This is a genomic window from Hyphomicrobiales bacterium (assembly GCA_002869065.1).
Taxonomy (GTDB): domain Bacteria; phylum Pseudomonadota; class Alphaproteobacteria; order Rhizobiales; family Rhodobiaceae; genus Rhodobium.
In genome coordinates, this window is sequence record PKTR01000003.1 from 57672 (window position 1) to 115342 (window position 57671).

At 61.8% G+C, this 57671-nt stretch carries 47 protein-coding genes, 2 tRNA genes, 1 pseudogene and 2 CRISPR repeat arrays (2 of these 52 cut by a window edge); of the genes and pseudogenes, 21 read left to right on the forward strand and 29 right to left on the reverse strand.

Annotated features, from left to right (window positions below):
- The 6 genes from C0606_11015 to C0606_11040 form a co-directional block, all read right to left on the reverse strand.
- Positions 1 to 13, reverse strand: partial view of a methylcrotonoyl-CoA carboxylase gene (locus C0606_11015; protein PLX37042.1) — the 5' portion only. Its footprint begins 1595 nt before the window's first position; 13 of the gene's 1608 nt are visible here — the first part of the coding sequence; it begins with the start codon at positions 11 to 13; its stop codon lies off the left edge, out of view.
- 94 nt (positions 14 to 107) lie between these two features.
- Positions 108 to 1397 (reverse strand): C4-dicarboxylate ABC transporter permease, encoded by a 1290-nt coding sequence (locus C0606_11020; GenBank protein PLX37043.1) that lies wholly within the window; start codon positions 1395 to 1397, stop codon positions 108 to 110.
- A gap of 74 nt (positions 1398 to 1471) precedes the next feature.
- Positions 1472 to 2473 carry a hypothetical protein gene (locus C0606_11025; protein PLX37044.1) on the reverse strand — a complete coding sequence of 334 codons (1002 nt, stop codon included), beginning with the start codon at positions 2471 to 2473 and terminating at the stop codon, positions 1472 to 1474.
- A 23-nt stretch (positions 2474 to 2496) separates the two neighbouring features.
- Positions 2497 to 2979, reverse strand: a complete 483-nt coding sequence (locus tag C0606_11030) for a TRAP transporter small permease (GenBank protein PLX37045.1) — start codon at positions 2977 to 2979, stop codon at positions 2497 to 2499.
- A 38-nt stretch (positions 2980 to 3017) separates the two neighbouring features.
- Complete coding sequence (locus tag C0606_11035) at positions 3018 to 4157, reverse strand: acyl dehydratase (GenBank protein PLX37046.1); 1140 nt, start codon at positions 4155 to 4157, stop codon at positions 3018 to 3020.
- A gap of 39 nt (positions 4158 to 4196) precedes the next feature.
- A complete protein-coding gene (locus tag C0606_11040; protein ID PLX37047.1) occupies positions 4197 to 5756 on the reverse strand; it encodes an acetate--CoA ligase in 1560 nt (519 codons plus the stop codon).
- A 146-nt stretch (positions 5757 to 5902) separates the two neighbouring features.
- On the opposite strand from C0606_11040, the gene C0606_11045 reads away from it, so the two are divergent.
- The 7 genes from C0606_11045 to C0606_11075 all read left to right on the forward strand — a co-directional run bounded on the left by C0606_11045 (position 5903) and on the right by C0606_11075 (position 14105).
- On the forward strand, positions 5903 to 6688 hold the full coding sequence (locus tag C0606_11045; GenBank protein ID PLX37048.1) for a transcriptional regulator: 786 nt from the start codon (positions 5903 to 5905) through the stop codon (positions 6686 to 6688).
- Between the two features lie 60 nt (positions 6689 to 6748).
- Complete coding sequence (locus tag C0606_11050) at positions 6749 to 7120, forward strand: PaaI family thioesterase (protein PLX37316.1); 372 nt, start codon at positions 6749 to 6751, stop codon at positions 7118 to 7120.
- Positions 7117 to 8340: a CoA transferase gene (locus C0606_11055; GenBank protein ID PLX37049.1), complete on the forward strand. Its 1224-nt coding sequence runs from the start codon at positions 7117 to 7119 to the stop codon at positions 8338 to 8340. Before C0606_11050 ends, C0606_11055 begins: the two co-directional genes overlap by 4 nt.
- Before the next feature lie 138 nt (positions 8341 to 8478).
- Entirely contained in the window at positions 8479 to 9096 is a 618-nt protein-coding gene (locus C0606_11060; GenBank protein ID PLX37050.1) for a hypothetical protein, read from the forward strand.
- A gap of 19 nt (positions 9097 to 9115) precedes the next feature.
- Positions 9116 to 10189, forward strand: a complete 1074-nt coding sequence (locus C0606_11065) for a glycoside hydrolase family 43 (GenBank protein ID PLX37051.1) — start codon at positions 9116 to 9118, stop codon at positions 10187 to 10189.
- Complete coding sequence (locus C0606_11070; protein ID PLX37052.1) at positions 10182 to 12980, forward strand: multidrug ABC transporter ATP-binding protein; 2799 nt, start codon at positions 10182 to 10184, stop codon at positions 12978 to 12980. Before C0606_11065 ends, C0606_11070 begins: the two co-directional genes overlap by 8 nt.
- Before the next feature lie 3 nt (positions 12981 to 12983).
- Positions 12984 to 14105: a hypothetical protein gene (locus tag C0606_11075; protein ID PLX37053.1), complete on the forward strand. Its 1122-nt coding sequence runs from the start codon at positions 12984 to 12986 to the stop codon at positions 14103 to 14105.
- Between the two features lie 83 nt (positions 14106 to 14188).
- Here C0606_11075 and C0606_11080 read toward each other — a convergent pair whose 3' ends face one another.
- Genes C0606_11080 through C0606_11090 form a run of 3 tightly spaced genes read right to left on the reverse strand, consistent with a single transcriptional unit; the run spans position 14189 to position 19274 of the window.
- Positions 14189 to 15652: a hypothetical protein gene (locus C0606_11080; protein PLX37054.1), complete on the reverse strand. Its 1464-nt coding sequence runs from the start codon at positions 15650 to 15652 to the stop codon at positions 14189 to 14191.
- Between the two features lie 39 nt (positions 15653 to 15691).
- A complete protein-coding gene (locus C0606_11085) occupies positions 15692 to 18547 on the reverse strand; it encodes a hypothetical protein (GenBank protein ID PLX37055.1) in 2856 nt (951 codons plus the stop codon).
- A 13-nt stretch (positions 18548 to 18560) separates the two neighbouring features.
- Positions 18561 to 19274 carry a hypothetical protein gene (locus C0606_11090; GenBank protein PLX37056.1) on the reverse strand — a complete coding sequence of 238 codons (714 nt, stop codon included), beginning with the start codon at positions 19272 to 19274 and terminating at the stop codon, positions 18561 to 18563.
- Positions 19275 to 19781: 507 nt separating this feature from the next.
- Here C0606_11090 and C0606_11095 point away from each other — a divergent pair.
- From C0606_11095 to C0606_11105, 3 genes are all read left to right on the forward strand, one after another.
- On the forward strand, positions 19782 to 21071 hold the full coding sequence (locus tag C0606_11095; protein PLX37057.1) for a hypothetical protein: 1290 nt from the start codon (positions 19782 to 19784) through the stop codon (positions 21069 to 21071).
- Between the two features lie 820 nt (positions 21072 to 21891).
- Positions 21892 to 22092 carry an AlpA family transcriptional regulator gene (locus C0606_11100; protein ID PLX37058.1) on the forward strand — a complete coding sequence of 67 codons (201 nt, stop codon included), beginning with the start codon at positions 21892 to 21894 and terminating at the stop codon, positions 22090 to 22092.
- A gap of 439 nt (positions 22093 to 22531) precedes the next feature.
- Positions 22532 to 24775, forward strand: coding sequence for a hypothetical protein (locus C0606_11105; protein ID PLX37059.1), 2244 nt, complete (start codon positions 22532 to 22534; stop codon positions 24773 to 24775).
- Between the two features lie 143 nt (positions 24776 to 24918).
- Here the strand turns inward: C0606_11105 and C0606_11110 are convergent, their stop codons facing one another.
- From C0606_11110 to C0606_11125, 4 genes are all read right to left on the reverse strand, one after another.
- Positions 24919 to 25299 (reverse strand): hypothetical protein, encoded by a 381-nt coding sequence (locus C0606_11110; protein PLX37060.1) that lies wholly within the window; start codon positions 25297 to 25299, stop codon positions 24919 to 24921.
- A gap of 437 nt (positions 25300 to 25736) precedes the next feature.
- Complete coding sequence (locus tag C0606_11115; protein ID PLX37061.1) at positions 25737 to 26132, reverse strand: hypothetical protein; 396 nt, start codon at positions 26130 to 26132, stop codon at positions 25737 to 25739.
- Between the two features lie 14 nt (positions 26133 to 26146).
- Positions 26147 to 26680 (reverse strand): hypothetical protein, encoded by a 534-nt coding sequence (locus tag C0606_11120; protein PLX37062.1) that lies wholly within the window; start codon positions 26678 to 26680, stop codon positions 26147 to 26149.
- A 210-nt stretch (positions 26681 to 26890) separates the two neighbouring features.
- On the reverse strand, positions 26891 to 27385 hold the full coding sequence (locus C0606_11125; GenBank protein PLX37063.1) for a hypothetical protein: 495 nt from the start codon (positions 27383 to 27385) through the stop codon (positions 26891 to 26893).
- 333 nt (positions 27386 to 27718) lie between these two features.
- On the opposite strand from C0606_11125, the gene cas9 reads away from it, so the two are divergent.
- The 3 genes from cas9 to cas2 are packed head-to-tail and all read left to right on the forward strand — an operon-like array spanning position 27719 to position 32273.
- Positions 27719 to 31027 (forward strand): type II CRISPR RNA-guided endonuclease Cas9, encoded by a 3309-nt coding sequence (cas9, locus tag C0606_11130; protein PLX37064.1) that lies wholly within the window; start codon positions 27719 to 27721, stop codon positions 31025 to 31027.
- Positions 31027 to 31932: a type II CRISPR-associated endonuclease Cas1 gene (locus C0606_11135; protein ID PLX37065.1), complete on the forward strand. Its 906-nt coding sequence runs from the start codon at positions 31027 to 31029 to the stop codon at positions 31930 to 31932. Before cas9 ends, C0606_11135 begins: the two co-directional genes overlap by 1 nt.
- A gap of 35 nt (positions 31933 to 31967) precedes the next feature.
- Complete coding sequence (gene cas2, locus C0606_11140; GenBank protein PLX37317.1) at positions 31968 to 32273, forward strand: CRISPR-associated endonuclease Cas2; 306 nt, start codon at positions 31968 to 31970, stop codon at positions 32271 to 32273.
- Between the two features lie 72 nt (positions 32274 to 32345).
- Positions 32346 to 33171: a CRISPR direct-repeat array (repeat unit 36 nt; unit sequence AGCTTAGCCGCTTGGAGATCGTGGGCCAACCGCAAC).
- 48 nt (positions 33172 to 33219) lie between these two features.
- Positions 33220 to 34626: a CRISPR direct-repeat array (repeat unit 26 nt; unit sequence CTTGGAGATCGTGGGCCAACCGCAAC).
- Positions 34627 to 34713: 87 nt separating this feature from the next.
- On the opposite strand, the pseudogene C0606_11145 reads toward cas2, so the two are convergent.
- The 3 genes and pseudogenes from C0606_11145 to C0606_11155 form a co-directional block, all read right to left on the reverse strand.
- Positions 34714 to 35718, reverse strand: a pseudogene (locus tag C0606_11145) (IS3 family transposase).
- A gap of 77 nt (positions 35719 to 35795) precedes the next feature.
- A complete protein-coding gene (locus C0606_11150; protein PLX37066.1) occupies positions 35796 to 38186 on the reverse strand; it encodes a hypothetical protein in 2391 nt (796 codons plus the stop codon).
- A 588-nt stretch (positions 38187 to 38774) separates the two neighbouring features.
- A tRNA-Ser gene (locus tag C0606_11155) sits at positions 38775 to 38842 on the reverse strand.
- Between the two features lie 140 nt (positions 38843 to 38982).
- Here C0606_11155 and C0606_11160 point away from each other — a divergent pair.
- From C0606_11160 to C0606_11185, 6 genes are all read left to right on the forward strand, one after another.
- Positions 38983 to 40194, forward strand: coding sequence for an integrase (locus C0606_11160; GenBank protein PLX37067.1), 1212 nt, complete (start codon positions 38983 to 38985; stop codon positions 40192 to 40194).
- 1 nt (position 40195) lies between these two features.
- The gene (locus C0606_11165) at positions 40196 to 41026 is read left to right on the forward strand and encodes a hypothetical protein (GenBank protein ID PLX37068.1); all 831 of its coding nucleotides are present in this window, start codon (positions 40196 to 40198) and stop codon (positions 41024 to 41026) included.
- Positions 41027 to 41177: 151 nt separating this feature from the next.
- Positions 41178 to 41375, forward strand: a complete 198-nt coding sequence (locus C0606_11170; protein ID PLX37069.1) for a hypothetical protein — start codon at positions 41178 to 41180, stop codon at positions 41373 to 41375.
- Positions 41376 to 41620: 245 nt separating this feature from the next.
- Complete coding sequence (locus C0606_11175) at positions 41621 to 41929, forward strand: hypothetical protein (GenBank protein PLX37070.1); 309 nt, start codon at positions 41621 to 41623, stop codon at positions 41927 to 41929.
- Positions 41926 to 42195 carry a hypothetical protein gene (locus tag C0606_11180; GenBank protein PLX37071.1) on the forward strand — a complete coding sequence of 90 codons (270 nt, stop codon included), beginning with the start codon at positions 41926 to 41928 and terminating at the stop codon, positions 42193 to 42195. Before C0606_11175 ends, C0606_11180 begins: the two co-directional genes overlap by 4 nt.
- A gap of 59 nt (positions 42196 to 42254) precedes the next feature.
- Positions 42255 to 42791: a hypothetical protein gene (locus C0606_11185; GenBank protein ID PLX37072.1), complete on the forward strand. Its 537-nt coding sequence runs from the start codon at positions 42255 to 42257 to the stop codon at positions 42789 to 42791.
- An 895-nt stretch (positions 42792 to 43686) separates the two neighbouring features.
- Here the strand turns inward: C0606_11185 and C0606_11190 are convergent.
- The 13 genes from C0606_11190 to C0606_11250 form a co-directional block, all read right to left on the reverse strand.
- Positions 43687 to 43762, reverse strand: a tRNA-Thr gene (locus tag C0606_11190).
- Between the two features lie 279 nt (positions 43763 to 44041).
- Positions 44042 to 44443, reverse strand: a complete 402-nt coding sequence (locus C0606_11195; protein ID PLX37073.1) for a hemerythrin — start codon at positions 44441 to 44443, stop codon at positions 44042 to 44044.
- 147 nt (positions 44444 to 44590) lie between these two features.
- The gene (locus C0606_11200) at positions 44591 to 46144 is read right to left on the reverse strand and encodes a cytochrome C oxidase Cbb3 (protein PLX37074.1); all 1554 of its coding nucleotides are present in this window, start codon (positions 46142 to 46144) and stop codon (positions 44591 to 44593) included.
- Positions 46119 to 47330, reverse strand: a complete 1212-nt coding sequence (nirJ, locus tag C0606_11205; GenBank protein PLX37075.1) for a heme d1 biosynthesis radical SAM protein NirJ — start codon at positions 47328 to 47330, stop codon at positions 46119 to 46121. Before nirJ ends, C0606_11200 begins: the two co-directional genes overlap by 26 nt.
- 112 nt (positions 47331 to 47442) lie before the next feature.
- Positions 47443 to 47925, reverse strand: coding sequence for a protein nirH (locus C0606_11210; GenBank protein PLX37076.1), 483 nt, complete (start codon positions 47923 to 47925; stop codon positions 47443 to 47445).
- Positions 47922 to 48401: an AsnC family protein gene (locus tag C0606_11215; protein ID PLX37077.1), complete on the reverse strand. Its 480-nt coding sequence runs from the start codon at positions 48399 to 48401 to the stop codon at positions 47922 to 47924. Before C0606_11215 ends, C0606_11210 begins: the two co-directional genes overlap by 4 nt.
- Positions 48398 to 49426 carry an Lrp/AsnC family transcriptional regulator gene (locus C0606_11220; protein ID PLX37078.1) on the reverse strand — a complete coding sequence of 343 codons (1029 nt, stop codon included), beginning with the start codon at positions 49424 to 49426 and terminating at the stop codon, positions 48398 to 48400. Before C0606_11220 ends, C0606_11215 begins: the two co-directional genes overlap by 4 nt.
- A complete protein-coding gene (locus tag C0606_11225; GenBank protein PLX37079.1) occupies positions 49423 to 50598 on the reverse strand; it encodes a protein nirF in 1176 nt (391 codons plus the stop codon). Before C0606_11225 ends, C0606_11220 begins: the two co-directional genes overlap by 4 nt.
- A complete protein-coding gene (locus C0606_11230) occupies positions 50595 to 50906 on the reverse strand; it encodes a cytochrome C (protein PLX37318.1) in 312 nt (103 codons plus the stop codon). Before C0606_11230 ends, C0606_11225 begins: the two co-directional genes overlap by 4 nt.
- Before the next feature lie 31 nt (positions 50907 to 50937).
- Positions 50938 to 51726, reverse strand: coding sequence for a uroporphyrinogen-III C-methyltransferase (cobA, locus tag C0606_11235; protein ID PLX37319.1), 789 nt, complete (start codon positions 51724 to 51726; stop codon positions 50938 to 50940).
- Between the two features lie 182 nt (positions 51727 to 51908).
- Complete coding sequence (locus tag C0606_11240; GenBank protein PLX37080.1) at positions 51909 to 52337, reverse strand: copper-binding protein; 429 nt, start codon at positions 52335 to 52337, stop codon at positions 51909 to 51911.
- An 88-nt stretch (positions 52338 to 52425) separates the two neighbouring features.
- Positions 52426 to 54237 (reverse strand): cytochrome C552, encoded by a 1812-nt coding sequence (locus tag C0606_11245; protein ID PLX37081.1) that lies wholly within the window; start codon positions 54235 to 54237, stop codon positions 52426 to 52428.
- Positions 54238 to 54467: 230 nt separating this feature from the next.
- Positions 54468 to 56114: a nitrite reductase gene (locus tag C0606_11250; protein PLX37082.1), complete on the reverse strand. Its 1647-nt coding sequence runs from the start codon at positions 56112 to 56114 to the stop codon at positions 54468 to 54470.
- A 242-nt stretch (positions 56115 to 56356) separates the two neighbouring features.
- Between C0606_11250 and C0606_11255 the strand changes: the two genes are divergently transcribed.
- Together C0606_11255 and C0606_11260 are read left to right on the forward strand one after the other, a co-directional pair.
- Positions 56357 to 56809 carry a cytochrome C gene (locus tag C0606_11255; protein PLX37083.1) on the forward strand — a complete coding sequence of 151 codons (453 nt, stop codon included), beginning with the start codon at positions 56357 to 56359 and terminating at the stop codon, positions 56807 to 56809.
- Between the two features lie 15 nt (positions 56810 to 56824).
- Positions 56825 to 57671, forward strand: the 5' portion of a protein-coding gene (locus tag C0606_11260; GenBank protein PLX37084.1) for a nitric-oxide reductase large subunit. It continues 524 nt past the right edge of the window; only the first 847 of its 1371 coding nucleotides appear in the window; its start codon is at positions 56825 to 56827; its stop codon lies beyond the right edge, outside the window.

Consider the following 57671-nt stretch of genomic DNA (forward strand, 5'->3'; position numbering starts at 1 on the left):
GCAGGATCGTCATCCGTCTTCACTCTCCGTTTGCGGCATGCAGGAACCCGCCCCTCGCGTAGGGGGGCGATCGCGGATCCAGTCGTTCGCTCAGGTTGGTTCGGGGCCTACCGCATCATCAAATCCGGCAGGAACAGCGTGATCTGGGGAAAGGCCAGCAACAGCGCGAGAATAACGATCTCCATCAACAGGAACGGCACGATGCCTCGGAAGATCGTCTTCAACGGAACCTGCGTCTGCGCTGCCGCCACATAGGCATTCAGCCCCAATGGTGGCGTCAAAAGCCCGATCTCCACCGTCTTGGTGACGATTATTCCGAACCAGATCGGATTGAAGTCGAGCGCCATAGCGGTCGGGAACGCCAGCGGCATGGTCAGCGACAGGATGGCGAGCTGATCCATGAACATGCCGAGCACCAGCAGCACCAGGATGATGATCCCCATCACCATTTCGCGGCTCATGTCCGTGGCGGCGACGAATTCAAGCAGGCCATGGGTGATGCGGGTGAAGGCCAGGTAGTTCGAGAAGATCGCCGAGCACGCGACGATCGCCACGATCATCACCGTTGCGCGGATCGAGCTGCTGACCGAGCGGTTGAAATCGAGGAAGGACAGGCTGCGCTGCAGGATGACGATCACCAGCGAGCCCATGACGCCGAGGGCCGCTGCTTCGGACGGCGAAACGATGCCGCCATAGATCGCGCCGATGACGGCGAACATCAGCAGGATCATCGGAATGATGTGGCGGCTGTCCTTGACCGCCTTTTTCAGCACGAAGGGATCGCCTTCCGGTGCCTGATCGGTGGTGTGCGCGATGATCTTGATGACCACGGCAAGACCGACGGCCGTCAGCAGGCCCGGGAAGATACCGGCGATGAACAGCTTGCCGATCGAGGTCTCGGTGAGAACGCCATAGACCACAAGCACGATCGAGGGCGGCACGACGACGGCAAGAGTGCCGCCGACGCTGACCACGGCGGCGGCCAGACGGTTGGAGTATTTGTGGCTGCGCATCTCCGGAAAGGCAGAGGTCGCCATCGCCGCGGTCGATGCGGTCGAGCTGCCGATCAGGGCCGCCAGAATGACGGCTGCTGCAACGGTCGCCATCGCCAGACCGCCCTTGACGTGGCCGATCCAGGATTGGCAGGCGACGATGGCGCGCCGCGTGACGTCGCCCGCCGTCAGCAACTCCGCCATCAGGATGAAGAGCGGAATGGCCACCAGAATGAAGGACGACGAGGAGTCGAAGAAGGTGCGTTCCAGAACGGCGAGCGCGGGCCGCGGTCCAAGCTGCACCACAATGCCGAGCGTGCCCGCCAGGCCCATCGCAAAAGCGATTGGCACGCGGATCGCCATCAGCGCCGCCAGTACGAACAATATGATGAGGAATGTCAGCATCGAGGCGCCGCGTGCTCCGAGGTGGCGGGCGGCCGCACACGCGACCGCCCCCGTTTCAGGTTCAGAACCGCGAACTATTCGCTGGTCAGCTTCCGGTAGGTCTCGAGCACGGCTTTCGCCGCATCGCTGCCGATCCGCTCGGCCCAGTCGGTGCTGACGGCTCCGAGCGCCTCGGTCACGGCTGCCAGTTCCTCAGGCGAGAACTGGTATGTGTCGATGCCGGCGGCCTTCCATTCCTCGATCAGACCGCCGACCGAGTCGTCCTGCGCCTTCGCGACATGCATGGCGGTTTCGTCGCCAAGCGTGAGCATGGCGTTCTTGGCGGCGTCCGACAGGCCATTGAACAGGTCCGTGCGGACCACCATGACGAAGCTGTAGCCACCGAACGAGCCGTTGGTCGAGATATGGCTGACGACCTCGTTCAGCTTGTAGCCCGGCACCGAGGCCAGCGGGAACAGAACCGCGTCAAGACGCCCGCGTTCCACCGCCGTGTAGACTTCCGGACCCGGGATCGAGATGCCGACGCCGCCGAGCGCGCGGGCCGTCATCGCCTGGGTGGAGCCGGAGGTGCGGATATCGAGCGCCTTCCAGTCGGCCGGCGCGCCGAGCCGCTTCTTGGCGAGCACCTGATAGGGCGGCAGCACAAAGCCGAAGATCGGGGTCACGCCGGCGGCGAGGATCTCATCGCGCAGCGGGCCTTCCTGCAGCATCGCCTGCAGCGCCTTGGTGCCCTGCACCGCCGAACCGTAGAAGCCCGGCAGGCCGACCACCGAGTTCAGCGGCAGCGTTTCGGCATGGTAGGAGGGCCCGAGCAGCGCCGCATCGAGGATGCCGCCGCTGACCGCGTCAAGCTGGGCTTTCGACTTCGCCGCCTGCTGCGAGGGGAAATGTTCGAACTTGATCGCGCCGTCGGTCGCCTTTTCGACCGCCGCCATCCACTTGGTCGTCCCTTCGACCGAGACGATATGGCTGGTCGACTGGAAGTCGCCGAGGCGAAGCGTTTCGGCCTGTGCCGTCGCCACGCCGATGGCGAGCAGTCCGGCGAGTGCGGTTACCGCTTTCATTGCCGTTTTCATGTGTATTCCTCCCTGTAAGTTTTTCACGCGCGCTCGATCTCTCCTGCGAGCGCATCGGTGATCAGACGCACGACGAGTACGCCGCATCCGAGCGGGATAGCGGCGTAGGCCCAGCCGAGCGGCCAATCGATCACCCCGTATTCGATGTCCCCATTGGCAATCGCTTTCAGGGCAAATTTTCCGGACGTCCATGTGACCGCGGCGAAGAACACCGCGGGCAGCAAAAGGCGCACCTTTTCAAGAACGGTTGCCAGCGTGGCGGGCAGGTCTCGCGGCAGAAAATCGAGCGAGAGGTGCCCGCCATCCCGGAACACACGCGACAGCGACAAGGTCGCGAGTGCGGGCATCAGAAACAGCTCGGTCAGCTCGAACTGGATCTGCAAAGGCCGATTGAAAATCAGCCTGAGCAGAATATCCGCGTTGATGAGAGCCGCGACTGCGACAAGCGCGAGACACCCCCCCAGATGAAGGATGTCCTCGACTTTGGTCAGGATTCTTTCGAACATGGTCGAATGTGCCTTTCCTGCAGTCACGGCCCGCTCACTCAGCGCTTGGGCAGCTCGACGATTGCCGAACCGATGGCCGACAGTTCGCCATCCTGCTGTTCCGCGCGCTGCTGGACTTCCACCAGATAGCGGCCGTTATCCTCGAACTTCCGGGTAACGGTTCCGTGGATCAGGATGATGTCACCTTCAGGATTGTGCCGGCGGACCTGGCACTTCGCCTGTGACAGGAAGCCGTCATCGCCCATCCAGTTGGTGATCTGATGGGTCAGCCACGAGGTCCGCTCCGGCCCGTAGTCATAGGCGCCCGGGGCGCCGACCTCGATGGCGAATTCTTCTTCCCAATGCACCCGCTCCGGGCAGTCCGGGATGCCGAAGCGGTTCTTGATGCCTGCGCTCGGGTGCTTCTGCTGCAGCTGCCAGGCGAGCTTGTTGGCGCGGATGTAGAGACCGCCCCAGCCCTGCGCGTAGGCGATGAAGCCGGTCGCGGTCATCGGGCCCTTGACCATGGTCGGCAGCTCTTCGCCTTCCATCACGTCGTCCCAGTAACGCTTCTCGGCGCCGCGGATCGTTTCCTTCTCATAGTACTGGTAGTACTCGTCGAGCTCTTCCTGGGTATAGACCCGGCGGCCCTTGGCCTTCGCCTCGGTATACTTGGTGCCGTTCTCGCGCGCCTGGTCACGGTCGGTGCGGAAGCACCAGCTGTCAGCGTCGGCAAGCAGGTCGCCGGTCTTCACGTCGAAGAAATCGACGTGATAGATCTGCTGCACCGCGCGCCCGGCAAAACGGGTGTCGTGCTCGATCAGGTCCTTCAGGTAGGCCTCTGTGCGGAACTCGGTGTTGCGCGGGATCGGCTTGTGCCACGACCAGTTGGCCCCCGACCACATGGCGTGCACGCCCGGCAGGCCGCCGACATAGCCCGAAATGATGCGGCTGGTGGCGAACAGGAAGCTCGGCAGCGCGATGACGTCGCCATATTGCGTGGTCTTGGCGTATTCCGGATCGCACCACAGCGGATTGTCGTCGCCAATGCCGTGCGCGTAATGGCGGATGTTGTCGCGGGTCGCCTCGTAGCACCACGGCTCGACGGTATTCTCGATCTTAACGCCGAGACGCTTGCGCAGGTCGTCGAGGCCTTCCTGCGTGATCTTCGGGAACTTCCTCACTGTCATGTCGTCCATTTGTTTCTTCTCCTGAGAATGTCTGTCGACGCCGGCGGATCACTCCGCAGCGGCAAATTTCTTCGCTTCCTGATCGCGCAGGATTTTACGGTTCACCTTGCCGGCGGGGGTCTTCGGCAACGTGCTGACGAATTCGATCTGACGGGGATATTCGTGCCGCGCGAGACGCGCCCGCACGTGCTCCTGAATGCTCTCGACGAGGCCGGGCTCTTTGGCCTGCTTCAAGATGACGTAGGCCTTTACGACCTGGCCGCGCAGCGCATCGGGGGTGCCGATAACCGCGCATTCGGCGACTGCCGGATGGCTGAGGACCGCGTCCTCGACCTCGACAGCCCCGATGGTCCAGCCGGCCGAAATGATGACGTCGTCGGCCCGCCCGCCGTGATAAAAATAGCCGTCCTCGTCAACGCGCCCGAGGTCCTTGGTCTGGAACCACTCGCCCCGCTTCTTGACCATGAGTTCGCCGGTTTCGCCGGGCGCGGCGGGACTGCCGTCGGGGCGCTGCACCTCGACCTCGACACCGGGCACGGCCTTGCCCATGGCGCCGTCGCGCACCTCGAGGTCGTCCGCACCGGGATAGTTGGCGATGATCACACCGATTTCGGTGGTGCCATACATCGAGCGAACCTTGGTACCGAACACCCGCTCGACATAGTTCGCGGTCTCGCCGTCGATCGGCTCACCGGTGAAGGAGAGTTTCTCGAAGCTGTAGGTGTAGTCCTCGGCGGCGCCGGAATTGCGCATCATGCGGTAGTGCGTGGCGGCGGCCGTCAGATTGGTGATCTCGAAATCGTGCAGCGCCTTGAGCAGGCGGACCGGATCGAACTTGCCGCTGAACGTGCCCGTCGAGACACCCATGGCGAGCGGCGCCAGCGTGCCATGCCACAGGCCGTGGCCCCAGGCCGGCGATGACGGGCAGAAGAAGCGGTCGCCCGGACGGATGCCGGTTGCGTAGAGCGCGGCAACCATCAGGGTGACGATCGACTGGTGGCTGTGGTGAACGGCGGCCGGCAGGAGCCGCGTGGTGCCTGAGGTGTATTGCAGCACGGCAAGATCGGACCCAGCGGTATCCCAGTCGTAGGTCGTCGGCAGATCGTTCAGCCCGTCGAGGAAAGCCTGGTCGAGGATCGTGACGTTCTTCGCCTCGGCCTCGAGCGCGTCGGGCGCCTTTTCCGCATTGGTGAAAAAGATCTCCGGCTTGCAGTCCTCGGCCCGCAGGCGAATGCCGTCCGGCCCGAACAACGAGAACAACGGCACGGCGACGGCGCCGCTCTTCATCACGCCGAACATGGCGCAGTAGAACGGCAGCGACGGTTCGATCATGACCGCGACCCGGTCACCCTTCTTGATGCCCTTCGCCGTCAGGTAGTGGGCAACCTGCGAAGCGCGGCGCGAGATCTCCTCGAAAGTGATCAGTTCGTCGGCACCATCGGCATGCGCGATCCGCAGCGCGATCTCATCGCCATCGACGTGCCGGTCGATGCATTCGTGCGCGATGTTGAAACGTTCACGCGTCCCGTCGAACAGCTCCCAAAGCCCCTCTTTCGAATACTGGGCCTGTGCATCCGCGTAGGACGTGAATTCCGTCAGCCGGGTCATCCCTGCTTGCCTCCAAAACAATGTGTCGGACCGCCACCCAATGGCTGCCCGCCTCATTGACAAGGGTAGAGATTGCGGCAAAGTATTGTCAATACGCTTATATTATTGTATATAGACAACAATTAGCTGATTTTCCGGAGGCGATCATGGCGAATGAAGACAGGAATACGGCGGCGAAACGGGCGGTACCCGCGGTGACGCGCGCCCTCGCAATCTTGCGGTTTCTGGCGCGTTCGCCCGTACCCGTCGGGGTCAATCCGATGGCCCGCGAGCTCAAACTGGTGCCGAGCACATGCCTTCACATCCTGCGTGTCCTGCAGGATGAGGGGATGGTGGATTTCGATTCGGTGACGAAGCGCTACTCGATCGGAATCGGCATCCTGCCGCTGGCGCGGTCGGCCCTTCAGCGCAACAGCTTCTCGACGATGATTCAGCCCCGCCTGTCGGAACTGTCGATGAAATTCGGCGTCACCAGCATCGCCACGCAGATCTCCGAGCCCGGCCAGATGGTGGTCGTGGCGCTGTCGCAAGCCTCGGTTCCGTTCCGCCTCCAGGTCGATCTCGGCAGCCGCTTCCCCTCGCTGATCAGCGCGACGGGGCGGCTCTTCGCGGCCTTCAACATGCCGGTTCAGGACGGGCTCAAGGCCGAGTTCGACAAGCTCGTCTGGGATCATCCGCCCGCGTACGAGGATTGGCTCGACCAGGTGCGGGAGGCGCGCACGCGCGGCTATGCGGTCGACCAGGGCATTTACATCTCAGGGGTGACCGTCGTTGCGGTGCCGGTCTTCGGGGTCGACGGGCGAATGACCCGTTCCATCGTCGCCATCGGCATCTCGGAACGTCTGAAGGACAAGGAAATCCCGAAACTGGTGAAGGCCATGAAGGCCATTCGCGATCGGATCGCGGAAACGCAGCTCGACGCAGGGAGATAAAACGTGACGGAAATTGACACGGCGCCGGACGGCTGGCGCATCGTCAGAACGGACGGCTTCATGGCCCTGATCGGGCCGCTTCTGCGCTCGAGCGAACCGGAGGACAAGAAGCTCTACGGGCTGCAGACGACGGACCGGCACCGCAACCATATCGGCCTCGTTCATGGCGGCGTGCTGACCAGCCTGCTCGACCAGGTCATCGCCATCGAGGCGTGGAACGCCGCCGACCGCCAGCCGACCGTGACGGTGCAGATGGACACGCGATTCCTTGGCGCGGCAAAGGCAGGCGACTTTCTCGAAGTCCGACCCGCCATTCGTCACGCGACCCGCTCGATGATGTTCGTAGACGCCGAAATCGTCTGCGGCGGCGTGCCGATCGCCGGCGCCACAGCGATCATGAAAATCTCGACAAGCGCAGGAACCCCGCGATGACAAACGCAGAGACGAAACCGCGTTCCGGCCCGCTTGCCGGCATCAAGGTGCTCGACTTCTCCCGTATTCTCTCCGGCCCTTACGCCAGCATGGTGCTGGCCGATCTCGGCGCCGATATCATCAAGGTCGAGCCGATCGGCAGCGGCGACGAAACGCGGAATTTCCCGCCCTTCCTCGGCGGATTGAGCCACTACTACATCGCGCTCAACCGCAGCAAGAAGAGCGTCGCGCTCAATCTGAAATCCGAAGACGGCGTCAAGATCGCCCGGGACCTCGCTCGCCAGAGCGACATCGTGCTGGAGAACTTCCGGCCCGGCGTGATGGACCGGCTCGGTCTTGGCTACGAGGCGCTGCGGGCCGACAACGAACGGCTGATCTATTGCTCGATCACCGGCTTCGGCAAGGACAGCCCGCATGGCGACAAACCGGCCTTCGACATCGTCGCGCAGGCGCTGTCCGGCGTCATGAGCGTCAACTGCGAGCCGGGCCAGGCGCCCAACAAGCTCGGTATCCCGCTCGGCGACCTGGCCGGCAGCATCTTCTCGCTGTTCGGTCTGCTCGCGGCTCTGCACGAGCGCAACGCGACCGGCAAGGGCCGGCACGTCGAGATCGCCATGCTCGACAGCCTGATCGCCCTGCAGGGCTACCTGTCGCAGATCTATTTCGTCACCGGCAACAGCCCGCAGCCGGTCGGCACGCAGCATCCGAGTATCGTGCCCTATGGGTCTTTCCCGACTTCGGATGGGCATGTCATCGTCGCCTGCCTGACCGAGCGGTTCTGGCACAATTTCGCCCGCTGCCTTGGACAGGACGAGCTGATCACCGATCAGCGCTTCGCGCTCTATCAGGATCGCCTCGCCAACAGGGTTGCGCTGCAGGAAATCATCGAGACGCGCATGGGCGAGGACACGACGGCCTACTGGCCTCAGCGGCTGGAGGAATTCGACGTGCCGAGCGCCCCTATCCTGTCGATCGGTGAGGCACTCGACCAGCCGCACGTATCCGAGCGCAACCTGATCGAGACCGCCCGGCACCCGACGATCGGCGACATGCGGCTTGTGCGCGGTCCGATCACCTTCGACGGCGAAGGCCCTGCCCCCGCCACTGCGCCGAGCCTTCTTGGCGAAGACACCGCCGACATCCTCCACACGGAACTCGGCATGAGCGACGACGACGTCGCCGCGCTGATCGAACAGGGCGTGGTCGCGACGCCGGGCTGACACTCCTGCCGTCACGCGAAATGGCCCCTTAAGCATATGCCCCACAAGGCGCGAGAGTCAGATGACCGGGCCTTGCACAAACCGCTGTTTCGGCCTAAATATTCTAACGAACGTTCAGTAAAATAGTCAGCCCTGAACATGACCGCCAACACCGCCATTCGCAAGCAAACGGGCACGCAGAAAGACCGGCGCGCCGCAATCCTCGACGTGGCGGCGGAGCTGTTCGCACGCGATGGTTTTTCGGCCGTCTCGATGCGCGACCTCGCGCGCGAGGTTGGGCTAACCCCGGCCGCGCTCTACTATCACTTCCCCGACAAGGAGACCCTCTACACTGAGGTTTTGCGCTCCGTTTTCAGCGACAAGACCGCAAACGCAGTCGATATCCTCAACACCGGCAAGGAACCGCTCGACCTTCTCGACGATCTGATTGCCTACAGTCTCGACGTGTTCGTTCTGGACCCTGTGCTATCGCGATTGCTCCGGCGGGAACTGCTCGACGGCAACGATGAGCGCATCCGCTTCTTCGCCGACGAATTCGGTCGCGGTCCCTACGCCGCGCTCACCGAAGTGATGCAGCGGCTTGCACCGGATATGGATCCCGAGCTGTCGGCGACATCCGTCATGGGGCTGATCCTCGGCCACGTCGAACTGACGCCGCTCCATCTCCAGCTGTGCAGAAACCACAATCCAAAAACCCATCAAAAGGCCCTCGCCCGCCACATCCGTCAGGTTCTGCTCGACGGCCTGAAACCCTGACTTTCCGGGACACGGAGCCATGTCACAAAGCAAAAAGACGCTCGTCTGGATCATCGCCGCCGCAGCCGCTGCGGGGGTCGGCGCCTACTTCTGGTACACGACGGCAGAAAGCGAACTGCCACCCGGCTTTGCCGGTTCCAATGGCCGCCTCGAAGCCGTCGAGATCGACGTGGCGAGCAAGACCGCGGGACGGGTTGCGGACGTTCTCGTCGGCGACGGCGATTTCATCACCAGGGGCCAGGTGCTGGCGCAAATGGAAACCGCTTCGCTTGAGGCAAGCCGACGTGAGGCCGAGGCCGTCCTTAAACAGGCCGAGATCGGCGTCGACACGGCAAAAAGCCTCGTCGTGCAACGTGAGGCGGAGCGCGAAGCATCCCGCGCCGGCATCGCCCAGCGGCAGGCGGAACTCGACGCCATCACCAAACAGCTCGCCCGCACCGAGCAACTCGCCGCGCGCGGCACCGCAACGCTGCAAAAGCTCGACGACGACCGCGCGAGCTACCAGAGCGCCAAGGCAGCTCTCAGCGCCGCCGAGGCAAGCCTTGCGGGCAGTGAGGCGGCGATCGGGTATGCCAGGGCGCAGGTGATTGCCGCCGGGTCGCAGGTCGAGGCCGGGCGGGCCACACTTGATCGCATCATGACCGAGCTCGCCGACACGACCTTGAAGGCGCCGCGCGACGGCCGCGTGCAATATCGCGTCGCTCAGCCCGGCGAGGTGGTCGGCGCCGGCAGCACCGTCGTCAACATGGTCGACCTCGGCGACGTCTACATGAACTGCTTCCTGCCGACCCCCGAGGCCGGTCGGGTGGCACTTGGCGCGGAAGCGCGCATCGTTCTCGACGCCGCGCCGCAGTTCGTCATTCCGGCCGAGATTTCCTACGTCGCCGACGTCGCGCAGTTCACGCCGAAAACAGTCGAAACGGTGGAAGAGCGCCAGAAACTGACCTTCCGCATCAAGGCGAAGGTTTCCGCCGAATTGCTCAAGAAATACATGCGCGTCATCAAGACCGGGTTGCCGGGCATGGCCTATGTGCAGCTCGATCCAACCGCTGCCTGGCCACAAAACCTCGAGGTGAGACTGCCCAATGACTGACCGAACGGTCGGTATCGGGACCGCAGCAGCCGGGCGACCGCCTATCGCCCGCCTTGAGAGCGTTACGCTGCGCTACGGCAAGACAGTGGCGCTCGAGGACATCGCCCTCACCGTCCCAGCCGGCTGCATGGCCGGGCTCATCGGGCCCGACGGCGTCGGCAAATCGAGCCTGCTCGCACTCGTCTCCGGCGCGCGCATGCTGCAGGAAGGCAGCGCCCATGTATTAGGCGGCGACATGAAATCGGCATCGCACCGCCGCACCGTCTGCCCGCGCATCGCCTACATGCCGCAGGGCCTCGGCAAGAACCTCTATCCGACGCTCTCGGTGTTCGAAAACATCGACTTCTTCGGACGGTTGTTCGGCCACGACCACGCGGAACGCGCGCGCCGCATCGCCGAACTGACGAACGCGACCGGGCTCGCCGCCTTCATCGATCGGCCGGCGGGCAAGTTGTCGGGCGGCATGAAACAGAAGCTCGGCCTGTGCTGCGCCCTCATCCACGACCCGGACCTGCTGATCCTCGATGAACCGACGACCGGCGTCGATCCGCTGTCGCGCCGGCAGTTCTGGGACCTGATCGACGATATCCGCGCCGACCGGCCCGGCATGAGCGTCATCGTCGCCACCGCGTATATGGAAGAGGCGGCGCGGTTCGACTGGCTGGCGGCGATGGATGATGGCCGCGTTCTGGCGACCGGCACTCCCGCAGAGATCCTGCAAACGACAGGAGAAGCGACGCTCGAAGAGGCCTTCATCTCGCTTCTGCCGGAGGAAAAGCGCGACCACCATCAGACCGTCGCCATCCCGCCGCAGCCGGCCGGGCGCGACGGCGATATCGCCATCGAGGCAAGCGGGCTGACCAAGCGGTTCGGCGACTTCGTCGCCGTCGACGCCGTCGACTTCCGAATTCATCGCGGCGAGATCTTCGGCTTCCTCGGCTCGAATGGCTGCGGCAAGACGACGACGATGAAGATGCTGACCGGGTTACTGGTGCCGAGCGAGGGAGAGGCCTCGCTGTTTGGCCAGACGGTCGAGCCGGACGACCTCGCGACCCGACGCCGCGTCGGATATATGTCTCAGGCCTTCTCGCTCTACACCGAACTGACGGTGCGCCAGAACCTCGACCTGCACGCCCGCCTGTTCCACGTGCCCGCCGAGGAAATCCCCGGGCGCATCGCCGAAATGCTCGCCCGCTTCGACCTTGGGGACGTCGCCGACGCGCTGCCCGACAAGCTGCCGCTCGGCCACCGCCAGCGGCTGTCACTCGCGGTCGCCATGGTGCACAAGCCCGACATGCTGATCCTCGACGAACCGACATCGGGGGTCGACCCGGTGGCGCGCGACGACTTCTGGCGCATCCTCGTCGAACTGTCGCGGCGCGACGGCGTGACCATCTTCATCTCGACCCATTTCATGAACGAGGCCGAGCGCTGCGACCGCATCTCGCTGATGCATGCGGGCAAGGTACTCGTCACCGACACGCCGGCGGCTATCCGCGACAGCAAATCGGCCGGCGATCTGGAGACCGCCTTCATCGCCTATCTCGAGGAGATTACCGGTGACGGCGACACGGACGAAGCCATACGCAAGCCCCCGACTCACGACGCGCTGACGGGTCCGGCTTCAACGCAAAGTGCAGCCGCAGCAGCATCCGTCCGCCGGCGTTTCGATCTGCGCCGCCTGAAAAGCTATGCACGGCGGGAGACGCTCGAACTGCAGCGCGACCCGATCCGCCTGATGCTCGCCATTCTCGGCAGCGCCATCCTGATGTTCATCATGGGCTACGGCATCAGCCTTGATGTCGACGACCTGACCTTCGCCGTGCTCGACCACGATCAGACGACATTGAGCCGCGACTACGCACTCAACCTGTCGGGCTCACGCTACTTCATCGAAAAGCCGCCAATCACCAGCCACGCTGACCTCGACCGGCGCATGCGGCGCGGCGAAATCGGGCTTGCTATCGAAATTCCGCCCGGCTTCGCCCGCGATCTGGCGCGCGGCCACTCGGTCGAGATCGCCGCCTGGATCGATGGCGCGATGCCGACGCGGGCCGACACCATCAAGGGCTATGTCGAGGGCATGCACACTGCCTGGCTGGTCGCCAGCGCGACCGCCGCCGGCTTTGGCGATCAGGTCGCCTCGCCGGTCAATTTTGAGATCCGCTTCCGCTACAATCCGGATGTGAAGAGCCTCGTGGCGATGGTGCCGGCGGTGATCCCGATCCTGTTGCTGATGATCCCGGCAATGCTCGGCGCGCTCAGCGTGGTGCGCGAAAAGGAACTCGGCTCGATCGTCAATTTCTACGTCACGCCGACGACGCGGTTCGAATTCCTGCTCGGGAAGCAGCTCCCCTATATCGCACTGGCCTTCGTCAGCTTCCTGATCCTGACCGTGCTGGCGGTCACCCTGTTCGGCGTCCCGCTCAAGGGCAATTTCTTCGCGCTCTCCGCCGGTGCGCTTCTCTATGTCTGCGCGGCGACGGCGCTCGGCCTTTTGATCTCCAGCTTCGTGCGTTCGCAGATCGCGGCGATCTTCGGCACCGCGATCCTGACGATGATCCCGGCGGTGCGGTTTTCCGGCCTGACCGACCCGGTTTCGTCGCTCGAAGGCGCCGGCCGGGTGATCGGCGAGGTGTTCCCGACCTCGCATTTCCTGACGATCGCCCGTGGCGTCTTTTCCAAGGGGCTCGGCTTCGGCGATTTCCCCGATGCCTATCTCTGGCTCGCCCTGACCGTGCTGGTACTGATCGGCCTTGCGGCCCTGTTGCTGCCGAAACAGGAGCGTTGAGCCATGCGGATCGCCAACATCGTCCAGCTCGGCATCAAGGAACTGCGAAGCCTCTTGCGCGACCCGATCATGCTTGTGCTGATCGCCTACGCCTTCACCGGGTCGGTCTATACGGCCTCGAAGGCGATGCCGGAAACGCTCAACCGCGCGGCCATCGCCATCGTCGACGAAGACCGTTCGCCGCTGTCGACGCGGATCGCCAGCGCCTTCTACCCGCCGAACTTCGTGCCGCCGGTGCTGATCACGCCGAACGAGATGGACCGGCGCATGGATGCGGGCGTCGACACCTTCGCGCTCGATATCCCGCCCGATTTCCAGCGAGACCTACTTGCCGGCCGCCAGCCGAGCATCCAGCTCAACGCCGACGCGACCCGCATCACGCAGGCCTTTTCCGGCAGCGGCCACGTCGCACGGATCGTCAATGACGAGACGACGGCCTTCCTCAAGCGCTATCGAGAGACCGCCGACACCAAGGTCAATCTGGTGTTGCGCGCCCGCTTCAACCCGTCGCTCGACAATGTCTGGTTCGGCGCGCTGATGCACCTGATCGACAACGTCACGATCCTTGCCATCGTGCTGACCGGTGCCGCCCTCATCCGCGAGCGCGAACGCGGCACCATCGAGCACCTTCTGGTGATGCCGGTGACGCCGTTCGAAATCATGGTCAGCAAGGTCTGGTCGATGGGCCTCGTCGTTCTCGTTGCCTGTTACACCGGCCTTTTGCTGGTTGTGCAGGGCGCGCTCGGCGTGCCCATCGCCGGCTCGGTGCCGCTCTATCTTGCCGGCGTCGCGCTGCATCTCTTCGCAACGACCTCGATGGGCATCTATCTCGGCACGCTGGCCCGCTCGATGCCGCAATTCGGACTGCTGATGATGCTGGTCCTGCTGCCGCTGCAGATGCTGTCGGGCGGCACCACGCCGCGCGAGAGCATGCCCGACTTCGTGCAGACGGTGATGCTGGCCGCGCCAAACACCCACTATGTGGCGCTGTCGCAGGCCATTCTCTATCGCGGCGCGGGGTTCATGGACGTCTGGCCGCAATTCGCCGCGCTGGCGCTGATCGGTGTTGTGCTGTTCGCGCTGTCGCTCGCCCGCTTCCGCAAGGCGATTGCCACGATGGCGTGAGACGCTCATCGCTGAGGTCTCACGCTCATCGGTTCAGGCGGCAGGCCGAGCCCCCGGCATAAGCCGAGAACTCTGCCCTGCATTCATTTAAGCATCGGTTGGACATAACCCGGCGCGTCATGGCTGCTGCCGGTATTGGGCGCCGTTTTCGGCTTTGCCGGCTCGGGCGGCCGCGGCGCGTTCTTTTCCGCCTCCCGTCGTTTTGCTTCCTCGATAGCTTTCGCACGGCGGCGTTCGACCTCGACACGGATCGCCTCGAACGGCGGCTCCACACTCGGGTCCTGCGCCTTCTTCACCTCATAGGCCTTGCGGACGACGGCAATCGCCTGCCCGGTGGTCATGCACCTGGTGTCGACGCCGTAGCGCTCGCCCTCGCGTCGGACATAGTCGTTGCGCTTGCGCTCCCATTCGTTCTGATTGTCGAGCAAATTGTCGAGCGCGGCATTCATACCCGAGAACAGGTGATCGGAGTACCGTTCGCGCAGCTTGTAGGTATATTCGACGCCGATATTGACGTTGCCATCGCCGACACCCGTCGCGCCGCCGGCATAGAAATCGAATTTCGAAACATAGTTCTCGACGAAGCGAACCAGCACGTATTCGGATTCCTTCTGCCACTCGCCGTCATAGTAGTCGCTCGTCGTCTTGGTCGTGTCGATCTCGATGCCGTATTTCGCCTCCTGCACGCTGCCCTCATAGGCGAAGCCGTATTTCAGCTTGCCGTCCCATTCATAGCTCTTGATGTTGGAGCCCTTCGGCGGCGACTTCAGGCCGATGCCGAAATCGAGCCCGATATTGCCCTTCAGTTTCGGGATCTTGAGGACGATTTCCTTGGCAATGAAGCGGTCGTTCTCGTCCTTGCCGAAGCCGATTTCCCAAAGGCCGGCATCGACCCGCATATCCAGTTCGTCGGGCTTCAGCTCGGGGTGTTCGGCGAGATAGCGCTGGATCTTCTCGTAGGCCTTCTCCTTCAAGCCGTCGTCGAATGCCTTCTTCATCTGTTTGGAGGCTTCCTGCGACAGGGTACGGATCGTCCGATCCGCCGGGATGCCCTTCAAGGCGCCCGTCTGGCCGCTTTCGCGGATGGCCGCGCATTGGCTGACATCGACAGGTGGGCGAACGCCTGCAGGTTTCGCCGCCGAGCGCTCGGCAACCTTGTCGACGACGGCAGTCGCGAGATCGGTCCCACTCGCCAGCGGGTGCTTTGCGTTGCAGCTCGCCCAGACCTCCGCGCTGGTCGGAAGCTCGTGCGAAACACAGCCCCAGTTGCCGCCCTTGCAGGGTTTCGTGTTGTTGCAGTTGCCCCACGGCTCGGGGTGATAGCCGATGCCGGAGCCGGCGATACTATAAGTACCGCACAGGCAACCGAGGAACGCGGTCGGCTGCTCAAGGCCAAGTTCCTTGACGACCTTGAGGAATTTCGCGTGGTTCAGCCGCGCCAGTTTCTCGATCACCACGGTCTTGTGGTGGGCTTTCGCGTCTTCCGCCGTGGGTGCTGGGTTCTCGGCCATCGCGGCCGGCGCAATCGCGGCCAGGGCAAGGGCCATTACCAATGCGATCCGTTTCATCACAGTCCCTCCCAAGCCCTATAGGCCGCCAGCGAGCTCATCGACGAAGGCCTTCGCGTCGAAGGTTTCGGTATCCACCAGCGACCAGCGCTGATCGGCCGTCATACCGTCCGGCATCAGCACGCCGCGGGTGATCTTCTGCAGGGTGAGCTGCGCGGCCTCGTTCTCCTTCGGCGCGTGCGCCTGCACCACCATGAACAGGTCCATGCCCGCGCCAATGCTCACATTGGCTCGCAGCCGAGGCCCGCCGGGAACCTGCATCGCCGCCCAGCCATTGCCGACATCGATCCACAGCCGGCCGTCCCAGTGTTCGCGCATCCATGCGCCGGCGATTTCCCGCGACCAGCTGTTGTACGGGCTGCTGCGCAGGCCGAAATACCAGACGTCCTTTTCGGCCGAATAGGAGAGCGTCATCCACGCCCGGTGATCCCGCCACATATCCGGGATCCGCGCGCCCGAAAGCGCGACATTGAGGTTCTGCGGCCGGCTTGGATCCATCTGCAGTTCGAGCCGCGTCGGCGTCGTCCAGACCCGTTCGTCCAGCCGGACAACCGGTTCGACCGAAAGAAGCCCGGTCTTGCCCCAGGAATGCTTTTCGGGAACATCGACGATGAGTCCGCCGGCGCCGAAACGGGCGAATTCGTCGAAATTGCCGCCGGCTACACCGATCCCCTCCCAGGCATCCCCGGCTTTTCCGTCAAACAGTGTGACAACCGGCAACGGGTCGACACCGGGAGCTGGTTCCGGCGCCCGCTGCGGTTCGCCCGGCTGGCGGATCGTGGTCACCTTGCGCAGGGCAAACAGCGTGCGGGCCTTCTCGCTCGGGGCATGCGAATAAGCGTAGATGTTGAAGCCGGCGCCGTCGGCCGCCTGACCCCATTTTCGCGTAAACGACGGCACGCCGTCGGCTTCGATCGAAATCTCGCCCGGCCGCATCACGAAACGCACGTTTCGAGGCGGTATCGCGGCCACCTCGCCCTGCCAGTTCTCACCTCCGCCTTTCGGCTCGAGCGCCATATGGGCTTCCGCCTTGCCGCCATCGATCGGCGCCCGCCAATGGAATACCGCATTCGGCTTGCCCGGATCGTTGCCGCCGATCCCGCCCCAACTCGCCTGTGACAGTGCCAGCACGAAGCCGTTGGTCCGTGCAGGGTCGATCTCGAATTCGACCGTGACTTCGGCGCCTTCGCCGAACTCGTCGAGCCACAGCGGCGACGGATCGGTCATGATGCCGGCCTTTGCCCAGCCGCTTCCCTCCGGCGCATCGACCGTGAGGCCGCTGGCGCCGAGCGAGGCGTGCTTTTCGTAATCGCCGCCGTGAGCCGAATGCGGTCGCCAGAAGGTATCGAGCGCGCCGTTGAAGAGCACCCGTTCGGTGCGCGTGTCGGGCAGAGGCGCGATCACCGGCAGCGGCACTTTCACGGCCGCAGGCGTGCTTGCCGGCTCGACAGGCGCTGCCGGAGCAGGCGTGACATTTCTCGGCGGTGGCGGAGGAGCTGGTGTCTCGACGACTTCCAGACGCATGTTCTGGAAGTGCATCTTCACGAAGCCCCTGCCCTTCGCCTCGTCATTGGTCGCCCATGTCGCCGGGTTGGAATCGATCAGCTCGTATTTGCCCGAAGGCACAACAATATTCGGCTCGACAAGCCAGTAGGCGTCCGGCACACCCCCCTGGCCCGGTTTACCGTAGGCCTGCCACGGCCCGAAGAGCTGCCCGGCCTGATCGCGCAGCGCGATGGTCCCCGGCGGCCAGCCTTGCCCGTGGTTCCAGTGGTAGGTCTGGATCGATGTGATCAGGATCGGGTTCTTCGTGTCGATCATGACCCGTTTCGTCGGGCCATTGCGGACAGCGCCGACATTGCCGATCTCGGCGACCAGAACCTTGCCGGTCGGAACGTAATTCGGCGAAGCAGGCGCCACCGGATCGGGACGATCGGGCACGGACGCGGCCGGCGCCGCGTATGGTTCCTCGGTCAGTTCGAAATGGTTGATGGAAAGCCCACCGTCGCGGCTTTTCGATATCCGCACAAGCAGGCGATCGCGAATGCTGACGATGCCGAACGGCCGTCCGCCCAGCGCATCGAGCAGATCGAGGTAGAGGGGATAGAAATAGTCATCGGTCTGCCCACGCGGATCGAAGGTGAAATCCGCGCCGAAAACCGGCAGATTCTTGCTGCAACCCATCATGCCGACGAAGCGGGCATTGCCATGACCTTCGAGCACCGGAACGGCACGCGCGAGAACATCCGGGCGAGACTCGAGAGAGCAGGAACCGCCGATCTGACGCCCCACAGCCGCGACGAAGGGCGCGAGCCGTTCGCCAGAAGGTGCAGCAGCGACCGGTGCGGCAGCCGCAGGCTGTTTCGTTCCGAAGCGCTTGCTGGCGCCACCCCGTGTCTGTCCATAGCGAACCCGGGAAAGCAGGTCGTCGAGAACATTCGCCGCCGCAGCGAAATCGCCATCGTTGAACTCGAGATTGATCAGGAATTGCTCACCGCTCGGCCGCGGATCGAGAAAAGCGACAGCATGGACGCCCATCTGCCCGAAATCGGAGGTGATGAGCATCGCCCGCCGCCCGGCGAGCGTGAATTCCTCATGGCTGACAATGTCGGCATAGCCGAGCAACGGTTCGTCGGGAAACCACCAGAAGGCGTGCATCGTGTAGGTGCCGTCGGGACTGGAAAGCTGCACTTCCCGGCCCGGCTGCTGATGGGCGACCGCCCAGTCGGCCGGATAGTCGATCGACGCCTCCCCGGCATTGAAGGTCAGCCAGTCGGCCGCATCGCCCCGCGTTGGCGCGACGGCCAAAAGACCGGCAAGCAGCACGAACCGTGCAATATCGGCAAAGCGAGAATATTTCAGTGGCGAGAACATCCCCGTGTCCCCCTTAGTCGCCATCCTCCGAGACGAATTTCACGTCATGTTTGCGCAGGGTGGCGACGATCTTGCGCAACGGTTTTTCAAAAGCATCCTGCGGCAGCGACACGTCGGAACCGTCCGTGAGCGCGAGCACGATCCCCGTCGCGTCACGTGCCAGCAGCACCGCGCCAGCCGCCGTGTAGCGACCCGTTGCAATCAACAGCGGCGTCAGCCAACGGATCCAGCGCGGCAGCCCTCGCCGATAGGGACGAACTTGCCTGATGGCGCGAAATGGCACGGCACGGGCGTTGGAAAGCGTATTCACCTGCAAGCCGTCGGGTTTCAGGACCACCCAGAAGGCGGCGCTGTGTGCGCTGAACCAGAAGATCGCGAGCGCAATCAACCCGAGCGGCCACACAAGGATCGCGGAGGGGTGAACGAGCGGCCCGAAATCCTCCCACAAATAGGAGTCACCGGCTCGCGCCCAGAATGGCAGTGCAAAGAAGACGCCCGATAGCAGAAAACCGAGAATATCGGACCCGTAAACCGCCGGCATCTGGTCCTGAAAAACGGCGCCGTCCGGCCTCTTCGCTCGCGGCAGGAAGACATAAAAGGCAATCGCCGCAACGATCAGGGCAAGCGCGCCGGGAAATCCGAAATCCGGTATCCCGGCCAGCGCAACGACGACGATAACCAGCGCAACGATCCGGCGGAGAAACTCGCGTGACAGGAGCCTTTTCATGGCCCGTCTCCCGAGGGAGCGCCCCAGACATAAAATGATACATCCGCGCAAGCGAATGTGAATTGAAGAAGATCAATGCCCCGCCGTTTCAAAAGGGGATTTCCGACCACGCCGCCGCGCCGGAAGTTCGGCGACACGCGAGACCGTCCAGTCATCAAAAGTCAGGTGAAGAGTGTGGAGAAATGGCGCGCTTGAGTGGACCAACCTCGAACACGAAGGGTTCGCAAGCGCGAGTGCGAGCCGGGCGGTCAGGCCACCCCTCGGAGCAGGCGAGCGCAAACGAGTTAAGCGTGAGAGGATAAATGGTGCCGGCAGCAGGATTCGAACCCGCGACCCCCTGATTACAAATGTGGTTGTTTTGATACAGAGAACCGCAAAAGGCGGCCGCCAAATTTCTGATTTCATTGATTTCATTCATTTAAATGGATATCATGGCATCAATCAAGATTGCGCAGAGTAACGCATATCTTGTGCCCATATTGTGCCCAAGCGACCTAAGGCGCATCGATGCCAAGCCCCATTCGCAAATCCCGACTGACTGACGCTTTCGTCAAATCGACCAAATGCGCGGCGAGCGACGGCCAAACGGTCGACTATTTCGACGCGATTGAAGGCGGCCTGGCGATCCGCGTTTCGCCGACCGGGCGCAAGACATGGACGTTGCGGTTTCGTCCGCAGGGTTCGAAAAGCCAGCGCCGCTTGACACTCGGGCGCTTCGATCCCGCCTCGGGACCGGGTCATATGGGCGTTCACGAGGCAAGGCTTGCGGCGAAGGCGGCGAAAGTCAGCGTCGGCAAGGGTGACGATCCCGCCGCGGCCAAAGCCATCGCGAAACGTGAGCTATCGGAAGCCCCGACTCTCCGGGAAGTCGGCGAAGCCTATTTCGCAAAGACGACCACCGGCGAACACAGATTGCGGGGTAAGCCGAAGCGCCCGCGCACGATCGCGGACGAACGTGCGTACTTCGACAGGCTTGTCGCTCCGGCACTCGGCTCGCGAAAAATCGCTGCTGTTGGCCGGCACGACATCGATACGTTCCTTTCAGACCAATCAAGCCGAGGGGCAGCGCGGCAGTGTCGCGTTGTTCTGAACGCGATCTTCAATTTCGCCGTCTGGAAAGAACTCGCTCCGGCAAACCCCGTCACCTTTGTCGCGGCGCCGACCTTCGAGGCGCGGGAACGGATTTTGACCGACGGCGAACTGCGCATTCTTTGGAGCGCGTTGGAACAGCCGGACGGATTCAAGCTCAGCCGTGCCGTTGCCCTTGCTATTGAGTTGGCCGCGGTCACCGGACAAAGGCGGGGCGAAGTCGCGGGAATGCGGGTTGCTGAGATTGACGTGGACGCCACTATCTGGACGATCCCTGGCAGCCGCACGAAGAACAAACGCACGCACGCCGTACCGCTGAGCCCGAAGGCTCTCGCGATCATTCTCGAAGCGAAAACGCTGGCCGGCAGCAGCGAGTACCTATTCCCCTCCCCCCGGCGCGCTGGCGACGACGACAAGCCGATTACAGCCGGGTCGCTTAGCCATGCCTGGCGCCGGCTTTGCAGCGCTGTCGACTTGAACGGCATTCGGCCACATGATTTGAGACGGACCATGGCAACCCGCATGACCGAGCGCTTGGGGATCCCGCGATTCATCGTTTCACGGGTTCTGAACCACACCAGCGACAGCGGCGGTGCAGCGGCGGTCACGGCGATCTATGATCGAGCCGAATACAGCGCTGAGAAAAGGGACGCCCTCGAAAAATGGGCTGGCCTGCTGCGGAGCATTGTGAGGATCGACGGTGCCTAGAAACCCGGTGATTTGGTGCAAAACCGCAGCCCTGATCTGGATTGCGTTTCGTGATCAAGACGCGGCCGAAAGGGAAAACGAGAGGTACGCCGCTCACGTATGCACTTCGGGACATGAAGCAAAATTCCAAACTGGACGGTGGCCAGCGTGGGTCGAACAAGAATTTGAGGTCGCCGGATTGGACATCGTCGACAGCGGCTATCGAAGAAAAGACATCTACGAAAAATGGCCGAAGAGCGGTGGCCGCAAAGGCGACAGGCAATCTCGGGCCGGCAAACCTTTACAGCACAACGAGGACTATGCGGTTGCTCACGAAATCGCCATGTACATTCTCGGACTCCGGCCGCCGCACGATGACGGCACCGCGAAAACAAGAAGGCGACAGCTTGCGCCCGAATACGCCACCCCATGTGAAGGGGTACTCTCGCTTGCTGAGCTAGCGCATCGTTTTGGATACAGCAGTGAATTCAGTGGGGCATTCCGCCGGATCTGGTGGGGACGGCCCAACATCAAAACGGGTCATACGACATCGACTGATGACCCTTGGGCAACGGACGCCATATCGCTACCTCTCGCTATCGCAGAGAATTACATCCTCGTTCGCGAACAGTTTGTCCCGTTATTTGATACTGGTGACCTCGTACCGGAACCCGAAGTTGACGTCGCACTTCTAAGAGACCGCCTGGCAGCGTGGACGAAGGGAGTCCGTCGCGGACGAAAACCCGGCGAAAAGAATCGTCACGGCTGAAAAACGCCCGACTCCGGTATTTCTAAAAGACATCAGCGCCGCCATTGAGACCCCTCCGAAAACTGAAGATATCTGGAGGCATCCGTGGAAAACAACCTTTTGAGCACGCGCGACGTTCTCAGCCTTCTCGGTGGCGTAACCCAAGTGACGCTTTGGCGCCTGCGCAGGCGGCACGGGTTTCCGGCCCCTTTCCGGTTGACACCAAACAAAAACGCTTACCGTCGCGACGACGTTGAAGCATGGATTGAAAGTCGCCAACAGATCCGCACCTAGCGACCGTCTGCCCATTAAATCCAGTGTTTTGCCACCCCGGCGTTTCATCGTGCCGGCGGGGCCGTGTTTACGAGGTAGCTGGTGAAAAAATACAATTCGAAAACGATCCTCGATCCACGCGAGTCGATACCGCATCCGCAGGGGTTCCGGGTCGAAAAGGTCGACAGACGCGGGCGAATGCTGCTGGTTCCCGGTGAAGGCGCCGGTCTGCTCACGATCATTGACGACCGCGACAGCTACACAAGCCTGTCGCGGGAAGACCGCTTTCATCCCGCCCACCTCGAACGCGCACTGTTCGCAGCACAAATCGCGATCGTCGAAAGCTGGTCATCGACGGTTCGCGCGCACCCGGCATTGCAGGCGCCGAAATACTACCAAGTGGCCGGTTTGATCGAAGTGTGGCGTGAACCCAAAAAGCGCGCTGTCTTGGTCCGCGCCCATGCAGAACGGGTTCTCTTCTGGCTTCAGAAAATATCGCGGCACGCGCCGTCGGCAGCGACCTTTCTCACGACAAGCGGGGGCGTTTTCCAAATGGCGCGGGTGCCGTGGTATGGCTAAGGCATTCAACAAACCTTCCGATTTTCTGAAAGCCTTCGACGCTGAAGGGCGGCATAACCTTGTCGCCATTCCGCTCGACGGCGCGCCCGTGGGTCAAACCTTCCAGCCGGGCGACTGGACCGGCATCGACAAATTTGCCGAGCGCTGGAACGGCCAGGCAAACCTCTATTTCAGCGTCAACGAACCGGCAGCAGACGCACCCCACGGAAAGCTTCGCGCCGCGCAGATCGGCACCGTGCGCGCCGTGGTGGCCGATATCGATTCGAAAGAAGGCGAAAAAATCGACGACGCGATCGCCCGCGGCAACCAGGTCGTCGACATGCAACTGCAGCAGCCGACCTTCACGACCGACAGCGGCGGCGGCGTGCAGGCATTCTGGCTGCTCAAGGAAAAAATCCCGTCGACGGATCCGGCCACCGCCAAGGTCTACGAACTGAACGGCGCCATGGCAGACGCACTCGACAGCGACCCTGCCGTCAAAGACCTCGCGCGGATCATGCGGCTGCCGGGCACGCTCAACCTGCCGACCGAGAAAAAGCGCGCAAAGAACCCCGACCGGACGGAGCGCTCGGCCAAGGTGCAGATCTCGACCGGTCCACGCTATGAGCTGGCGGCGCTGGCGGAAGCCTACCCGACCACATCGAAGATCAAGGTGTCCGGCAAGACCAACACCGCCATGATCGAGCTGGACCGGCCGGCCTCGATCGAGAAGGCGACCGACTGGCTACAGAACTTTGCGCCCGAGGCGATCGAAGGCGCCGGAGGCGAGCCGAAGACATTCGAGGTCGCCGCCAGGATGCGTGATTTCGGGATCAGCGAAACTTTCGCGCTGGACCTACTGCTCGATCACTGGAACGAACAGAAGGCCAGCCCGCCGTGGCAGCCGGCAGACCTGCAGGAAAAGGTCGCCAACGCATACAGCTACGGTCAGAACCCACTCGGCGCGCGCTTGGCCAAAGCAGAGTTCGGAGAGATCGATCTCGGGGAAGACGAAGCGAGGAAGGCTGCAAGCAAGCGGCGCCTCGACATATTCGCCGCAAGCGAGTTCGCTGGAACCGCGCCCCCGTCGCGGGAGTGGCTGGTTGAAGACCTGATTCCTCACAAGAACGTGACACTGCTCTACGGCGACGGCGGAACGGGAAAAAGCCTGCTGGCGTTGCAATTAGCCGTTGCCGTTGCAAGCGGCACCGACTGGCTACAAAAAACACCCCGAACCGGGGCGTGCCTTTTCATTTCGGCCGAAGACGACAAGGACGAAATCCATAGAAGGTTGGCAGCCATTGCAGCGGGCGCCAACATCGATCTCAGCACACTATCGACGCTGCATGTCGTCACCCTGGTTGGAGATAGTGCGGTGCTGGCGGCTTCGAACAAAACTCGTTCTTACATACAGCCAACAACCCTGTTCGCGGCAGTAGAAGCCGCAATCGTAGAACACAAACCGGTTCTCGTAGTTCTTGACACTCTCGCCGACACGTTCGGAGGCGACGAAAACGTGCGAGGTCATGTTCGCCAATTCGTGGGTTTCCTACGGGGGTGGGCGACCAAACACGGGTGCACCGTGCTTATGCTCGCACACCCAAGCCAAACGGGGCTTTCGAGCAAGGCCGGCACCTCCGGCTCCACCGCCTGGTCAAATAGCGCGCGGTCACGCCTCTACCTCGAACGTGTGCTTGACGGGGCTCAACTGGAACGTGATCCCGATATCCGAATCCTGCGAACAAAAAAACTCAACTACGGACCTGTTGGCGGGACAATCCGCTGCCGCTGGCAAGCAGGGCTGTTCACGACCAAAACGGCACAGCAAACGGAAAGCGACAAGTCAGCGCTCATCGCGCAAATCGACGAAACGTTCCTTGAATTGGTGGAACGTTATCACCGCGAAGGCCGCCCGGTCAGCGCATCACCCTCAAGCATATACGCTCCCCGCCTCTTCGCGAAAGATGGATCACACGCGGGCTTCACAGCAAGCGAATACACCGACTCGATGAACCGGCTTTTGGCGGCGGGCCAACTCGTAAATGTAACGGAAGGCCCCCCATCAAAGCGAAGACACCGGCTACGCTCCGCGGCAGCGTGTTCCAACCCGCCTTCCCCAACTGCTTCCAACCCTATGCCAACCTAGGTTCCAACCGGGTCCCGACGGGGTGTGTTCCAACCCCCCATACCCCCCGCCGCTCGGGCGGGCGGTTGGAGCCGCCCCCCCCCGTTCGGCAAAGCAATGGCCCCGGCCACGACCTGACAATTTCTTGATCCCGTGGCGCCCTGTTATGCAGCCAGATCGAGCCCGCCGCCGTCACCATCCGTGGCGACGCATTCCGGATAGAGCGTGAGCGCGGCGGCAACCGCCGTGAGTGCGGTGGCCGGGCCACGCGCTATCCAACTTTCCGCCGCGATACCGGCAGCGCGTGAAGCCAGTTCACGTGCGCGCTCTGCATCCGCTTCCCTTGCTACGATCGAACGCCGCAGCCTGGCCAACGCGCTACGCAACGGCCAAAGGGTTGTCCCGGAACGCCGGTTCATGTGCCAACGCACGTATTTGATGCGGTCAAGCAAGGCCGCCCGATCGCCCGGCATTTCGACAAGATAGCGGTCCAGAAAGTCCGAGTGTTTGTTTCGCGGAATTGAGCGCAAATCGGAAAGCAGCATTTCAAAATTCCTCCGGTTGTGACGAAGGAAGCCTGCCGGCGAAAACCGCATTTGGCAAGCAAAAAATTTCATTAACCAATTGTTTTTATTGTGATTTTTGTGACTTCACTTGATCGACAAAATTCAACAAAGCATCCAAAAAGGTCAGCAACACTGACTTAGGGGGAAGAACCCCTTGAGCACGGAACCAATTGGCCGAGCAGCCGCGGTGCTGCGCCCCGCGGTGCTGCCGGCGCTTATACGGTCCCTAAAACGTGCACAGGAGCGCCAGGGAAGCCCGCTGACGGGCGTTTGGGGTTTCCCACGCAGAGTTAGCGGCACACTTGGAAAGACCGCTCAGCGGCAGATATACCCGCACTGACAGCGCCGCGGGATTGCAGCAGACGTCTTGATAGATGCCAGCACCTTCGATCGCACTCGCCCAAAGCGAAAGACGCTCAATCGGAGCGCCAATTGTAATCGGCAGCAACGATCACCGCTGACCCGTCGTTGGCGCGGTCTACGTCCCCGAGAACCTCGACTTCGCACTGTTCAAGGGGCGAAAAGTCAGCGCATTCCTCTAAGGCGCGCTTCCGGTCGGCGATGTTCAGTTTGTCGGCGTTCACTTCGATAGTGCCGACATTTCCCGTTTTCGTTTCAATGCTGCAGAGCATTAGGTCCAACGATGCGCCAAGAATCTTACAGCCTTCGACGAGCACACGCTTGTTCTCGAAAGCTGCCGGGGCCAACGCGACGTCCAAAGCCGACACCCGATCTTGACAGACCGCAGAACCACCAGCACTGACAAGAAGCGCAGAAGATACGAACAAGAGCCTATGGGTTGAACCGATCATTGAACGTTTCGGCGTCATCGTATGCTGTTGCCGCTGCCACAATCCGCCATCCATTGCGAAATCGCTTTCGTTGATCCGCGTACCCCGAACTTCGACTCGTGCATTATGTCGATGGCTTCGATGGCAACAGAGATGCGCCGCTTGGCGTCACGAATCTGCGGAGCCAGATCGTCGGGCGCATCGGCCAACACCGCCAGGCCAGTGTCAATCAGGACGAATTGCCCTTTTATTCTCATGACCTCGCCGTTGTCGACACGCACCAAAATGCTTGGCGAGAACAACGTATTGAACTGCGTGACCTGTTCACGGTCGAGGCTCTGGTCTGTCGTCGTGTAAAGCACCTCGGGACCGCTTCCGATACACCGAAGCCCAAACCCATAGCCCATGCCGTTCGCGGTCACGGCGATGTATTTCCCCCCGGTCCCGAACGCACTGTCGTCCTGAGAATAGAACCACTGCTGAGCCGCACTTGGCTCCGCGCCCCAAACGGTCGCGCACGCAAGCACAACGAACCCGAAAAACCACCGATGCATGGCAACCTCCCACACAAATACAGCCGGAGGTTTTCACTTTTTCATTCAGGAGTCGAGTAGGTCTGCACACTCGCGCAAAACAAAAAGAACCCCACCGACTCGCGCCGGCAGGGTTCCCTTGATCGAAGCGGACAGCGTACGGAGGGTTGGCAAAAGCACCACCAACAGCTTCGGATCGGCGGAGGCATGACCCCCCACCACTATTCGGCCCGAGGTAAAGCCGAACTAGCTGTGCAATTCTCGCCTGTACGCCTGCCGCCATGCCGTGAGCGCGGCGGACGCATCCGGCGGCAGCTCCAAAGAGTCGATCCCACGGTGTTGCCGCCCAGGCTCCACACTGCCGAAGACCGGCGAACGCCAGGTTCGAATATGTTGCTCCCAGGTCTGCAACGCTTTCGCCGCTGCGATCGCGTCACCCGCCAGGTTAGCTGCCTGCTCAAGGTCTGCATCCGCCGCGGCCAAAATCGCGTCACGCCAAGGACTGAGCGCCTTGTCTAGCCGCTCCCTGGCATAGCCAATCTCGACGCGGGCACGCTCGATCTCTTTGCCACACGCCGCCCGTCGGGCTGCCGGGACTCCGGGACGCCCGTTCATCGCGAAGCGCCTCGACATCGGCAAGCGAAACCTCAGTCGCACGAACCCGCTCAAGGTCTCTGCTATCGGATCAGCAACGCCCTCAACGGCAGTCCCGTTATGGACGTTGGGGCGCAAATAGCCCACTCCCGAAAACTCGCAATCTCGTTCTTAAGCCCCCGTCAATAAACCGGCTGGAAGGCCTTCAAGTGTGGCGAACGGACTCCGCAAGCCCATAAGCTGTGCTTTCAAAACCGACGATCTGAACGGGATGCTCTGAAAAAGCAAACGGCGGGCCGCAACCCGCCGCGCTTCTCGCAATGAGAATTTTGTGCACTCAAAGTGCTTGTTAACGGGCGGCCCACGATCTCCAAGCGGCTAAGCTAATGGTCACCCAACTTCACAGTAACACATCGACTTTCCATTACAAGTTGAATGTCGTAACTTTCCAAGGTTTTCAGGATTTTTGGAAGAACAACCATGGCTGCCCCCTACCGCTTAGGTCTCGATGTCGGCTCCAACAGTATCGGCTGGTGCGCCGTCACCGTTGACGGCAATGGCGTACCGTCGGGTGTGCTCGACGCCGGCGTACGCATTCTTACTCCGAACGAAGAGGCCGGCCGGGACCCGCAATCCAAGCAGTCCTTGGCTGCCAATCGCCGCGTTGCACGCTCATCCCGCCGCCGCCGTGATAGGTTCCTGCGTCGCCAGAAGCGCCTGATGGAAACCCTCATCGCTGCCGGCTTGATGCCTTCCGGCGAGGCCGATCGCAAGGCGAACGAGCGGCTCGACCCTTATTGGCTGCGAGCCGCCGCCTTGCGTGCGCCCCTTCCCCTTCACGAAATCGGACGCGCCATTTTCCATCTCAACCAGCGCCGCGGCTTCCTGTCGAACCGTATCGCCGACGGTGACGACGACGAGGGCAGCGCCATGAAAGCCGGCATGAAGGCGCTCGCCGAACAGCTCGAAGCCTCGGGCGCGCCAACACTTGGCGCCTTCATGGCCGAGCGCAACAGCCGCGACCGCGAGGGCTATCTCGTCGACCGTCTCGGCAAACGCATCGGCAAGGCACACGGCAATCCCAAACCCCATCCAACGGATACCGGCGTTCGTTTCCGCTCGCGGAGCGAGGGAAACAAGGTGCTCTACGACCTCTATCCGACCCGTGCGATGGTCGAGCATGAGTTGGACGCCATCTGGCAGGCGCAAGCCCCGCACCACGACGCCCTGACCAATGCCCTCCTGAAGCGGCTGAAACGCATCATCATCGAGCAGCGGCCGCTGCAAAAACCCCTGGTCGGCAGTTGCACCTTTCGCCCACACGAAGAGCGCGCGCCACGCGCCCTGCCGTTCTTTCAGCGTTTCCGCATCCTGATGGAAGTCGCCAACTTGGAGATCGAACGGCCGGGACGCCGTTCCCGCAAGCTTTCCATTCAGCAGCGCAACGCGCTCGTCAGCAGCCTGTCCGAGAAGGCCTCCCAGGTCACATTCGCGGCCATGAGGAAAGCGTTGAAACTACCGGCCGACGCGGCATTCAACCTGGAGCACGGCAAGCGCAAGGGCCTCGATCCGGACCAGACCGCAGCCGTCCTTGCCAAGACCTCAAAGACCGGCAAGGGAACCAGCTTCGGCAAGGGCTGGCGCGGCCTTTCCCGCCACCGACAAACCGAAATCGTCGAAAACCTCCTGACCGAGCCCGATGAGCGCGCGCTGACGCGCTGGCTTCGCCAGGAGTGCGGCCTTACCGAGGATGCTGCCGAAGCGGCGGCCAACGCCCGCCTGCCCCAGGGCCACGCCCATATCGGCCGCTCCATGCTCGCCGATCTGGTCGACGTGATGGAGAACATCAGCGCCGAGGCGGTCGATCCGAAGACCGGCGAGATCTACCCGCGACCGCTCACCTACGACGAGGCGGTGGAGCATCTCGGCCTGCACCATTCGAACATGGAAGCCGGACGCCACGCCCGCCTGCCTTACTATGGCACCGCGATGGCCCGTCACGTGATCGCCAACCCGCGCGCTCCGGAAAACAGTCAGGAGCGGATCGGTCGCGTACCGAACCCCACCGTTCACATCGCTCTCAACCAGATACGAGCAGTGGTCAATGCCCTCATCGAGGCATATGGGCCGCCTACCGCGATCGTGCTGGAACTGGCGCGCGAGCTCAAACAGAACAAGAAACAGAAGGACGAGACGACCCGTCAAAACCGCGAGAACGAGAAGGCAAACGAGGAAATCCGCGCCGAACTGGCTCAAATGGGTCTCGCCTATAGCCACGGCAACCGGCTCATCATGCGGCTGTATCGCGAACTGTCTCCGACGGAGCGGATCTGCGTCTATACCGGGCGGCCGATCAGCAGGACGATGATCGAGGCGAGCGAGGTCGATGTCGACCACATTCTGCCACGATCGAGAACACTCGACGACGGCTTTGCCAACAAGGTGCTGTGCACCCGCCAGGCCAACCGGGAAAAGGGCAATCGCGCGCCCGCCGAGGTCACCGAATGGCAGGGTGAGCGACTGCGGGAGATCCACGAGCGCGCTAAACGGTTGTTTCCCCGCAAGGCGTGGCGCTTCGCCCCCGATGCAATGGAGAAGTTCGAGGCAAAAGACGACTTCCTTGCCCGACAGCTTACCGACAGTCAGCATATTGCGCGTCTGGCCAAGGATTATCTCGGCCACCTCTTCGGCGAAGATCGCAACAAGCGAGTCTGGGCGACGCCCGGCCGGCTGACCGCCATGTTACGCGGCTTTTGGGGGTTGAACGCGCTGCTTTCCGATCACAACCGGATCGGCAACGACAGCGACGGAGGTTCGGTCAAGAACCGCGACGACCATCGCCATCATGCGCTCGATGCGTTCGTCATCGCCTGCACCGACCGGGCCATCCTGCAACGGGTGGCCACCGCCTCAGGACGTGCCGAGGAGCTCGATCTCAACCGCTGGGCGGAAAAGGGCCGCTTTCCGGAGCCGTTCGAGGGCTACAAGGACGCGCTACGCGCGGCGCTCGACGCCATGGTGATCAGTCACAAACCCGACCACGGTCTTGGCCGCGGCGCGCAGGGCAACGTGCATGTCACCTCCGGCAAATTGCACGCTGAAACCGCCTATGGGCTGGTCGACGCGGACATCGACGGCAAACACTTCAATCTGGTGACACGCAAACCGATCGACCAGTTGAGCGATCGGGAAATCGGACAGGTGCGCGATGCCCGGCTGCGCGAGGCGCTGGAGCAGATCGTTTACGAAGCGGGACGCGACGGCATAAAGCCAGAGGCCGCCCTCGCCGAATACGGCCGCAGGAACGGCATCCGCCGGGTCCGGATCCTGAAAACCAACGAAACCGCGCGTAAAGTCACCCATGGCGACGGGTTCGAGAAAGCCTACATCCCCGGCGACAATCACCGCATCGAGATATTCTCGCTCGTCGATGGTGAGTGGTCCGGCGAAGGTGTTTCCGTGTTCGACGCGAACAAACCCGGCTACGAGCCCGATTGGCGCCGCCGCCATCCTGAAGCCAGGCTCGTCATGCGGGTCCACAACGGCGACCTCGTGGAAGCCGATTTCGGCGAAGGCCGCCGCATCTGGCGCGTCGTTCGCCTCGAACCCTCTGCAAAGCGCATCCGCCTGGTCCGCGACACCGACGCTGGCAATTTCGAAAAGCGGCACAAGGCCGGGGACGATCCCTTCCGCTGGAATTTTGCCACCTTCAAGCGTTTGCAGGCCGCCGACGCGCGCCGCGTCCGCGTCGATCCGATTGGCAGGGTGAGCTACGCCGAGGACACGTAATGGCAAGCCGGATCGTCGAGATCGCCGAGGATGGACGCCACCTCTCCCGCGACAGGGGGTTTCTCACCGTCAGCGCCGATGGGGCCGAGCTTGGCCGGGTGCCCCTCGACGATATTGCCGCCGTGATCGCCAACGCCCACGGCATCACCTACTCCAACAATCTATTGGTGGCGCTTGCCGAACGCGGCGCACCGCTTGTCGTTTGTGGCGCCAATTTTCGCCCGGCGGCGACCCTGTGGAGTGCGGTGGCACATCACGAGCAGGCCGGCCGCATGGCCGATCAGGCTGCCGCCGCCGTTCCCCTGAGAAAACGGCTGTGGAGCCAACTCGTTGTTGCCAAGATCGACAGCCAGCGGGAAACCTTGGCCGCCGTGGGCGCCGAACACGAAGGGTTCCGACTGCTCGCCCGTAAGGTTCGTGCCGGCGACCCCGACAATGTCGAGGCGCAGGCCGCCCGCCGCTACTGGCCCCTCCTGTTTGGCGCCGACTTCCGCCGCGACAGGCAGGCGGAGGGCATCAACGCGATGCTCAACTATACCTACACGGTTTTGCGGGCGGGAACTGCCCGCGCCATCATGGGCGCCGGCCTGCACCCAAGTCTCGGCCTGTCGCACCGCCAACGCGGCAATGCCTTCGCCCTAGCCGACGATCTGATGGAACCGTTCCGGCCGCTTGTCGACCTGCTCGTCTACGATCTGATCCACGAAGGCCGTTGCAGTGTCGACCGGGAAACCAAACCGCAGATGGCACGCATTCTTGCAACCGATATGAGCACGGCAGAAGGCGCAAGCCCCGTTTCCAGTTGCCTCGGGCGCGTCGCGCTGTCGCTGGCGCGCTGCTTTTCCGGAGAAGCGAAGAAACTCGATCTGCCGAACCGCGCATTGCCGTTGGAGGGAACGTCGTGACTTCGCGCTATCCAGTTATGAGCGGGTATCGGATGATGTGGCTATATGTGATGTTCGATTTGCCGGTCCTGACCAGCGCCGAGCGCAAGGCAGCGGCCAAGTTTCGCAACCTCCTTCTCGACGAAGGGTTCGAAATGGCCCAGTATTCCGTCTATCTTCGCTTCGCAGAAAGCCGCGAGGCGGCCGAAACATACATCGGCCGGATCGCCCAGGCGCGGCCGGACGAAGGCAAGGTCCACATCGTCACCATTACCGACAAGCAATACGGCAATGCGCGAATCTTCGCAGGACAAAAACGTGAACACAGGCCTGAAAACCCGGCTCAGCTCGCCCTGTTTTGACGACCCGGGGCCGGTTTTTCGTGCTTCTAAAGAGAAAAAAGCCCGGAAAATCCGGGCTTTAGAGGGATATCAAGCTTAGCCGCTTGGAGATCGTGGGCCAACCGCAACGAGGTCGGTGCGACAGGCGATGTTCATTTCAGCTTAGCCGCTTGGAGATCGTGGGCCAACCGCAACCGGTTCATCTCGCCCTATTTCGACAACGGCAGCTTAGCCGCTTGGAGATCGTGGGCCAACCGCAACAGGGGAAAAGGGCTTCGGCATCACCCCCTCAGCTTAGCCGCTTGGAGATCGTGGGCCAACCGCAACGGATGGACGTGATGGGCAAGAACGGCAAGCAGCTTAGCCGCTTGGAGATCGTGGGCCAACCGCAACGGGCGTTGCAGGTGGCGACCACGCGGGCGAAGCTTAGCCGCTTGGAGATCGTGGGCCAACCGCAACGGCGCCCTCTCGCCACATCTGGCCAATCGCAGCTTAGCCGCTTGGAGATCGTGGGCCAACCGCAACACCATCGGCACCGGCTTCACCAATCGCTCGAGCTTAGCCGCTTGGAGATCGTGGGCCAACCGCAACGGTGATCGCCGTGAACAACGTCTATTCGAAGCTTAGCCGCTTGGAGATCGTGGGCCAACCGCAACAAAGAACGATGAAGAGACGCGTGCGTCTCAGCTTAGCCGCTTGGAGATCGTGGGCCAACCGCAACGCCGGCGTCGCGCGCGGCCATGTCGAAGGAGCTTAGCCGCTTGGAGATCGTGGGCCAACCGCAACCTCGACGCGGTCATAGGTATCGCAGGGCAGAGCTTAGCCGCTTGGAGATCGTGGGCCAACCGCAACGCCTCCGTGTGGCTTAGAGAGGTGGAATCGGAGCTTAGCCGCTTGGAGATCGTGGGCCAACCGCAACGGATCCGGCGCCGCTGTCGGGTCCATCCAGAGCTTAGCCGCTTGGAGNCTTGGAGATCGTGGCCCAACCGCAACTGAGATATACTTGATGAACCGCACCCGCGAGCTTAGCCGCTTGGAGATCGTGGGCCAACCGCAACGCAAAACCCTGACGTAGATGCCCCTACCGAGCTTAGCCGCTTGGAGATCGTGGGCCAACCGCAACTGGTACCAACAAAAAACGATAATTTTTATGAGCTTAGCCGCTTGGAGATCGTGGGCCAACCGCAACCGGCCAATGTGGCGACGGATGGCTCGCTAGAGCTTAGCCGCTTGGAGATCGTGGGCCAACCGCAACGGATCCGGCGCCGCTGTCGGGTCCATCCAGAGCTTAGCCGCTTGGAGATCGTGGGCCAACCGCAACTGAGATATGCTTGATGAACCGCACCCGCGAGCTTAGCCGCTTGGAGATCGTGGGCCAACCGCAACCAGATCCGGCCGCGCCGCCAATACCGATGAAGCTTAGCCGCTTGGAGATCGTGGGCCAACCGCAACTGCGTTCAGGGGCGGGTTTTCCACGTCACCAGCTTAGCCGCTTGGAGATCGTGGGCCAACCGCAACGCGCGGCAGCGTCGCGTCGCCGCCCTCCACAGCTTAGCCGCTTGGAGATCGTGGGCCAACCGCAACAGTTCTTCAAGGCGCGTGTTTTCAAAAACGAGCTTAGCCGCTTGGAGATCGTGGGCCAACCGCAACCGAGCGGCTGCAGATGATCCTTGCCGGAACAGCTTAGCCGCTTGGAGATCGTGGGCCAACCGCAACATCCCGCGCATGGGCGACAAGTTCGGCGTCAGCTTAGCCGCTTGGAGATCGTGGGCCAACCGCAACCGCGTCGCGACGCTGGAGCCAAAGCCCGGCAGCTTAGCCGCTTGGAGATCGTGGGCCAACCGCAACGCCGGACGGGCGGAGGTGGCACGCGGCTAAAGCTTAGCCGCTTGGAGATCGTGGGCCAACCGCAACAAGAGAGTTCCACTCGTGTTCCATCGCCCAAGCTTAGCCGCTTGGAGATCGTGGGCCAACCGCAACCGTAAATCCGCATCACCGTTTCGGCGTTGAGCTTAGCCGCTTGGAGATCGTGGGCCAACCGCAACGAATGCGGTCAGCTCGAAATCGGATCCGGCAGCTTAGCCGCTTGGAGATCGTGGGCCAACCGCAACGAGATAGCACCGGTTGAAAGTGTTCTTGGAGCTTAGCCGCTTGGAGATCGTGGGCCAACCGCAACGGATGCATTCGGGAACAGCAGAACCATTGAAGCTTAGCCGCTTGGAGATCGTGGGCCAACCGCAACATAGCGGGTGGCGCGTATGTCTTGCGCGGAAGCTTAGCCGCTTGGAGATCGTGGGCCAACCGCAACGACGAGTTCAAACGGCTCGGCTGGAAGCCGAGCTTAGCCGCTTGGAGTTCGTGGGCCAACCGCAACCGACTGGACCCGGCGTTCGGAGAGCGTGGGCCAACCGCAACAAAAATATCGAAAAACAGAGCTGCTGCCGGTTTCGAGGACACGCCGTCAATCTAGCTCAGCTTGTTCCTCGAACTCGATAGCGCTCATGTTGCCCAGTGTCGAGTAGCGTCGCCGGGGGGTGTGGAAGCGCTCAGTGAAATCGAACAACTCGGCCCCGGCATCATCCCTCGTCCTGTGGACTTTCCGAGCGGTGCATTCGGACTTGAGATACGAGAAGCAGTTCTCCATCACTGCATTGTCCCGGGCATTCGCCGACCGGCTCATCGAACAGGTGATGCGTGATCGGTCATCAGGCGCTGGAACTGTTCGTTCGTGTATTGACTGCCTTGGTTGCTGTGATGCAGCAGACGATCCGGTCAGCATCTTCGCCAGATCGCCACGATGAGGGCGGCGGTCACGAGCTGGGCCGCCACCTCCGCTTTTGTAGCCCAACCAACAACACGTTTGGAGAACAGGTCCATTACGGCAAAAACATAGAGCCATCCTTCAACGGTCCAGATGTAGGTGAAGTCGCCCCCCGCTTCTGGTTCGGCGCCGATGACTCGAAGGCGCTATCGAGCAGATTGTCCGACACTGCTGATCGCTCGCCGGCATCTTCGGCAACCCACGTCGCCGCGATCGAGCGCGCAACCCGTTCTGGCGCATGAGCCTCTCAACGCGATGCAGGCTGCAGGGCACACCCTCGGCTAGCACGTCGAGCCCGACGCGGAGAGCGCCATACGTTCGGTCGCTGCTCTTGCAGCTGCGATCGATCGCTGTCACCAGAGCCTTCCTTACCGGGGACGAGCGCTGGGCTGCGGTTGAGCCAGGCATCGACCCCCGACCGGGACCTATCCGGCGCTTCGCAAAGTCGTGCCACTGGCCAGATGTTCCGGTGCTTCGCGACGAAAGCGAACTTCATACAGCTCCCCTCGCGAAGAAGGCTGCGACGTTTTCTAGGATGCCGTGCTCCGCCTTGAGCTTGGCGACCTCCTTGCGCAGCCGGTCGTTCTTGAGCTGTTCGGGCTTCGACTGCCCACGACCGGGAAACGCGTGCTGGTTGGCGCTTAGCCGCGTGGAGATCGTGAACCAACCACAGCGCCCGCAAGCGTCGCGAGAGTGTCGAGAACGATCATTCACGGCGCCCCCTAGTCGGAAAGGCTACGCCGGAGCTGCACGCCGACATTTGCTTCTGCGCGCGATGCGGCGGCAGCCGCCTGACCGAGCGCGGTGTTCAACTGCCGGGCTTTCGAAATGGCGTTGTCGATCGAGGTGGTGTCCACCTTCGGGGTCGCCGTGATCCCGAGCGCCTGCTGCATCTCCGACCCGGCGCTCACAGCTTCCGACTTGGCGGTCTCGACGTCGGCCATATCGACCGACGGCTTGGCGCTCGGCGCATTGGCGAGCATATGCCACATGCGCGGGGCATTCATGGCGCTGTAGCTGGACGTCGGCACGCCAACGAACGGATCGGACAGCACGCCCGGCTTGTTCATCGGGACCGGCGCCTTGCCGTACATGGCGTTGCCGAAATGCAGCCGCTCCAACCGATCGTACGCAGCGCGCCGCGCCGCCCGGCCGAACTCCTGGCCCACATACGCCTCGGAAAGCCGCCGCTGCATCTCCGGATCCGTCCGGTACATGTGCAGCTTCTGATCGAGCCCTTCGCGCGCACGTGCGGGCGCCATGCCGTCGGCGATACGCTGCGCCGCTTCCCGGAAGAAATCCTCCTCGACCGGGTTGCGCGGCGTCTTGCCGAACTGCGCGAGGTAACCCCGCGGATCGTGCCACGCCTGGCTCTTCTTCTCCTGCGAAGATGCATACCCCGCCGCCGTAAGGGCCACTGGCAGCGACAAGCGCGCCGCGACCAATGCCGTGCTCTTCCCGATCGATGCCCAACCGCCGCCAGCTTTGGTGGCTTTCCCTGCAGCACCGCCTGCAACACCGCCGTCTACGACGCCGGAGCCGCCAAGGGCAACCGCCGCGCGGGTCAGCGCCGCCGCGGAGCCATCAAGCGCCAGTGCCGACGACTTCAGGCCGAAGGCATCCGCCGCTTTCCCGACAGCCCATTTGCCCCCCTTCCACGTGCCGTAACCGGCCGCGCCGATCCCGAGCGAAGTGAGCAGGGGGTTTTCCTGCGCGACGGAAGCCAAGCTGTTGATGCCGTCGGCCAGCTTGTTCAGCCCGGCTGCGATCCCGTCGATTGGCACCAGTGATGCCGATAGGTTGGAAAGCGCCCCCTTGAACCCGCCCCACGCCACGAACGGATCGTTGAAGCGCGCCTTGTCGGCGGCGTCGGTTCCCATGGCTGATTCCATCAAACTCAGCCATCGCGCGATCTGTTCTCGCTGGGTGACGATACGGGTGAGGAACGCCGTGGCATTGGTGTTGCCAGAAAGCTTGCCGACGGCCGCGGCGACCGCTGTGTCGTTGCTCAGGTCGACGCCGTCTTTCTTCAGCGCCGGGATCAGGTATTTCAACACCCACTGATCAGGGTTCGCGCCGAACATCTCCTTGTCGACGAGCCCATGTTCGCCACGGATGCCTATGCGGTTCCGTTCCGCCAAGTAGCGCTTGCCGCCGGCAGAGCCGACCGCTTCAAGCACGAACGCTTTGAACGCCATGGCCAGTGCATTGCCTGCCGTATCTGGCCCCATGTCCTGCATGTAGACGGACGCACGGGCGAGAAAATCGGGTGAAAGCGCCGGGCCAGCGACCTTTGTTCGCCGCGCAAAGGGGAAGAACGCCCCTGCATCGAAATCGGGATCGACTTGCGCCGCTTTTGTTGCCGCCTCGATCAACCCCGTAACCTGATCGATCCCAAGCTGGCCTCCCTTGTTCAGACCGAGGTTATCGAGGCCACGCAGCAGCCCGACGAGCTGGGAGACCGCAGCCTCAGCGCCTTTGGCGCTCTGAAGCGCGACAAACGACTGCACCATCTTTTCGAGGACGGCGTTTGTCCGTTCAGCATCACCCATGAGGGTGTATGCATTGCGAGCCATTTCCATCGCAGCGGTTACCGGAACCGACGGGTAACGGATCGACAGGGCTTCCGCCTGATCGAAAATCTTGTCTTGCGCTCGCGATGGAATGTTGGCCGTCTGCTGCCGGAAAATCTCGCGGCGGCGTTCCGAACTGGCAGTCAACGCCTCACGTCCAAGCATCCCGCCGAAGTACGGCAGCGTATAGGTCCCGGCCATGACGAGTGCCGGTTTCAGATAGTCCCGCATGCGCATGCCGTGCGACTTGGCGCGTTTCTCGATTGCGCCCAGCTGCTGCGAGAACCCGACACGGGCTTGAGCAAGGTGCGAAAGCGTCTGCGTTTTCCAGTTGGAAATCTCGGACTTGGCAAGCGCGCCCTTAAGGTTCCGCTGCTTGATCGAGTCATGCATCGCGATCCAGGAGTTCTGAACCGCGGCCATATCCTGTCCAGCCAATTTAAGCTTGTCGAGATTGCGCTGAAAGCCAACGCCCCACGAAACCGCACCGGTGGTGCCCAGGCGCTTTGCAGCGGCCTCCACCTGCTGCATCGTGGTCATGACCTTCCTGGCTTCGCCGTGCCCCTCCGACCGGAGCCGAAGAATAAGTTGACCGATAAGCGTCCGCGCCATAACTCCACCACAAAACAAAAACTGCAGCGGCAATTGTACCTTTGTGTTTTACTTTCCCGCAAACAGCGCCACCGAAAGCAGTCTCACCTAATGAAATCCGATTAACTAGCTTTAACAACGTTCAATAGTTGCGCACGCGCAACATTGATGATTTTTTTGAAACGAAATCGCCAAGGGTATTAGGGCACAAGAATCTGCAGGTCAAATAAACCCGCAGACCGACTGCTTTTTTCCGCAACAAACAAAACACGACGAACCGTCGACGTTTTCGTTGAAGTGAACTCAGCAGCAAGCGGCGCCCCGATTTTGCAGCGGCGGCGGATCAAGCCAACGCGTGGCGTTGCCTACCCGGCAATTCCACCGTAAACGCTCGTCAGGCTCCGACCGATCGGCAGAGCGAAGGTCATTAACTGTGCCCTTTTTGTGCCCAAACGCGAAGATCGGAACACCTCTTGGACGCCGGAGAAAGGCCCGCAGCAACGGTTTTTACTAAACGAATTCAATAGATTAATAAAATGGTGCCGGCAGCAGGATTCGAACCCGCGACCCCCTGATTACAAATCAGTCTGGAATCAATTTCCGGCAAAGGCGCCTAAACTCCGGGAAGCATTTTTTCTTTTTAATTTCTGTTTGTTATCGCTCCATCCGATTCCGATGAGCTTCCCTGTTTGCCGTTCCGGTGCTACCGTGGTGCTACCGGAGACTTAACGCGGTAGCACACACAATGCCGAAACTCACCAAACGAACCGTGGACGCGGCAAAGGCAAGCGATGCCGAATTTATCGTGTGGGATGACGAAATTCCCGGGTTCGGCTTGCGTGTATATCCGAGTGGGCGGAAAGCCTTCATCTTTCAATACCGTACCTCGGGCGGCCGGCGCGGCCGGGTTCGCAAGGTGACCATCGGAACGTATGGCGCCCTCACGCCAGACCATGCGAGACAGCAGGCAAAAGAGTTATCCGCCAACGCCGCGCGGGGTGACGATCCCGCAGCAGCCAAACGCGAACAGCGCGAAGCACCGCGCATGTCAGACCTTTTTGTCCGCTACCTCTCAGAACATGCCACCGTCTACAAGAAGGCCTCATCAGTCACGGAAGACGCTCGCCTCATAAAGCTGCACTTGTTACCTGCGTTCTCTACGCGACGTGTTCGCGACGTTTCCCGTGATGAAATCATCAAACTTCATCGGTCTCTTCACGCCACCCCCTACGTCGCAAACCGATGCGTCGCGCTTCTTTCGAAAGCCTTCAATCTCGCTGAGCTTTGGGGCTGGCGAGCCGATGGTTCGAACCCTTGCAGGCATGTCAGGAAATACCGGGAAGTTGCCCGCGAACGGGTTCTCTCTCCAGATGAAATTGAGCGGCTTGGACGCGCCCTCGCCCAAAGCGAAAAAGACGGAGCTAATCCCCACGCCATCTTGGCAATTCGCATCGCGGCCCTAACGGGATGGCGCATTGGCGAAGTGCGAAATCTGACATGGGAGCAAGTCGATTTCGAACAACGGGTGGCCCATTTGGTCGACACCAAGACCGGAGACCGAACCGCACCGCTCAGCGCTGCGGCATTGGAGTTTCTAGCAAACTCGCCCCGTATGGGATCCCACGTCATCCCGGGACGCAGCGGCGACAATCCGCTCGACTATAAGGCAATCTTAAAAGTTTGGCGGCGCGCCTGCGAGACCGCAGGGCTGAAAAACACGCGACTCCACGACTTAAGACACACAGCCGCGACGATGGCAGCCTCATTCGGCGCCAATGCGCTTTTGGTGCGCGACTTACTCGGACATCGCACGCTCGCAATGTCCAATCGCTACGTCAGCCGAATGATTGACCCAGTCCGCGACCTTTCCGACCGCGTAGCCTCATCAATTGACAGAACAATGAGAGGCGCGGGCACAGCCGACGTAGTGCCGCTGGACAAGGCGGGGAGGCATTGACATGGGAACGGAAGAGAACCCTTACACGCCCAAGCCAAGCACTATCTCCTACCTTGACCCAAAGACGGGCAAAAAATGTCGGAAATTGAACGAAGGCGCGGAAGATATTGTCTCATCCATCTGTAATGCCGTCGGTGAGAGAAACATACCTGCCAACTTGGATTATGTTGCGCTATGGGATGCCCTCGACGGCTTAGAGATACGTCAAACGTTGCTGGAGAAGACCGGAAACACCTCATATTATCGCCGACAATACAAGAGCATAGAAACAATTACGAAGAAGGCCGAAGGCCTCATGGAAGCCCTTCGCAGGGACGACGCAATTGATGCGGTCGAAGTCCTGAGCGAGTGCCTGCCGCCCTTTTCTGGGTTCCAGTGGCCCAAAACCATCGGCAGCGAACCTCTCCCCACCGATGATGACGGGCGCCCATCATCCGACGAACTCGCACACCGGACTCGCGTCCGCCCATCCGGGGAGCCGGACATTTGCGCGTCAATGACTGAGCTGATTACCGCGCTTGACCGGCTCGTCGACTACGGAAACGAAAGGTTGAAACAGATTGACCGGGAAGGCTGGACGAAGACGCCACTTCTTGACGCCGATGGCTCATCCACCCGGGAAATGGTCTGGCACCTCGCGCGCATTTACGAGAAGCATTTCGAAAGAGATGCTGGGACCTCGACCGTCGTAGACGGAAGCGAAGAACGCGGCGGACCATTTGTGAGGTTCATCCAGCGAGTATTCAAGGCATTCGAACTTACTCAAAGCCGAGACTTCCCAGCGGGAGAGACGGTAAGAAAGGCCTTGCTCAATCGGCCTGCAAGGACCTAACACGAAGGCGCTTCGGGCACCGGGGTATAAATCGAGCGCACTTTTTTCTTTTTGTACCCCGCCAACGCGGCGGCACCTTGAGTCATCATGCTCCGAGACGGACAGCAGCGCGCTGACCTCGTCACCAACGTCTCATTACAAGGACCATGAAATGACGAATGAACTTCTCAATCCCTCCGCAGCCGCAGAGTACCTCGGCTCGACGCAATCAACGCTTTCGAAATGGCGCATGTCCGGCTCCGGCCCGGCATACATCAAGGTCGGCCATCAGGTGCGGTATGCCCGAACTGACCTTGAGGCGTGGGTAGCATCCTGCCGTCGCGAGTCGACCTCGCATAACGCGGCGTAGCCCGAACAAAAAAGAGGCCGGCCGCGCGACGCAGACCGGCTAAAGGAAAATAATCACATGAAAATGTATCACAGGCGCCCTTCGCGGCGCAACGGCGGAGCTTTGCCTTTGTTCGAATGGGCAGAGCTTCATCACCCCTCAGTTCCCCTGACGCAAGCCGGTTCCCGGATCGCTACGCGTTGGCGCGTGTCGCCGTCGCTGGCAAACCGCATGGCCGAACTGGCGTTTGGCACGGAGGCCCAGCGATGAGAACCGCCATTGTCAAAATTACCGTCAGGACGAAGGCCGACCCTTCCCGCTCAGTCACCGTAAACGGCCGGCTTGCTTGGACGCTCCATCACCTCATTGACGCCGGAGCGCAGGGTATCACGCCAATCGAAAGACCCGCTCCCCGATGGTCCGAATACGTACACCAACTCCGCAAGTGCGGACTCGAAATCGAGACCATCCGAGAAAAACACAGTGGCCCATTTCCCGGTAACCACGGTCGTTATGTCTTACGAACGCCAGTCGAAGTGGTCAAAGCCGTTTCGGCGAAGGAGCGGGCAGGATGAATGCAGCCTCAAGCCATCGCGAGTGCGATAGCAACTATCGTGGCGTTGCCATCAACATAGATCCGAACTGGCGCGTCATTGCCTGCCGCGATGGCATCCAGTGGATATTGCAGCAGAAACGGGGAGAGAAGCGCGGCCAGCCGCGCTTCGAGGCTCGTGGGTACTTCCGCACCCGAAAAGCCCTCATCCGGCTCTGCCGCAACCTAATCCCGACTATCAGCCATGACGCGTTGGCAGCCCTTGAGGGATTGCCGGAACGCATTTGACGCAGCAACGAAGGTGGGGCAATGGCTCCGCCCTCCCAACTCAGCGGAGATGCTGGCGAATGGGAAAGCCGAAACCCAGGGCGGGACGCTCCCGTCGCGACACAAAACACGTGCGCTTGCACGAATGGATGATGCGCACCGAAGCTTGGAAATCGCTCAAACCCGCAACCCGGGTCGTCTATACCGAGCTTGGGCGCCTCTACAACGGCACCAACAACGGCATGATTGGCGCTTCAGTTCGCCGCTTAGCCATCGCCGCAAATTGCGACAAGAGCACCGTCAGCCGATCCCTCAAGGAACTCATCGCCAAAGGCTTCGTGGAAATTACGACGCCATCGGCGTTTAGCCGAAAAGACCGCATTGCGACGGAATACCGCCTCACCGAGCACGCCTGCAACCTCACCAATCAACCGGCAAAAAAAACGTTCGCCCGATGGTCACAGAAAAAACAACAGTCCGAAAAATCGTCGCCACAGTCCGACCCACGCAACTGTGACCCCAATAACAGCAACGGAACAAACGCTCACGGTCCGGAATATGCAACTGCGCGACTCACTTGTTCACCCACGACAGTTGCACCAGACGGACACTATTAGTTTACCAGGTAGGCAGGTCCGCACCCCCGAACCGTTAACGTGCCACAAGTCGCATTTGGGATCGGGAGCGTACACGTCTACTCACACGCGCTAAGCATCCGCCCACATTGGAAGTTGAACAGGATTTTCCCACCCGACTTTGAACTGGCTGCAACGATGCGCCCACCCCTGACTTTCGCGGTAACCTGACACGTCTCATCGCGTGCGCCGACAAAAGTTGAAGGAGCATACGGGTTCGGGTTGTGAAGAAGCATTCCACCGCGACCGGCGCGCATACCCTGCCAAACAATGAGCGTATCCGGGCCATACTCTTTCATAAACGACGGAGCCCCGAGACACGCTATCGCATCCATTTCGGACTTACCGATGAGTACACCCGCTCGGTCAGCAGCGAACGATGATGGCGCGACTGCGAGGAACGCAGCTCCCGCAACAGCGATGCCCATACTGCGCATATCACCCTCCCACCTTTGGATGAACCGCAAGCATTGCACACGCATTAAGAGATGCGGTCAACCGTTAAGCGCGTGCCGCATTTCGTCGACAGACTCACCTGCGCGCGCAATTCGAAACGTGTCGGGCTGGAATGTCGTTCCGTGCATCGAGGGAACAATGTTCAGGCAATCGCCGGCCACACAGCCCGCACTATTTGTCGACCGATCGGTTAGCTAATGCCATCGTCCAGTTAAACCGACCAAAACACTGAAACGAATCCATATTCGCCAAACCAGCGTATCGGTCACTTCGATGATTGCTCCCTTGCGGATTTCTTAAACGAGCAACCACCTGCCTAGACACAGTTCACATGGGCGCACGAAAATGCTTCTGGTGCTACCGCCGTGCTACCTAAGACAAATTCCCGGACGATAGAAAACGCATAACTTATTGAGATTGTTGGTGCCGGCAGCAGGATTCGAACCCGCGACCCCCTGATTACAAATCAGGTGCTCTACCAGCTGAGCTATACCGGCCTGATGCCCTGAACGGGCGGCACTGCGCGGTCAGAACGACGGCGTCAAGCGCGCTCCTTTTGTCATATTTTCTGCGCGCTGTCCAAACAGAACTTGCCGGCAATTGGCGCAATTTCCGCCCGGAAGAAAACGGCCAGCCTGACGCCGTCCGGTGCGGTCGACACGCCGTTTGACGAGAGGCGGGAGGCTCCGTTCGGACGCGATATGAACCGAACAGTGACACCGCGACGGCACGACATGCCGCCGCTCATTTCACGAGAGACCGCCTGAGGCAGGCGATCAGTAGGCCAGAACCCGGTTGCGCGCCCAGTTCGCGGTTGCCGTATCCATCGTTGCGGCATGGGTGACGAACCACTCGCGTACGTCCTTTGCCAGGAACTCGCGAACGGCGGCCACATCGCCGGCACGCAATTGCACCTTGATCGAGGCGACCCAGTTCAGCACGCGCTCATGCTCTCCCTTGTGGATCACATAGGCCGGGAAGCCGGTCTTCGTCATCAGTTTCTCTTCGCGGGCGAAATGCTCCGCCAGATGCTTGGCGAGCGCATCCATCGTCGGCGCCAGTTCGTCGTCCGCGAGGGTTTCGAACTTGACCACCATTTCGGCGAACTCCGCGTGATCTTCATCGATCATCGGATCTCCGGTTGCGGGAAATTCCAGTTTGTCGGCAACCATCATCATGGCCGATCTTCCCTTTCTTGCGCCCGCCTGCCCCCTGGCAGCGCGGACATTGGCCTCGTATTCCGCCCCGAAACCTCAAACGCGGACGCAACCACCCGTATCGCGCCCGCCGGTCGTACTTGGCAAGTCCTGCTTGGCAAGCCCTGCTCAGTGACTTGTTCCCTCCTCGAACGTGATCTTGTTGAAGACGTTGTACTTGCCCGACGGCTTCTTCATCGGAAGCCGCTTGACGATCTCGAGCGTCTTGGCGTCGTAGATCAGGATCGCCCCGTCGTCCTCCCAGATGGAGACGATGGCGTGGCTGCCGTCGCGGTCGAACTCGACATGCGCCGCGACGCGGCCCGGTTCCGGCTTCAGCGTCTTGACGATTTCGAGCTTCTCCTTGTCGATGATGTGCATCGCGTCCCGGTTCGGACCAAAGAACACATCCGCCCAGGCGTAGCGCGACTTCTCGTGGCTGCGCATGAAGAAGCCCGGCCCCAGCGTCTCGAGCCGCTTGATCGTCTTCCACGTTTTCATGTCGATGATGCTGATCGAGCTCTCGCGCAAATGCGGCGTCGCCATCACCGTCTGATCGCCGACCTTCCACGAGATTCCCGAGCCGAGATGCGGCAGGCCAGTCAGGTCGATATCGGCCACCTTCCGACCGATCACCATGTCGACGACCTGGCCGTTCTTGCCGTTCCGCGCCGCGCCGATCAGATGCTCGTAGGCCTGATCGAAGAAGAAGTCGTCGAGATAGTCGTCGAGCTTGATACGGCGAACCGGGAAGGGATCGGTCTGCTTGGGCGGCCCTTCGGTGCGATAGTCATGAACGAAGCCGTAGAACGGCGGATCCTCGCCGTAGAACACTTCCCAGACTTCCGGCAGATCCTTGAGCGCCAGAATGAAGCTCTTGCGCGGCGGCGCCTGATAGACGGCACTGACGCGGGACGACTTGCCGTCGGCGCCGACAGCCGGGATGATCTTCTCCAGCGTCAGGTCTTCCGTGCTCAACAGCACCAGGCTGTGCGGCAGGTAATTCGCCAACGCGATGTGTTTGCCGTCATGGGAGAGCGCGATGTTGCGCGAGTTGATCGCGCCGCGCACCCGGCCGACTTCCTGCAGTGACCAGATGTCGTACTTCATCACCCAGCCGTCGCGCGACATGAAGAACACATAGCGCCCGTCGGAGGTGAATTTCGGTCCGCCATGGACGACATAGGGCGTCGGGAAGCGGGTCAACGGCTCGAACGTGTCGCCATCGAGCACGGTCGCATGATGATCGCCCGTTTCGACCACGATGAACAGGTTCATCGGATCGGAGGTGAACACCGGCTTGTCGGCGGGCTTGTAGTCCGGGTTCATTTCGCGCGTCGCTGCGATTTCTTCCGGGCCCCAGGGCGGTATCTCGGCAAGCGGCGTGCGGATACGTTCGACCAGCGCGGCAATGCCCGCCTCGTCGATCTCCTCGCCAAACGCCGGCATCTGCGTCGCCGGACGCCCCTCGCGGATCGCAAGCGCCAGATCGTCGGGCTTCAGCCGCTTCAGCGTTTCCGGGATCAGCGCGGGCCCGATACCGCCGAGCCGCGTCGGGCCGTGGCATTCCACACAATGCTTGGTGTACAGCGCATCGACATCGACAGCGCTGTCGGAAGCCGTCGCGGGCGTTACCGCGAATGCGGCGATTGCGACACTAAGAAGCCCGATGACGCGCTTCATGACGTACTCCTCTGAACGGGGTCACGACGAGGCGCTCGGACGGCGCATCGAGACCGATCTCTTCGTCGGTCATGTAACAGGCGGGATCTTCGGCCCACGGATTGCCGGACACCTGAAGCGCCCTCACCCGCGTGTTGCCACCGCAGATGTTGAGATATTTGCAGGCGCCGCAGCGCCCCTCGACCGCGCGCGGCCGCTGTTTCAGGCCGGCAAAGACCGGGTTGCTGGTATCGGTCCAGATCTCCGAGAACGGCCGTTCCTTCACGTTGCCGAGGTCGAAGTGCCACCACATCGTGTCGGGATGGACGTTGCCGAGATTGTCGATATTGGAGATGTGCACGCCCGATGAATTGCCGCCCCAGCGGGTCAGCAACTCGGTCAGATGCGCTTCGCTCTCCGGGAACCGACGGCGCACCCAGTTGAGCAGGAAGACCGCGTCGGCATCGTTGTTACCGGTGACGTATTCGCGGCTCGAACCCGCCTCGACATCGGCCCAGGCCCGCTCGATCAGCGTTTCCATCTTGGCGCGCGTCGTCTCGATGCGCGCATCGTCGCCACGGTTCTTGTTGCCGCGCCCGGCATAGACGAGGTGCGACAGGTAGATCTTGTCGACCTCTTCCTCGACGCACAGGTCGAGCAGTTCTTCCAGGTTCGCCGCGTTGTCGTCTGTCATGGTGAAGCGCAGGCCGACTTTGACGCCACGCTTGTGCAGATGGCGCACGGCGGCAAGCGAGGCGTCGAACGCTCCTTCCATGCCGCGGAAGGCGTCATGCACCGCGCCGATACCGTCGAGCGAGATGCCGACATAGTCGTAACCGATCCCGGCCACCTTGTCGGCGACCGGCTCGTCGATCAGCGTGCCGTTGGTCGACAGCGCGGTGTAGAAGCCCATGCCCTTGGCGCGCGCGGAAATGTCGTAGATATCGGGCCGCAACAGCGGCTCGCCGCCCGACAGGATCAGCACCGGGACGCGGAAGCCCTTGAGGTCGTCCATCACGGTGTAGACTTCGTCGGTATTCAGCTCACCCGGGAAATCGACGTCGCCCGAGATCGAATAGCAGTGCTTGCACTTCAGATTGCAGCGTCGCACCAGGTTCCAGATCACCACCGGTCCCGGCGGCTCCCGATGCGGACCGAGCGGGGTCGGATTGGCAATCTCGCGCAGATAGTGTGTCAGTCGAAACATGGTCGTGTCCTAGAGCGCTTTCCCGAAAAGTTGGCAGACTTTTCGGACAAGAAATCGCGTTAAACCGAAGTGTTAGAGCGTATCGAGTGATCCGGTGATCACGAGAAATGCTCTAACCAGCGAAGCGCATGCCGGTCTTCTTGAGGATCCGCTTCGAATATAGAATTTCATGGGCTCGGCAGGCGGGCCCGATCAGCTCGGCGATGCGCGCAACCTTGGCCTCGACATCGTCGCGCGTCGCGCCGTGTACCATGGCGAACAGATTGTACGGCCAGTCAGGCAGATGGCGCGGCCGGCGATAGCAATGGGTGACGAAATCGAGCGCACCGATCTGCGGCCCGAGCTCGGCCAGCGCCTCGTCGTCGACATCCCACACGCTCATGCCGTTGGCGGTGACGCCGAGCCGGTAGTGGTTCGGCACCGCGCCGATGCGGCGGATGATGCCCAGATCGAGCATCAGCATCAGCCGTTCGCGCACCTCATCCACCGGCAGGCCGACTTCGGCGGCAATCGCATGGTACGGCTCGGTCTCGAGCGGCAGGCCGACGGACGTCACCTTGAGGATGGCGCGGTCCTTTTCGTCGATTTCCGTCATAGCGCCACCTTGAACTCGACGAAGTATTCTTCTTCCTTCGGGAAGGCGAACACATCGAGTCCCGTTGCCTGCTCGATCTCGCGCACCACCTCGTCGACCCGTTCGGGCCGTTCGGCGGCGATCACGAACCACATATTCAGCCGATGATCGCGCGCGTAATTGTGCGCCACCTCGATGAAGCCGTTGACGATTTCCGTGACCTCTTCGTAGCGCTCAGCCGGCGCCGACAGTGCGCACAGGCAGAAGCCGCCGCCCATGCGGTCGGCATTGACCATCGGCCCGAAACGCGACAATGCGCCGACTTCGAGCAGTCTGCGCACTCGGTCGATCAGCTCCCGCTCGGAAATACCGAAAGGAAGGGCTGCGACGGCAAAGGGGCGCGTGCAAAGCGGGAATCCGCCCTGGAGGGTGTTGATGATCTGACGATCGAGATCGTCAAGCTCCGGGCGCTCCGCCGACCGTGCATCCCCTGTCATCGCGCACTCCGCTTTCTGGCCGCCTGAGCGCTCCCGAGACGGGCGCCGCGTTGCTTGAAGCAGCGGGTCGAGAACAGCACCGCCTGAGGAACATCGCCAACCTCGTGCATGCGGTTCAGGTCGGCGATCACCTCACGCGCCGCCGCGCGTTCCTTGGCGTGCACCATGACGAAGAGATTGTACGGCCATTGTGGCGCGGCCGGACGACGGCGGTAGCACAACGTCACGGCCGGATGCTGCGCGAAGCGACTGCCGAGCTCGTCGACCTCGACCGGATCGATCTGCCACACAGCCATCGCGTTCGATGAGAAGCCCACCGAATGATGCCGCACGACAATGCCCAGACGGCGCACCACACCGGCGCCGATCAACACCTGCAGCCGCGCAATGACGTGGTCCTCGCTCGTGCCGAGCCGCTTCGCAATCGCCGCGTAAGGCCGGTCGACCAGCGGCAGGCCGTCTTCGATGGCACGGATCAGGCCGCGATCTTGCGCCGTGATCACCGAGGTGTCGGGCGAGCACTGCGCCTTCCAGTCCTTCGCGCGAGACGCCTTCAGACCGTCGATCGGGAAACCGAGATCGATGTGATAGGCGCATTCGATCGGCAGATCGAGCACGGCAAGTCCTGTGTCTTCCTCGATACCGGCAAGCGTCGCATCGACCGCATCGCGATCGGCGCCGGTCACGACGAACCACAGGTTCAGATCGTGTTCGCGCTGATAGTTGTGATTGACGCCGGGATAGCTGTTGACCCGTTCGACGACCTCGTCGAGGCGCTCGTCCGGCACCGCCATCGCGGCCAGTGTGCTGGCACCGAGCGTGTTGGGCGCAAGCACGGCACCGAGCCGCGTCGCCGTCCCTTCCGCGATCATGCGCTCAAGACGCAGCAGGACGTCGTCCTCGCTCAATCCTAGCGGCACGCCGAGCGCCGTGAACGGGTAATGCACGAGCGGGAAATCGCGCTGCCACTTGTCGATCAGCAGCTTGTCGATCTCGTCGAGGAAGGCACGGGGCTGGAAGTTCATAGTCCGGTCCTGTGTGCGCGCGCCGTGAAGAAGATGCCGCTCGGTTTCGTCGCCGGCAGCTCGGCCTTCTTCTTGAACGTCGTGGTGTCGTAGATGTCGATCCGGTCCGCATCGCGCACCGAGATCCAGACCTCGTGGCCGCGCGGCGCGAATTCCATGTGCAACGCCGCCGGGCCCGGCTCGAACTGATGCACAATCTTCTGGCTCGGCACATCGATGACCTGGATGATGTGATTGTCCGGCAGGGCGAAATTGACCCAGACCTGACGCCCGTCCGGCCGCGCCATCGCGAACACCGGCTGGCCGGCGACCTTGACCCGGCCGATCTCGGTGAACTTGGTCGCATCGACGATCAGCACCTCGTGGTGACCGACCGCCGGCAGGTAGAAGCGGTCGCCCGCAAGCGCCCAGCCTTCGAGATGCGGCATCTTGTAGACGGGCAGCTTCTGGGTGCCCTTGCCGTAGTGATCGAGGATCCGTTCGACCTTCAGCTCATCGGCCCACAGATCGATATGCGCCAGACCATCCTCGCCGAACAGGCCGGCGATGTAGTGCCGCCCGTCGCCGGTGACCAGCCCGTCATACGGGTTGGCGCCGATGCCGCTGAACTTCGTGACCTTCGGCGTGTTGCCGCCGGAAAAATCCGCGATCCAGGTCTCGCCCGCATCCCACAGCGAGAAGACGAAACGACGGCCCGGCGCATCGACGAGACCGACAGTCTTCGACTGTTCGCCCGCATTGCCGTAGGTCGCGGGGATATCGGCGACCAGCTCGAGCGTATCCGAATTAAACACCTTCACGCCGCCCGGCTCGTAATTGGAAACGGCGATCAGCGTGCCGTCGTCGGAGATCGCGCCGCCGATGGCGTTGCCGCCCTGCACCACCCGGTTGGCGATGCTGCGCGTCAGGATATCGACCTTGGTCAGCCCGCCGTCGCGGCCAAAGACATAGGCGTAGCGCTCGTCGCGGCTGTAGACGACGGAGGCATGCGACAGGTCGCCGAGCCCCTCGACGCGGCCGAGAATGGCGTGATTGGTGGTGTCGATGACGAGCACCGACCCGGTCGCCCGCTCGACGATGACGCCGAGGTCGCCGGTCCCGCGCAGATCGTCCGCCAGCAGCGTGGCCGGCAGGAGAACAAGCGCAACGAGAAACGCAACCAGTGTCTTCATTCGATATGCCCCTCCTTCAGGGCACGGGAAATCCACGCGACTTCAGCTTCGCTCAGAAGCGGCCGCCAGGGCGGCATCGCCGTTTCGGGAATGCCGTCGAGAATGATCAGATTGAGGGTTTCCTCGTCGAAATCGGCAAGCGCCTCTTTCGTGAGCGGCCGGCCGAGCCCGCCTTTCATGGTCATGCCATGGCATGAGCCGCAGTCCTGGCGGACGAACTCGGTCAGCTCCGCAATGCGCTCCGGCGTAAGATCGGCACCGGTCGCGATTGCCGGCACGGCCGCTGACGCGGTTCCCGCGACGACCATGGCGGCCAGCAGGGCGCGCAGCGGAAACGCCTCAGACATAGCAAACCTCCCGCGCCACTTGGACGATCTCGGCGGGCAGAACGTTGTCCTGCGAGCGATAGAGCGTCGCAACCTCGCCGACAACGAACAACACCGGGGCTTCGAAGGCACCCTCCGCGACGTCCGCGGTGATGGCGCCGAGCGATGACAGCCGGACGCTCTGATCGGCGCGGCTCGCCCGCGACACCGCCAGCACCGGCGTCGTGTGGGCGCGCCCATGCGCGATAAGGCTCGACGTGATCTCGGCGATGTTCGCGTGGCCCATATAGATCACCAGCGTCGTATGCGGGTCGCAAAGCCCCTGCCAGTCGAAGTCGAGCGGCTGGTCGGCGCGACAGTGACCGGTGATGTAGCGAACGGAATTGGCGAGCCCGCGGTGGGTCAGCGGCACGCCGGTCGACGCGGACGCGCCCTGCGCGGCCGTGATTCCCGGAACCACATCGAAAGGCACGCCGGCCGCGAACAGCTCCTCGGTTTCCTCGCTGCCGCGCCCGAAGATGAACGGATCGCCGCCCTTGAGACGAACCACGTCGCGACCGTCACGCGCAAGCTTGATCAGAATACGGTTGATCTCGTCCTGCGGAACCGGATGGTGCCGCGGAGCCTTGCCGACCGGCACGCGTTCGGCATTGGGCGAAATCAACGCCAGAATATCGTCGGAAACCAGCCGGTCGTAGACCACGACATCGGCATCGGCGAGAAGCCGGAGCGCCTTGACGGTCAGCAGGTCCGGATCGCCCGGACCGGCACCCACCAGAGTGACTTTTCCGATAGTTTTCATCCCGATCGACATGCCAATCGGTCTCCTCGCCCCGTCTCGTCCTCGTGATATCACCATCGACCGACAGGGCATGGGTCACCTTGACTATTGTCAAGGATACCAATTCCAGGCCGGTCAACAGGGAGCTAACCTGTATTCGGCCCTGGCGCGACAGTGAAAACCCTAAGGTTCAGGCTCCAGGTTTACGGCTCGACCGTAACTGTTCCCGTCATGTCGTCGCTTTTCCAGTGCGGACTGCAGACATAGGGGTATTCGCCAGGCGGCAGATCAAAGGTCATCTCGAGAAATTCTTCGGGGAAAAGCCGCGGTTTCGGATCTGCCTCGCGCTCGTTGAACCACACATCGTGGCTGGTGCGCTTGTCGACATTGACCCAACGAACCGTCGTGCCCTGTTTCACTGTGATGTGTTCCGGGCAGAACGTGTACTTGTAGGTCATCACCACGGTGAACGGCTCTTCCGACGACGCTTTGCCGTAGAGCTTCTGATAGCGCTCCTCGGCCTGGGCGCAGATTTTCGGGATCTTGGTCTTGTCGCGCACGGCAAGCGACGGCGTGGCAAAAACACAAACAAGGCCGGCGGCAAGGCCGGCCAGGACGAGCTTCGAGTTCATCGCGAAAACTCCTCTCCCGCTGGTCTTCTATCGGCTCGGAAAAAAGCCGATGGGCGGCCGGACATCATGCCCGGCCGCCCCGGTGTCATCACTGACCGACGACGTTGATCTCCGCTTCCGGATTGTCCAGCCCAAGCGTGAACTCGAGCGAGACGTGGTGGAAACGGGCGTTGGCATAGTCGTCATGGATCGCGAAGCCGACCATGTAGGTCTTGCCGGCTTCAAGGCTGATGTCGCCCTTTTCGGCCGACGTCAGCGGACGCTTCAGAACCACGGTCCACATGCCGCCGTCGAGCGAGCCTTCAGCCTCGACCTGGACGCCGGCATTCATGTCGCGCTGCATCAGAACCTGACCGTTCTCGGCCTTCGCGCCTGAACGATAGCGCATCAGATCCAGGAACGTCCCGGCTTCGACGAGAGCATCGATCTCGCCCTGATCCTTCAGCTTGTCCCAGCCACCGCGCACCTTGCCGCGACGGCCGGCCACTTCGACCTTGGTCCGCGATTCGGCGATGTACTTGGTCACGCCGTCGTGCAGATCGATCCGCCCGGCCACATCACCAGCACCGCCAAGCGCTTCCGCATCGGGTGCATCCGGCATACGGCGCGAGTCGTGGTGGCAGGTGACCCAGCAACCGGCCTGCTCGGCATACTCGATGCCCGTGCCGGCGATCATCATCGCGACCTTGACCTGGTTGTCCGGATCCATCTTGCCACCGTCGACGAACGGCGCCGGCGCATGCTCCCCATCCATCCACTGGAAGCGCAGATAGAGGTTGTCGGCATCATGCGTGGCCTGAACCGTCGTTTCGATGAACGGCCGCTTGCCCGGGATCGGCGTTTCTTCCGCCTTCTCGCCGGACACCAGCTTGGCGCCCATGTCCTTCACTTCCTTGGCATGGCAGGTCGAGCACCGATCGCCAGCCTTGGTGACGGCACGCGCACCACCATGATCCTTGCCGGTCTGGATCCACTCGAACGACGTCTGCCCCGGGTAGAACAGCGTGACGGCTTTGCCTTCCACGGCATCCCAGTTGACGTTGCCGGCAACGCTCTCGCCCTTGTCGGCAGCCGCATCGGCGGCAGGGGCCTCCGCGACGACGGTTCCGCCATCGGCCGCGATCTTCGCGCGTTCAGCGGCAACCGCTTCGGCAACGGCCTTGTCGACCGCGCTGCTGACCGCACGCTCGATACGCGCCTTGGTCGCTTCATCGGCGGCCTTGGCTTCGGCTTCGGCCTTGGCAGCTTCCTCGGCTTCGCGTTCCTGGACCTTTTTCAGGCTGGCGGTGAAGATTTCCGGCACGTCGCGGACGAACGCCGGATTCGGCTTCTCGAGCGCTTCCAGCTCTTCCTCTTCGAGGAGGTCGCGGATGTGCTTGTGCGCGATGCCCTTGTGGCAGTCGATGCAGGTCTGGCCGGTTTCAAATGCGTTCAGATGCTGCTGGCGGGCACGCGGGCGCTGGAACTCCGGCGCCATCGATTCGAAATTGTGGCAGTTGCGGCATTCGCGCGAGTCCGTCTGCTTCATCGTGCTCCAGACGTTCTTGGCGAGTTCGAGCCGCTTGGCTTCGAATTTTTCCGGCGTATTGATGGTGCCGGTAATCTTGCCCCAGACTTCCTTCGACGCCTGGATCTTGCGCACCATCTTGTGCACCCACGGATCCGGCACGTGGCAGTCCGAACAGACCGCGCGAACACCAGTGCGATTCTGATAGTGGATGGTGTTCTTGTATTCCTGATAGACGGTGCTCTCCATCTCGTGACAGGAGATGCAGAACTCCAGCGTGTTGGTCGCTTCCATGGCGGTGTTGAAACCACCCCAGAATACGATGCCGGCCAGGAACAGTGCCACGCCACCGCCAATCGATGCGCCGAACAGCCACCGCCGTCCCTTGCTCATACCGCCGGCGTTACCCGCCTGTCCCCCAGCTCGATCCGATCCCTTCGTCTCGGGCATGATCTTTCCTCGCGTCAGTCCGCTGCAACGCGGCCCCTCACTGAAAACAATAAACCGCGCCGGTCCGTCCCGGACTCTAACGCGGTCTCATCGCAAATCTCAAATCTGGTCTTCCCCCCGCAGGGGTGGAAAGGACGGGCACGAGGCCCGTCCTCCCGTTTTGGACACGTCGATTATGTGACGTGGTTCGTCCGGTTGTAGACGTTGAACTTGCCGGTCGGCGCATAGAATCCCGGGATACGGGTCTTCTCTTCGAGAGTCTTCGCATCGAAGATCACGATCTCGCCATTCGGCTCAAGCGACGTCGAGCGGTTCCAGACCGAAACCCAGACTTCCGAGCCGTCCTTGTTGAACTCGATATGGACGGCCGCATAGCCTTCCTTGTCGGTCAACTGGATCGTCTTCACGATTTCGCGGGTCTTCTTGTCGAAAACCTGGATCGACTGCTGCACTTCCGGTTCCGGATGCTTGGTCTGGTCAGCCCAGACATAGTCCGAAGTCGGATGGGTGCGGATGAACAGGCCCGGCCCGTCCGTCTCGACCGTGTAGCAAACCTTCCAGGCCTGGTCGGGATGACCTGCCGGATCGTTGCCCCAGACCGTCACCGTGCCTTCGCCCAGATGGGTCGTGCCACCGACCGGACCGCATTCCGGATCGTTCCAGTTGGCGCCCGGTCCCGGATGCGGAAGCTTGCCGACGTCTATCAGAGCTTCCTTCTTCTGGGTCTTGGAGTCGACCACGGCGATCTTGTTCGAGGCGTTTGCCGCGATCTGGAAGTACCGGCCCGTCGGATCGAAGAAGCCGTCGTGCAGGAACTTCGCGGTGTTGATCTTGGTCGTCTTCAGATTGTCGAGGTCGGTGTAGTCGACCTGCCACATCTGGCCGAGTTCCTTGGCAGCAACCAGGAAGGTCGACTCGTTCGGCGTGGTGTAGATCGCCGCAACGCGCGATTCTTCGACATAGTCGCCGTCGATGTTGACGCCGCGGGTGGAGACCACCTTCAGCGGATCCATCGTTTCGGCATCGACGATCACGAAGTGCGGAGGCCAGTAACCACCACCGATGATGTACTTGCCATCGCCGGAAACGGCGACGTCACGGGCGTCGTAGGCCACCTGGACTTCGGCAACGCGCATCTTGTCCGGCGTCTGCCACAGGTCGATCTTGGTCAGCTTTCCGTCACGACCCATCGTGTACCAGAAGCGGCCAGGATACTTGGCATGCTCGACGTTGTGATGCTCGGTCGCCTTGATCACGTGCACCGCGTAACCGGTGTCGAGATGGGCAACGATCTCGTGCTTGTCACCGTCGACGATGGCAACCTTGCCGGCGTCACGTTCGATAACGACGAAGAAGTTTTCCCAGTTGCGGCCATGCAGCGGCTTGTCCGGATAATCGGCCGGCTCGACATAGACCTTGCGGCGCTCTTTCATCAGAGACAGCGACATCTCGGGCGGCTTCGGCGCATCGAGCTGGATGTAGGTCGCCATCTGGCTGATCTGCTCGGGCGTCAGCACGTCGTCGAAGTTGTTCATGCCGCCTTCGGTGCCGAGCGTGATGATCTTCTCAAGGCGTTCCTGGCCGAGCTTCAGAGTGCTTTCCGGCTCGAGGTTCTTGCCCGTCGCGCCTTTGCGCAACACGCCGTGACAACCAGCGCAACGCTGGAAGTAGATCGTCTTTGAACTCTCATACGCTTCCTTGGACAGCTCCGGAGCCTTGGCGTCCTGCGCCAACGCGCTGCCTACGCCCCCAATCAGCGCGAGCGAAAAACCGGCACTCGCCAGGAGAGCGGCCTTACGCAGTGTTTTATTCGTCTTCATCACCAGTTCCCTCGGTTTCAGGGTAGACGGCCGGAGCGTCGATCCGATCGGGTCTTTCCTCCTTGACCAAAGTCAAATTTTATCTGAAGAACTGGTTTCTCCTTTATTTTCAGAGATATACGCTAACTTTTTCCAAGCTATCCACCGCCTTCGGGAACTGCTTGACTTTCGTCAAGGAAGCAATGCCCGTCAAACGTAGCGTGCAAGGGTGATGGGGACTGAATCCTCTGAAGGAGGAGTTAATGAGCGAAGGTTTCACAAAGTCACAGGCCCGAAACATCTTCTATGGGGGGTCTATTTTCTTTCTCGTTGTCTTCGTATTGATGACAGCACATAGCCATAGCTACATCGTCAACACTTCGACCGACCATGCCGGTCTCAGTGAGTCGGTGGAGCGCGGCAAGCGGGTTTGGGAGGTCAATGCCTGTATTGACTGCCACACGATTCTGGGTGAAGGCGCCTACTTCGCGCCAGAGCTTGGCAACGTGTTCCTGCGCTATGGTGGTAAAGACGATCCGGACGGCGCTAAAACCGCCATCAAGGACTGGATCAAAGCCCAACCGACGGGGATCGAGGGCCGCCGCCAGATGCCGAAGTTCGACCTGACCGAACAAGAACTCGACGATCTCGCCGCGTTCTTCGAGTGGGTGAGCCGGATCAATACGCAAAATTGGCCGCCGCACGAAGCCGGTTAAGGGAAGGACGAAGCCATGAAATACGAAAGTCAGAAAGTCGCTTACGCCTACTTTTTGGTCGCGATGATCCTGTTCGCGGTGCAGGTCACCGTGGGCTTGATCGCGGGCTACATCTACGTGGTGCCGAACTTCCTGTCCGATCTGCTTCCGTTCAACATCGTACGGATGCTGCACACCAACTCTCTGGTCGTGTGGTTGCTGCTCGGCTTCTTCGGCGCCGCCTACTACCTGATACCCGAGGAAACGGAACGTGAGATCTACTCGCCGATGCTCGGTTATCTGCAGCTGCTGATCCTCGTGCTCGGCACTGCCGGTGTGGTCGTCACTTATGTGTTCGACCTGTTCCACGGCAACTTCCTGCTCGGCACCGAGGGCCGCGAGTTCCTCGAACAGCCACTGTGGGTGAAGCTCGGCATCGTCGTCGCCGCGTTGATCTTCCTGTTCAACATCACGATGACCGTGCTGCAGGGCCGCAAGACAGCCGTTTCCAACGTGCTGCTCCTCGGCCTGTGGGGCATTGCCATCTTCTTCCTGTTCTCGCTCTACAACCCGGCCAACCTCGCGCTGGACAAGATGTACTGGTGGTACGTCGTCCATCTGTGGGTGGAAGCCGTGTGGGAACTGGTGATGGCCGCCGTGCTTGCCTTCATGATGCTGAAGCTCACCGGCGTTGACCGCGAAGTCGTCGAAAAGTGGCTCTATGCCATCGTCGCGCTTGCCCTGTTCACCGGCTTGCTCGGCACCGGCCACCACTACTACTGGATCGGCACCCCGGGTTACTGGCAGTGGGTCGGCTCGATCTTCTCCGCGCTTGAAGTGGCGCCGTTCTTCGCCATGGTGTTGTTCACCTTCTCCATGGTCT

What these genes read in the sequence shown, in the direction of transcription:
- nirJ (PLX37075.1), bottom strand. Translation starts at nt 47,330, where the DNA reads ATGTTTCGACTGACACACTATCTGCGCGAGATTGCCAATCCGACCCCG.
- C0606_11200 (PLX37074.1), bottom strand. Translation starts at nt 46,144, where the DNA reads ATGAAGCGCGTCATCGGGCTTCTTAGTGTCGCAATCGCCGCATTCGCG.
- C0606_11070 (PLX37052.1), top strand. Translation starts at nt 10,182, where the DNA reads ATGACTGACCGAACGGTCGGTATCGGGACCGCAGCAGCCGGGCGACCG.
- C0606_11055 (PLX37049.1), top strand. Translation starts at nt 7,117, where the DNA reads ATGACAAACGCAGAGACGAAACCGCGTTCCGGCCCGCTTGCCGGCATC.
- C0606_11240 (PLX37080.1), bottom strand. Translation starts at nt 52,337, where the DNA reads ATGAACTCGAAGCTCGTCCTGGCCGGCCTTGCCGCCGGCCTTGTTTGT.
- C0606_11080 (PLX37054.1), bottom strand. Translation starts at nt 15,652, where the DNA reads ATGGCCCTTGCCCTGGCCGCGATTGCGCCGGCCGCGATGGCCGAGAAC.
- C0606_11165 (PLX37068.1), top strand. Translation starts at nt 40,196, where the DNA reads ATGGGAACGGAAGAGAACCCTTACACGCCCAAGCCAAGCACTATCTCC.
- C0606_11045 (PLX37048.1), top strand. Translation starts at nt 5,903, where the DNA reads ATGGCGAATGAAGACAGGAATACGGCGGCGAAACGGGCGGTACCCGCG.
- C0606_11060 (PLX37050.1), top strand. Translation starts at nt 8,479, where the DNA reads ATGACCGCCAACACCGCCATTCGCAAGCAAACGGGCACGCAGAAAGAC.
- C0606_11025 (PLX37044.1), bottom strand. Translation starts at nt 2,473, where the DNA reads ATGAAAACGGCAATGAAAGCGGTAACCGCACTCGCCGGACTGCTCGCC.
- C0606_11090 (PLX37056.1), bottom strand. Translation starts at nt 19,274, where the DNA reads ATGAAAAGGCTCCTGTCACGCGAGTTTCTCCGCCGGATCGTTGCGCTG.
- C0606_11160 (PLX37067.1), top strand. Translation starts at nt 38,983, where the DNA reads ATGCCGAAACTCACCAAACGAACCGTGGACGCGGCAAAGGCAAGCGAT.
- C0606_11105 (PLX37059.1), top strand. Translation starts at nt 22,532, where the DNA reads ATGCAGAACGGGTTCTCTTCTGGCTTCAGAAAATATCGCGGCACGCGC.
- C0606_11230 (PLX37318.1), bottom strand. Translation starts at nt 50,906, where the DNA reads ATGGTCGTCGCGGGAACCGCGTCAGCGGCCGTGCCGGCAATCGCGACC.
- C0606_11135 (PLX37065.1), top strand. Translation starts at nt 31,027, where the DNA reads ATGGCAAGCCGGATCGTCGAGATCGCCGAGGATGGACGCCACCTCTCC.
- C0606_11220 (PLX37078.1), bottom strand. Translation starts at nt 49,426, where the DNA reads ATGAACTTCCAGCCCCGTGCCTTCCTCGACGAGATCGACAAGCTGCTG.
- C0606_11180 (PLX37071.1), top strand. Translation starts at nt 41,926, where the DNA reads ATGAATGCAGCCTCAAGCCATCGCGAGTGCGATAGCAACTATCGTGGC.
- C0606_11085 (PLX37055.1), bottom strand. Translation starts at nt 18,547, where the DNA reads ATGTTCTCGCCACTGAAATATTCTCGCTTTGCCGATATTGCACGGTTC.
- C0606_11255 (PLX37083.1), top strand. Translation starts at nt 56,357, where the DNA reads ATGAGCGAAGGTTTCACAAAGTCACAGGCCCGAAACATCTTCTATGGG.
- C0606_11035 (PLX37046.1), bottom strand. Translation starts at nt 4,157, where the DNA reads ATGGACGACATGACAGTGAGGAAGTTCCCGAAGATCACGCAGGAAGGC.
- C0606_11110 (PLX37060.1), bottom strand. Translation starts at nt 25,299, where the DNA reads ATGCTGCTTTCCGATTTGCGCTCAATTCCGCGAAACAAACACTCGGAC.
- C0606_11225 (PLX37079.1), bottom strand. Translation starts at nt 50,598, where the DNA reads ATGAAGACACTGGTTGCGTTTCTCGTTGCGCTTGTTCTCCTGCCGGCC.
- C0606_11250 (PLX37082.1), bottom strand. Translation starts at nt 56,114, where the DNA reads ATGAAGACGAATAAAACACTGCGTAAGGCCGCTCTCCTGGCGAGTGCC.
- C0606_11040 (PLX37047.1), bottom strand. Translation starts at nt 5,756, where the DNA reads ATGACCCGGCTGACGGAATTCACGTCCTACGCGGATGCACAGGCCCAG.
- C0606_11030 (PLX37045.1), bottom strand. Translation starts at nt 2,979, where the DNA reads ATGTTCGAAAGAATCCTGACCAAAGTCGAGGACATCCTTCATCTGGGG.
- C0606_11210 (PLX37076.1), bottom strand. Translation starts at nt 47,925, where the DNA reads ATGACGGAAATCGACGAAAAGGACCGCGCCATCCTCAAGGTGACGTCC.
- C0606_11150 (PLX37066.1), bottom strand. Translation starts at nt 38,186, where the DNA reads ATGACCACGATGCAGCAGGTGGAGGCCGCTGCAAAGCGCCTGGGCACC.
- C0606_11095 (PLX37057.1), top strand. Translation starts at nt 19,782, where the DNA reads ATGCCAAGCCCCATTCGCAAATCCCGACTGACTGACGCTTTCGTCAAA.
- cobA (PLX37319.1), bottom strand. Translation starts at nt 51,726, where the DNA reads ATGAAAACTATCGGAAAAGTCACTCTGGTGGGTGCCGGTCCGGGCGAT.
- C0606_11020 (PLX37043.1), bottom strand. Translation starts at nt 1,397, where the DNA reads ATGCTGACATTCCTCATCATATTGTTCGTACTGGCGGCGCTGATGGCG.
- C0606_11215 (PLX37077.1), bottom strand. Translation starts at nt 48,401, where the DNA reads ATGACAGGGGATGCACGGTCGGCGGAGCGCCCGGAGCTTGACGATCTC.
- cas9 (PLX37064.1), top strand. Translation starts at nt 27,719, where the DNA reads ATGGCTGCCCCCTACCGCTTAGGTCTCGATGTCGGCTCCAACAGTATC.
- C0606_11195 (PLX37073.1), bottom strand. Translation starts at nt 44,443, where the DNA reads ATGATGATGGTTGCCGACAAACTGGAATTTCCCGCAACCGGAGATCCG.
- C0606_11065 (PLX37051.1), top strand. Translation starts at nt 9,116, where the DNA reads ATGTCACAAAGCAAAAAGACGCTCGTCTGGATCATCGCCGCCGCAGCC.
- C0606_11075 (PLX37053.1), top strand. Translation starts at nt 12,984, where the DNA reads ATGCGGATCGCCAACATCGTCCAGCTCGGCATCAAGGAACTGCGAAGC.
- C0606_11050 (PLX37316.1), top strand. Translation starts at nt 6,749, where the DNA reads ATGGCCCTGATCGGGCCGCTTCTGCGCTCGAGCGAACCGGAGGACAAG.
- C0606_11245 (PLX37081.1), bottom strand. Translation starts at nt 54,237, where the DNA reads ATGAGCAAGGGACGGCGGTGGCTGTTCGGCGCATCGATTGGCGGTGGC.
- C0606_11175 (PLX37070.1), top strand. Translation starts at nt 41,621, where the DNA reads ATGAGAACCGCCATTGTCAAAATTACCGTCAGGACGAAGGCCGACCCT.
- C0606_11115 (PLX37061.1), bottom strand. Translation starts at nt 26,132, where the DNA reads ATGATCGGTTCAACCCATAGGCTCTTGTTCGTATCTTCTGCGCTTCTT.
- C0606_11170 (PLX37069.1), top strand. Translation starts at nt 41,178, where the DNA reads ATGACGAATGAACTTCTCAATCCCTCCGCAGCCGCAGAGTACCTCGGC.
- C0606_11185 (PLX37072.1), top strand. Translation starts at nt 42,255, where the DNA reads ATGGGAAAGCCGAAACCCAGGGCGGGACGCTCCCGTCGCGACACAAAA.
- cas2 (PLX37317.1), top strand. Translation starts at nt 31,968, where the DNA reads ATGTGGCTATATGTGATGTTCGATTTGCCGGTCCTGACCAGCGCCGAG.